The organism is Coprococcus sp. ART55/1 (assembly GCF_000210595.1).
Lineage (GTDB): Bacteria > Bacillota > Clostridia > Lachnospirales > Lachnospiraceae > Coprococcus > Coprococcus aceti.
Window position 1 is genome coordinate 1,757,115 of sequence record NC_021018.1, and the last position, 57,671, is coordinate 1,814,785.

A 57,671-nucleotide genomic window follows, 5' to 3' on the forward strand; every position below is an offset into this window, starting at 1 on the left:
TTCCAAGCCTAATTCCACTTCCTTTAAACAATCTTTTATCTTTTTTATTCAATGAAACCCCTAACTGGTTTGCTCTACAAAAAAATGAATCTCTTTCTGACCTTGACATATGAAGAAATAATTGATGTGTTTGTGAATATATTCCTTGTCGATTGATAACTTGCAACCCCAATTCATCTAATTTTTTCCCTAGGTAATTACTATTTTTTGTCATGTTAGTGCAATATTTTTCCGAAAAATACTCCATCTCAATCAATGTCAAAATAAGACTGGCAACATTTTGCATATGAGTATTTCTCAAATATAATGGATTAATTGTCTCATCAATTTTATATGCTAATTCTTCATCATTTGTCATTATGAGTGCTTTCGCCACACCTGGTATAGTTTTATGAGTTCCACCCATTAATATGACTTTATTATTCATATACAAAGGGTTTTCTCTTATATTATTAATATAATATGCCAATACCTGTGATGCATCAAATATTAAAACAGTGTTTGATGGCAAGTGTAATTTATTAAAAATTGGAAGAAATATTATATCGGTAGGAGCAAATAGTACAAAATTAATATCGTGTTCTTCTAAAATGCTATTAACACCATCATAATCATAATCACTGATATCGTAGTCAAATGGTGCCTCAATATAATTTATATTTAATCTGTCTAATATATTAGGCAATGATGCATGACCTCCACTTTCTGGTGACAAAATCAGGATATTATCGTTCTGCTTTACCAATGATAATAAAATGTTCTGTAATGCATTCATACCTGATAATGAACGGCAATCTGTATAATATGCACCAAATAATTTGCTACATTGTTCACTTACTATTTCATAAAATGGCAATAATTTCTTACTGCCAACCATGTTATTATCCTCATCGTAATTCAAAAAACCACCTAATATATATCTTTCCTGTAAGCCATATGACAATGGCATTTTAGAAAATTCTGAAATAATATTCTCAGCTGCACATAATGGCAATACTGTTTTTCTATATTTTTCAAAATCTTCAATAGTTTTTTGGTACTTGGTATAAAATTCATTTTTTAGCAAAATAGATTTTCCATAATTTATATTATTCATTGTTTTTCCTTTACTTTTATTATAAACATTGTTTACTTAGTCTATATTACTCCAAAATGCCTCAACGCATCCTTAATATACTCCACCTTTTCCTGTGGACACTGATTCACTTCTGGGTTCTCTTTCTTAGACTTATTATAGTTCTCACCCATATCCAGTCCACACATCCTCTTAACCTGTGCAATGTAAGAAGTATGCACATTCACACCATACTTGTTCTTCACATATTCCTTAATCTTCGGATATGTAGCTTTTTCTTCTGGTGTGTAATTACTCTCTTCATCAGGCTTCATTATAACCTCAATCTTAGGTGTATCTTTTTTGAGGGATAATTTGACAACCGTCTCGACCATTGTTTCATTTTCCAAGGGCAATTCTTTCACTTCTGTCCCATTCACTGGAACGGGGAAGTTGAAGATAATCTTCCTGATCCAGTTGCCATCCGGCTGCCTTTCCGGGAACAACTCGATTCGCTCGATAAATGCCCGCATAAATTCTTTTCGCTCCACCTCGGAGGCGGCTTCATAGACCTGATCGAACGCCAACAGTAAGCGATAGATGTTGTCGCCAGAAATTTTCTCCTGTCGGATACTCCGTATCTGGCTTTGCACATCGTCAATCTGGACTTCAATCTCATCTATTGCGCCATATTGCTCGTCATAGCGGCGCTGCAAATCAGAAATTTTCCGGTCATAATACGGGTCATTCACATCCAAACCGTCCATCTGCCGTTCCAGGCGGGCTTTTGTGCCTAACGTCTGCCGAAGCTGCGCTTGCAACGCTTCCAGCTGTTTCTCTAAGTCGTTCGTATCGACAGCGGAGCCAATTTTCGCCTTGATTGCATCCGCAAACCGTGGGTTGCTGACCATAGCGGAGATAATTGACGCTACCATGCGGTTCATCTCTGTCTGTTCAATGTTCAGCCGGAAAGTGCACTCGTGGCCTGTTGGCGTTACCGTATTCTTGCAGTAATAGTAATAGCGGGTCTTTTTGTCCTTGCTGTGGGCTTTTGCAATATTCCCGTACAGGCTTTTGCCGCAGCAAGGGCATTTCAGAATGCCGGACAGAATATGTGCATGGGTAGGATCGTTGACCTTCTCACGCCGATAAGCATTGACTTTCCGTTTCTCCTGCGCGAGATTCCAATCTTCTTCTGAAATGATAGCCTCATGCTTTCCCTCGTACACGGGGAACTCCGACTGCTCAACCACGTGCATCTCATTTCGGGTGCCGATCTTCTTCTCTGTCCGGCGTCTGCCATAGGCGATTTTCCCCATATATACCGGATTATCAATGATACTTTTCACAAAGCTGGCGGAAAAACCGGGAATAGTACCGTTCTGCCGCATCTTTTTCACAAAGCCCTGCCGGTTCAGATATTTCGCCACGCCGCTAACACCATCGTTGGTGTGAATATAGCGGTCAAAGATGGTGCGGATCACGTCCACTTCATCCTCAGCAATCAACAGTTCGCCTTTTTCAAGGCGGTATCCATAAGGGGCAAAGCCACCGTTCCATTTTCCTTCACGGGCTTTCTGCTCCCGTCCGGCCATCGTCTGGGTCCGAATATTCTCACGCTCTATCTCTGCCACCGCAGAAAGGACAGAAATCATCAGCTTGCCGGAATCTTTGGAACTGTCAATGCCGTCTTCCACACAAATCAGATTGACACCGAAATCCTGCATCAGCTGCAAGGAATTTAGCACGTCAGCGGCATTCCTGCCAAACCGGGACAACTTGAATACCAGTACATATTCCACTCCGTCTTTGCAGTCCTGAATGTCTTGCAGCATCCGCTGAAATTCATGTCTGCCCTGAATATTCTTACCGGAAAAGCCTTCGTCAGAATATTCACCGGCCACTACCATATCTTCGTATTCAGCGTATTTCCGCAGCTTGTCTCGCTGAGCATCCAGACTGTATCCGTCCACCTGCATGGAAGTAGATACCCGTGTGTAGAGATAGCATTTTGTTTTAGTTTTTTTCATGCAGGCCGCCCCTTTCTTCCATCTCTGAACATTCATCCGTAACTTTCTTCTTCGCCAGACCTTCATTCTGAATGTAGTACTCCAACAAACGGAGTACATATTCAGGCGCATGGCGGTTATCCAGTTCCCACTCTGTCACAGTCCGATAGGGAATCCGAAAATATTTACAAAATTCCTTGCGGTTCATGCCGGTGCTTTCCCGCAGTTCTTTTATTTTGGTTTTGCAGTCCATTTCATTTACCCCATAAAGCAAAATACACGTTGCGTATTTATTATAGCATACGCCAATCAAATACGCAACGTGTAAATTCAATTTACATCAAGCGGCTTTGTCAAATTCCTGATACACAGGAACGGGTTGCTTTCCTGATACCGCAGACTGTGTACAGCCATCCTTCGCAGTCTCCTGCATCTGCTCCAACAGCTGCGGCCCGTACTTCTGCAACAGCCGCGCCATCACATCAACACAGCGGTCAAATGCCGCATTATATTTTGGATCATCATAAACTTTGCTCAATAGGCCGCTCCTTTCCTCTATGGCTGCTCTGCGCATAGATGTTCAAAACTTCTGCCGGTATCTGTTCCAAAATCGCCACGGCACTGTCATAGTCGCGCCGCAGCTTGAGGTCTTCGATCTGCTTTAGGGTGCTGACCTTCTGCGCCGATGCAAGAGATTCTTCCAGCTCGGCATTTTTCGTTTTCAGCTTTTTGTTTTCGGATGCTGTTTTCGTAAAAGCCACGCCATATTTCCGCAGCAGCGTGTCCATCTTCTCCACGCTGGGAATATAGCTATCCAGAATCTTGCAGATTTCCTCCGCCCGGCTTTTGGCGTTAAAGGGATTGATTCCAGTGAGCAGATCCTCCAGTTTGCTTTTCTGTTTGGTCAGTCTGGTCATCTCCTTAAATACGCGGGGCGGGATATGGTCGCGCCCGGTCAGGCTGGCGCTCTCGCCACGCTCCAAATCTGGAAACTTCTTGACCATGTGTTTCCAAAACTCATCCTGCCACCAGGTCAGCTTCTTTTTATTGCCCATGATGTCTTTGGCGCTGAGCCTGCCGTCCTCCGTCAAAGGGACAAAACAAAGGTGCATATGGGGCGTTTTCTCGTCCATATGCACCACGGCGGATATAATTGTCTCTTTGGACTGATGCTGTTCCAGAAAGTGCAGAGCTTCCTCGAAAAATACCCGAATTTCCGCCCGTTTCTTTCCCTTAAAGAACTCCGGGCTGGCTGTGAACAGCGTCTCGATCATACGGATACTGTCTTTCCGGGTACGGCATCCGGCAGCGGCAATTTGCCTCTCTGACTCGGCCCGGTACTTGCCGGGCGGTTTGACCAGATGGAAGTTGTACTTGCTTCGGCTGGTATCCACATCGGGATTACTGGCGTACTTTTCCTTTGTGCGCTCGTTATGGGCCTCGATATTGCCGATTTCAGGCCCCTTATATTTGGCAAATCGCATAATCGCGTATTGTGCTTTTTCCATACTCAATCCCTCCGTTTCTGCCAGACAATGTCATATCCCAGCACGTCAGCCAACTCCACGGCCTCCCGATACCGCAGCGATTCCCGCTGCAATTTTCCGGAAAGATTGGATACGCTGTCGCTCCACCCATACTCATCGTGCAGCTGGTCAACGACTTCCTGCATGGTGTAACCGGCGCGGATGATCTGCGCCTTGATTTCGTTTCGGATACTTGACTTCATAAAATATATTCCTCCATTTTCGCAAGTGAAGCCCTTTGTCACTTGATAGATAAAACATGATTTTCGGTTGCGTCATAAAAAGAACCGGCTACGCTGGGGAGCGCACCGGCTTTGGTCAATGGTGAAATTTGTGCAAATGCTGTTTTGCGATAGAAATGATTCCCTGCGTATCGTTGGTCAACGGCGGAATATTCGACTTCACAGAAATGCGGGACTTTTCACTGTTCGGGCTGTATTGTCACAAAATGCTGCAATCTGTACGTCGTTCCGTGAGCCACCATCCGGCGAACTGTATACGGATAAAAGAGAAACATTTCGCTGTTTTGAGATTGCTCTAAAATATGCCTGCAAAATCACCGCTTTTACTGACCGCTTCAGGTGTGGTCAAAATGACCACACCTACTTCACAGCACAAAAGCGCGAAGAATTTCACGGTTCTGGTGGTGGACAAAATATCCATAACCACTTTTACACATCAAAATAGGTGTACCCAAAATGGGCACGACCACTTTATCCAAATGAAGCGCCTCTACAATATATGAGGTAACAGGGTCAATCGCTGCGTACATACGTACCGGCGACCAGATCGGAAATCAATCCCGCCAGTCTTCCGGTACGTACGTACACTGTGAAGCGTCCGTAAACTCGTTTATATGCGGCCTTGCCACTGCCTCGATCCCCATAAAGCCCCATACCCGGCGTCCTGCCGAATTGGTAATCGTGTTGCAGTGTTCCAGATTGTACTTACCGCAGGCTGCCACCAGCGCATCGCTGAAGCTGCGGCGTTTGAGTGCAGTCAGGCTATTTTCCTCGCACCACATCCGGTAAATGTCGTAGCAATCCTTTGAACTGATGGACGCATCCGCTTTCAGCTGGATATAGCCCTCGGATTCCAGAAAATCAAACACATTATTGTTGTCCCGCTTGACGGCCTCCCGGTTCTCTTTGGTGCGCTGGCTCTCGGTGAACTTGAAGTTGTTCGCTACCAACCGCTGCAATCCCGCAAAAGCCCACAGCAGAATGCCCTCCACCTCGGCCTTCATCTTCTCTGCCAGGTCGGGATCATCCACACGGTCGGCAGGTTTCTCTTTGGCGGTCAGCACCAACTGCCGCCGATAAAAGCCATCACTGCGGTCAAAGAGAGCCTGCAAGTCGCCATTGCTGAATGCCAGCAGCCGGGCGCACATCCATCCCTGATAGCTCTGCTTGCCTTTACGCTCCAAATCCATTTTACCCTGTGCGGTGACGATGGATTTGACATAGTTGGTCTGCCGCAGGGCCTCCATCCGCATATCATCATCGACACACAGCAGAATGTGTTCCAGATCAGCGCGGGCAAAACGGTTCTCGGAAATTTTGCCGATGCTGCCGTCCTTCATGTTGCTGCCGAACAGGGCGGACAGCACCGCGCCGATCTGGCTCTTACCCTCGCCGCCATTGCCCTTAATGACCATCATGCGCTGTCCCTTGTTGCTGGGGATCAGGCAGTAGCCGATATATTCCTGCAAAGTGGGAATGTCCTCCGGGTAAAGAAGCCCATCCAGAAAAGCCAGCCAGCGGGTCGGCGTGGGCGCATCGGGATTATAGGCCACCGGCAGGCGGCAACGCACGATGTCCGGTTTTCCCTCCGTAAAGGAGCCATCCAGAAACAACGTGCCGTTTGCCAGATGAATGCGGTCAGCCTCCGGCGGGAAATCCTCTACCAGCGCCGCCAGCTTCATCAGCTCCACGATATTGCTGATTTTGCGGGGGATATTGCTGACCGCACAGCATTTCAGTTCCTCAAAAATTTCTCCACGCAGTGGCAGCTCATCGGTCACGCGGCCATCAGGCGTGAAAAAAGCTCCGTTTGTGTAGATGATTTTGTGTCTGCCGAGAAAATCATCACAAAACAGGGCTTCATTGATACTCTTGCCGTCAAACCAGATGGGCTGGTTGGCCTCACGCGATTGCTCGTTCTTCGCCACGGTGCTGCACCTCCTTTTCCAGACGTCTGAGCCGCTGCTCCAGCGCGGTGATAGTGCCGTCCTTCAGCAGCATATCCACCGCTTTCACACGCTGCTTAAGTTCCGCAAACATGAGAACGTCCAACAAATCATTTACATACTCGATCATATGACAGGCTTCCACAAAGCGGTCATCCAGTTCATCCTCCGGCGATTGCGGGGCATATTCGACCTTCCAGCGTTCCAGCAGATGCAGATAATCGCAGAGCACCCGCTGGCAGTGTATCTCATCGTTGCGGAAAGCCTGCGCCAGCGGATAGGGCTTTTTCAAAGCCATCGCTGCCGGGGGCTTGTCCGGGTCGATGCCAAAGTCATAGGCCAGCTTCTTTGCGGCCTCGTAGCTGCTCAGGCCGAACAGCCGCGCCACAAAATCGATCACATCCCCGGTAGCCCCGCAGCCAAAGCAATAGAAATAATCCCTGTTCAGCTTCATGCTGGGATGCCGGTCATCGTGGAAGGGGCAGCAGATCATATCGCCCCGGTTGACCTTACAGCCGTAGTATTCGGCGGCCTGCTTCACGGTGACAGCGGATTTTACAGTTTCAAATAAATTCATAGGCTTTGTCCTCCATTATTTATTGACGGTATCTGCCCGTCTGCCTGAATATACGGGGAAAAAGCCTATAAACCGAAAAATCCGCTAAAAGTGCAAGAAATGAAAAAACGCCGCCCTGAAATCTTGCAAAAATGCAAGACCTCAGAGCGGCGAAGCCAGCGGAAAGCATTTGCCCGCGCTGGTTTTATCAGGTATAATGGATAAAGAGAGTTTTCAGAAGAGAGGTGCGTCACATGGAGGGAGCCTATCTGCCCGGCAATATCCGGCAGCGGATGCAGGAGCTTATGAAGGAACATAAAATTACCCAGGCACAGCTGGCGACCCGCATCGGCAGCACCGAGAGCGCCATCAGCCGGTTTGTCAGCGGTAAGACTGATAAGATCAGCACAGAACATTTGCTCCGCATTGCGAAAGTGTTTGAAGTCTCCACAGATTTCCTGCTGGGGGAAGTCAACACGCCCGACCGGACAAATTTTGATATTGAAGAACTGGGCCTGTCGGTGCAGGCGGCGCGGAATCTGTACACCGGAAAAGCCAATGCAGAGATCGTCAACCGCCTTTTGGAAAGCCCTCGCTTTGCAGAAGTCACCTATATGATTGAGCAATATTTTGACGATACGCTGGCCGCCGGTTTCGCCGGACAGAACCAGATGCTTACTACTCTCAGCGCCATGCTGCGCCGAAACAATAAAACAGACGCTGCGGTGCAGGCGGCCAGAACTGTCAACCGGCAGAAAGTTCCCGTATATCAGGCAGACCTGACGATGATACAGAACACATTTATGGCGGCGCTGCGGGAAGTGAAGAAAGAGATCGGCAACGATTTCACAGCAGCGCAGTCCTTGACCAAGGGCATCACTCAGCAGATGTTTACCGAACTCACCAAAGGGGCGGATGTTCATACTCCGACCATCACGCCCGAAATGATTTCCGCCGCCGTCACCCAGAGCGCAGCGGGGATGGACGGTGTGCAAAAGGAAGCATTAGACAAGTTCGGTCAGGCGCTGACGGAATTTCTCCAATCCACCTTAGACCACGCGCAGGAGAAGCAAAATGCCGACCCGGAGCAATGAGCAGCTGTGCAGACTGGCACAGAAAGGGGATACGGCTGCCCGTGACATTCTGCTGGAAAAGAATCTGGGATTCATCCGAAAAATTGCGCTGGAGCAATACCGAAACATGGGGCTGGATGAAAATGATATTGGAATTGATTTGGATGATTTGATGCAGGAGGGAAGTATCGGCCTGCTGAACGCGATCCCTTTGTTTGATGCCGGACGGGGCATGAAATTTCTGACCTATGCAGCACCGGCGCTCCGCAACGCCATGACGGACTGCATCCGCGCCGCCCTCGGTTTATTTGAGCAACGGATGGTGGATAAGAAAGACGCCCCCGGCTTCCAGAGAGTATATCTGGATGACGTTCTCTCAGAGGATGAACGGATGCTGCGGATCGAAGCCATAGCCGACCCTCACACCCAAACGCCGGAGCAAATCTATATCCAAAAAGAGCAGCTGATAGAATTGTATGCGGCGCTGGACAAGCTGACAGCCAGAGAGCAGACCTATCTGCTGTACCGCTATGGCTTTACCGATGGAATCGAGCACCCGCTGATCGGCGCGGCGCTCCATTTCCATCTCAGCGAGAGCCGGACAAAGAAGGTGGAGGGCGAGGCGATGGACAGCCTGCGCGGAAAGCTGCCGTGGTGGTTCTGATACGATGGGAAGCAGCGGCTGACGGGGGCTTTGATATACCTTTGTTCCGCAAATGACACGGCTGACAGACAGTGCTTGCCCGCACCGCCTGCCAGCCTTTTTCTGTCGCTTATGCTGCCCCGCAAGGGGCAACCTTTCCCGCCAGAACGCCGCAACTGTGGCCACACTTTTCAGGGTGTGCTACAATTCCGGCTGCCATCTGCTCCACAAAGGTATAACACACTAGACTTTCCTACGGAAAATCGTGTGCCACGAAACCGCCGGTTTCTTTGGATTCTTCCGGTCAAAGGGGAACACTATCCCCTCTGAACACCCCAGACAAAGGAGAACGCTGTTCCCTTTTGGAATCCCCTTGCCAATAGGGATGCTACCGCCCTATTGAATGATTTAGATAAAAAACAAAATAAAGCATAGTTCGCCAGCACACCGCTATTCTGTCATTACCTTACACAGACATCTTGTAACTTTTTCGTTAAGCCTATTGACTCTGATACTTCGGAAGAGATATAATATAGTTGCTACTTAGCGAGCCTAAATAGCAAAGCTAAAGAGAGGCGACGATATGAATAACAAATATGTCCAGCAATTCAAAAAAGGCTCTCTGGAAATGATACTTTTGTGCCTAATCGGACGCAAGGAAACTTATGGATATGAAATTATAACTGAATTGAACAATAGTGCGTCTGTTTTGGGATATGCGAAAGAGGGAACCATTTACCCCATTTTGTATCGTTTGCAGGAAGCAGAACTAATCAAATGCCGATTGGCTCCGGCTGCGGCAAATGGCGGCTCAAAAAAGTATTATTCTTTAACGGATAAAGGCAGGAATGTACTTGATGAACTAATCTTATTTTGGTCAAGCTATGAAAACTGCGTAAACGGCTTTATAGAAAGTTATCAACAAGCGAGGGTATCCAAATGAAAGAACAATATATCAAACAGGTTGAAAAGGAACTATCTTTACCACGCAAAATGAAAAAAGAGGTTGTACGTGACTTGAATGAAGTTTTTGCGTCTGCTATGGAGCATGGAGAAACAGAGCAGCAGATTATCCAGCGTTTGGGGACGCCAAAAGAATTTGCAGACAGCACCGCAGAACAGTTTGGCATTGATAACACCAAATCGAAAAAAAGGAACGGTATCATTTCTACTCTTGCTGCGCTTGTTATCGCGGCTGCTGCCTTTTCGGTATATGCTGTTACACAATCAGGAAAAGTACCAGAAGGAGCAATCGGACAAGCCGACGCGACAACAAATATACAGATTGAGGGCGCGTTTGCCTTTGATATTTCGCAAATCCTTTTGGTTATTGGGTTTGCAGCAACAGCTATTGCTCTTTTGTTAATTATCCGAACCATACACAAAAACAGGAGGTAACCAATGAAGAAATATATTTCTGTATTCACAATCATGATTATGATTTTTTTGGCTGCGTGTTCTAATCAAAATACCTCATCTACACCGACAAGCAATGAGAACAATACGCAATCTAATAGTGTTACAAAATTGGACGAGGGTGTTTGGCCTGAGAATGAGTACACAGAGGGGCTTCCTGTTGCGCCTGGTACGGTTGCATGGGCTACACTTGATACAGAACATGAGAATTGTAATATCAACCTTACCGGTATTAGCGAAAACGACTATAACGAGTATATGGAGCTTTTGAACCAAGAAGGCTTTTCCGTAATTGAAAATGTGTCAGAGGAAATCGAGGGAGAAAACTATGTTTCTATCGGGACACTTTTATCAAACGACGAAAAGTGGTTAAGTATCAGCTACATACCCAATAGTCTAACTATCTACATTTCCTTTGACAATAACTGAAAGAGATCACGGAATAGCAAAGCCAGCCGAGCCAGTCAACGGTCAAGATGAACGGCGCAAGCGCCGCCGTTGACAGCCCCGCCCGCCTTTGCAGATAGGCAATCAAGGGGCGACAGCAAGGAGTGCTGCCGCCCACAGTATTATCAGAGAGGGAGAATTCTATGAGAAATCGGATTGTAAAAGTGACAGAAGTTGTAGTCAGAAGCGCTTTTTACATCATCTCAAACTATGTATTTGTTAGCATGGGACTATCATTTCATACTCAATGGATTTCAATTCTATTTTTGCTTTCAATGGTATGGTCTACTATTGATTACGGAAAGTCCATAAATGAAATAATCGAAAAAAAGGTAATTGCTGAAATACTATGTATATGTTGCATTGCACTGAGTATAGCGATGGCATATTTTGTGGGATATATTCAAGGAGCATTCGTTTCCCTCTGAAAATACAGGGCCACAACTTTCCGCTTAATATATCAGTATGGAACAAGTTATCAAAAAGTCATGAATGCTCGTAGCTCACCGGCCCGGCCAGCAAAAGCAGTAAATCTGAAATTGATTTACTGCTTTTTTGCTCAATAGACTCTTAAATCATCTGAAAATATTTCAACGCATCCCTGATCGCCGCTTCCTTCTCCGGCGGACATTTTGGCACTTTAGCATCTTCCTTCTTTGACAGATTATAATTTTGCCCCACATCCAGCCCGCACTTGCGCTTTATTTGCGAGATGTAGAGGGAAGACACCTTCAAGCCAGTATGCTCCAACACATACGCCTTGATCTGCTCGTAGGTCGCCCCCTTCTGGAACCCGGACATATCCATATCCTCCAGTGAGAACTCCACACGAACCTTCTTCGAGTCGATTTCTCCCTTGGAAAGCAAGACAACCGTCTCCACATGGACAGTCCCTGGAAACTGATCCACAGCGCAGGCCTTAGTCACATAATATCCATTCTCCTGAAGTGTCACCAGATCCCTTGCAAGCGAAGTCGGTTTGCAGCTAATGTACACAAGTTCATTCACTCCATAGTTGATGATCTTCGTAAGAGCCTTTGGATTGATTCCATCCCTTGGTGGATCAAGGACTATGAAGTCCGGCTTTTCTTCGATCTCATCTATGACCTTAAGGACATCCCCTGCGATGAACTCGCAGTTATCAAGACCATTGAGTTCAGCATTTACACGAGCTGCCTCCACGGCCTCCTCCACGATCTCCACTCCTATCACCTTCTTTGCGACTGGTGCAAGGAGCTGTGCTATCGTTCCGGTTCCACTGTAGAGATCAAATATGACTGCATCCTTTGTGTCACCCACATAGGAACGCGCCTTGTCGTAGAGTCTCTCCGCACTCTTGGTATTTGTCTGGAAGAATGAGAACGGCGATATCTTGAACTGAAGCCCAAGGACCGTCTCATATATATACTCTGTTCCATAGAGCAGATTTGTCCTGTCGCTGATGACCGCATCTGCCATGGAGTCATTTTCTGTATGGAGGATTCCCGCGATCTTTCCCTCAAGGGGCAGATCAAGAAGTCCTCTCACAAATGCATCAAGGTCAAGGGCATCAAGATTCTGTGTCGATGTCACGAGATTCACCAGCAGATCGCCATTTGTCGCAGAGCGTCTGATCACCAAATGGCGGAGCAACCCTGTATGCTGCATCTTTTTATAATAAGGAAGTCCTGCTGCCCTGCAGAATTCCACTGTATATTTCACGATCTTGTTCAGGTCGTCATTTACTATATAACAGTCATCCATCTGTACTATGTCGTACGTGCTGTTCTTCTTGTGAAGTCCCAGTGCCAGAGGGCCGTCCTTGTACTCGTCGCCAAACGAGAACTCCATCTTGTTTCTGTAGCCCTTTGTCACAGGCGAAGCAAGGATACCCTGCCATTCGTACGGATGCTCTGCGCTGTCGATCACACCGTCAAGGAGCCCCTTCACAAGCTCCTCCTTCACCTTAAGCTGGTTCTCGTAGCTGAGCGTCTGGTAACTGCAGCCACCGCACATACCAAAATGAGAACAGACAGGCTGCGCATCCTCAAGCTCCGACTTCTCCAGAACCTCAAGAAGTCTTCCATCAGCCTTGCCATTCTTCAGCTTTGTTATACGGCAGCTCACCTTCTGGCCTTTTATCGCACCCTTAACTGTTACTTTTCTGTCGTCCATATGAAAACTTCCCTTGTTCGGAAACTCATATGTATCTATCACACCTTCAACTATATCATGTTTCTTCATATCATTTTACCTGCCATTTTCATATTCGTTAGTCTCTAAAAGACATAAACTCTTGATTCTCCGTCCCCCAAGGCCGACTTCTGCCCTATCCCCACAGATCCTCAAAAAACTTCTTTCTCTTCTTCTCCTCCGGTGTATCAATATTCGGCAGCTCATTCTCCGCAAAGAAAGGCGTTCCGTGCTGGTCAAAATCCAGCAGCATGTATGTTCCTACTCGGTTGTCCCTCGGCAGAGCCAGACTTCCCGGATTCACGATATATGAATTCTTATAAGTCGTCAGATCCCGCCTATGGGTATGTCCATACATCACAAAATCATACCCCTCTGTATCTATGAGTTCCTCCAGGTATGCTGTTCCGCTGTTCACTCCATACCTGTGTCCATGGGTTATAAATGCCCTCTTGTCTCCGATGTTGAACTCATCATATATCGGGAGTTCCGCATTGTAGTCGCAGTTTCCCCTCACCATGTGGATCTCGCAGTTGAAGAGATCCTGTATGAGCTCCTCATCGCCCTCAACATCACCGAGATGTATCAGCATGTCCACATCTCCAACTATATCGTATATCTGCTCTATGCAGCTGCTTTTGCCATGGGTATCACTTATTATCAGAACTTTCATCTCTGCCCCCCCTTGTTTAAAATCTAACAAACACAGTGATTTGCAATCATCTGCCATCACTTATTCTCTCTGTGCTTTCTGATGACGTCCTTCATCAGCCTCAGCGCATTTCCTCTGTGGCTTATCTCGTTCTTCTCCTCAGGATCAAGCTCCGCAGTGGTCTTGCCCTTTCCCGGCAGGAAGAATATCGGATCATATCCAAATCCATTCTCGCCGCGCTCCTCATATCCGATAATTCCCTCAATGGTTCCGCGTGTCGTATACTCGCTTCCATCCGGGAACACTGCTGCTATAGCACACACGAATCTTGCTGTCCTCTCAGGATCTGGAACCCCGGCCAGCTTGTCTATTATGTACTGGTTCTTTATCCTGTACGATGTGTCCTCACCAAGAAATCTTGCGCTGTATATTCCAGGCGCCTTGTCCATGTAATCGACCTCAAGTCCTGAGTCATCCGCAAGCACCAGGCATCCGCTCTCCTTGCTGATGGCTCTCGCCTTGATCAGAGCATTCTCCTCAAATGTCTGTCCGTCCTCCACTATGTCTATATCGATCCCAGCCTCCTTCATGGACTGTATCTCAAATCCGAGGTCAGCAAGTATCATGCGGACCTCCTTCATCTTTCCTTCATTTCCCGTTGCAAATATCAGCTTGTCCATAATAGTTCTCCTTTCCCACAGCTTACATACACTTCCTGTTTATTCTGTCTTATCCGTAAATGCCTTGAGGCAGACGTTACATTTTCTCTCTTTTTCCGCACTGTACCACTGATTTCCATACAGACTTATATAGCCTTCTCCGTCGGAGATGTCAAAGCTGTCGGTCATGGAATCCGCATCATACTCTATGGCTATCGGGTATTTGCTGCCCGGCGTGGTTATATGTACTATGACCGCAAATTTCTTCTCATCCGGGAGCTTTACCACATCATCCAGGTTGACCGTGTAGTATCCTGCATACTCCATCTCGCCTGACGCGACAAGCTTCTTATTTGCCAGATCGTCAGTGTTCTCAAAATTTGTAGCCACATATACTTCATATGTCGTCTTTGCATCAGTAGCATAGAATGACACAGCCTTGAGCTCCTCGCTCTTGCCTGCCGTGTAAACATTTGCAAAATAGGCATCCTCCTGGTCAAATCCAAGAACTCCTACCCAGCCCAGCTTGTCCGACTGGTATATCTTATCGTAGTTGTCTGCACCCTCAAGTCTGGTGTACACAACACTGGTCTCGCAAATATGCGCATCATAGTAGGATATATAGAAATATCCATCCTCGCCAAATTCGGTTCCCCAACTGTTCTTACAGATAAAAGCACCATCTTTCTTCGGCGCCTTGTTAAAGTTGTTCTTGCTGTAATTGTCATCCCATCCTACTATTACCACATCGTGGTTGATTCCCTCTGAACCATCATAATAGTACGCATGAGTCTCCTCGTTGTAATACTCCGAGCTGCTGTCGGCATCTATCATATCGCTGTATATCGCAGTCTCCACACCGCCCTTGGTGTACACTGCCTCTTTCACAGCCTTCAGATTCTTGTCGTCAATTATCTCCGCCTCCTGCAAATGCTTCACGGCCTTAAGCTTGGAGTTCGTCTTGTCATCCCCGTACGGATCATCCTTCTCGAGAACCGGTCCCTTCCAGGATGCAAGATATGCAATACTCATCCTGTACTGGCCACCCTCAAACTGTTCAACGCCAAATCCGTTGTTCATGGTCATGTTATCCACAGAGAACTGCAGCTTTTCATCCGGCATAAGAGTTGTCTCAAGCGCAGCCAGCGACGCAAATGCCCAGCATGTTCCCGAGTCTCCCTGGTCTCTGACCTCTGTGACCCTGCCCTCTTTTCTCATGTCGTAGGCGGCCGGCAGCTTACTGTCCTCACCGACCTTCTGCAGGGATACACGGCCTGTGTCATAATTGTACTCACATGTATAGTCGAGCGTGTCCGCTATATACTCTATAGGGACAAATGTCTCGTCATCCTTCTTTATCGGCGCATCCGCGATCTTCACGTCCTTGCCGTCCAGCTCTGCATCCTGGGAATCAAGCACCAGTCTGGCGACTCCTTCATTCCTCTTGATCACGATACTGCCATTCACATACTCTATGTATGTGCACTTCATCTTATCCTTGAGCATCTTCAGCGGCATCATAAGGTGAAGATTATTGCTTACATACGGCTTGTACTCGTCCTCTTCCACCTCACTGCCATTTACATACAGTGTGAGTCCCGCTTCATTGTAATCGCCCGCAAGCTTCTCAGACATGCCGGAAACTGCGTGTTGATCCTCCTCGTTCTTCTCCAGACGTCCCGACGGCTCCTTTGTTCCGTAATACGCCAGAGCACCTATGGCAAGGATCAGAATTATATATACAAATTTCTTCAAGCTTCTTCTCTCCTTCGTTTAGGCGGCTTCGGTCCCATAAACTGATAGAAATATGATTTTATCATTCCGTTGTATATCTTGCGGTTTCTGTCGGCCTTTCTGCCGATATACTTCTCCGCATCCGTATACGATGTGATGAGGAACATTGACCAGTCATCAAGATTCCTATAGCTCTCGCCGATGGTCCTGTACAGCTCAGGCAGAGCCTCCTTCTCCTCAAGTCTCTCTCCGTAAGGTGGATTTGTGATTATAAATCCATACTTCTTCGGATTCCTCAGATCCTTCACATCCCTCTGCTGAAAATGGATGTGCTGCTCCACTCCTGCTGCCCTGGCATTCTCCATGGCACACTTCACCATATCGCCATCCAGATCATATCCCTGTATGTTCATCTTCACATCGTGGTCTATGAGATCATGAGCCTCATCCACCGCATTGTACCATATCTTCTTGTCACAGATCTTGGACCACTCCTGGGCCGTGAACTCCCTGTCCATTCCCGGTGCGATGTGTGCGCCTATCATGGCAGCCTCTATCGGAAATGTTCCACTTCCGCAGAACGGATCTACAAGGACTCTGTCCCTGTGCCACGGCGTGAGCATGATCAGCGCGGACGCCAGCGTCTCCGATATAGGAGCCTTTCCAACCAGCTTTCTGTATCCCCTCTTGTGAAGTGACACACCTGACGTGTCAAGTGCTATGGTCACTATATCCTTGAATATAAATACTCTCACCGGATAGCTTGCGCCATCCTCCGTGAACCATGACACTCTGTATGTCTGCTTCAATCTCTCAACCATAGCCTTCTTGACTATGGACTGTATATCCGATGGACTGAAGAGTGCACTCTTGTTTGATGTCGCCTTGGACACCCAGAATTTTGCATCCCTTGTCAGATACTTCTCCCAGGCGATGGCCTTTGTTCCCTCGAACAGCTCGTCAAATGTGGCGGCCTTGAAGCTGCCACATTTGAGCATGATACGCTCGGCTGTCCTTATAAAAATATTTGCCCTTGCAATCGCACTCTCGTCTCCGGCAAATGTGATCCTTCCGTCCTCCACCTGGACTATCTCGTATCCAAGATCAAGTATTTCTTTTTTCAGTACCGACTCCAGTCCAAAATGACATGGAGCTATAAGTTCTACTCTACTCATTTCCTGCCCTTTCTGTGGGTTGTATATTTGTTCTATCGCTGTCTTGTGAGCGGGCCTCTGTACTGCGCCAGGCCTCCCACCGTGTTGATAACTCTGTATCCATCCTCGCTCATGATGAGCGCAGCCTTCATGCTGCTCACCCCATGAGCACAGTATACCAGCAGATATTTGCTTTTGGGAAGAGTATACTCCCCCGCTTCTATCAACTCAAATGGAATATTTACCGCCATGGGGATGTGTCCCTCCAGAAATTCATCGCGATCCCTGACATCCACTATTATGCCGCCCCTTGCAACAGCTTCACGCATGATGTTGCGTATGGGAATACTTGTGAATCCCATTTCTCCACCTCCTTCATACCGACAGAAAAACCTCTTCTGTTATATGATATGAAGGAAATGTCTCATCGACACAATAAAAACGAAGATCCCGGCAGGCGAAAAGCCAATTCCGTCTGTCGGGACCTCATAATTACTTCTTCAGCTGCGCAAGACGCTCAGCAACCTGCTCAGACATCTCAGTGTACTTCGCAAGCTTTGCCTTCTCCTCCTCAACCTTTGCGGCCGGGGCCTTGCCTACGAACTTTGGATTGGCGAGCATTCCTGATGCACGCTTGATCTCTCCGGCAAGCTTTGCAGCCTCCTTCTCAAGTCGCTCGATCTCCTTGTCGATATCCACAAGCTCCTCAAGAGGAATGTATACAGCAGCATCGTGGATCAGTGTTGATACTGCGTTCTCATCGATTCCTGTCTTGTCCTCCTGAACATGTACCTCGCTGGCATATCCCAGTGTCGCAAAGAAGCTCTTTGATGACTCAAATATATATCTCACGTCCTCCTTTGCAGATACGACATAAACCTTTGCCTTTCTGCTAGGTGGTACGTTCATTCCTGTACGGAGATTTCTGATCGCGCGGACTGCCGCCTTGATGGTGTCAACAGCTGCCTCGTCAGTCTCGAAATTCCACTCATCTGTGTACTCAGGCCACTTGGAGATCATGATCGACTCCTCCTCGTCCTGAATGTTGCAGAAGATCTCCTCTGTGATAAATGGCATGTATGGATGAAGAAGCTTAAGTGCCTGGATAAGAACTGTCTTCAGTGTCCAGAGCGCTGCTGCCTTTGTCTCATCCTCATCATTGTAAAGACGAGGCTTAACCATCTCGATATACCAGTCACAGAACTCCTCCCAGATGAAGTCGTATACCTTGGATACCGCGATACCAAGCTCGAACTTCTCCATGTTGTCTGTCATCTCTTTTGCAAGTGTGTTGACCTTGGACAGGATCCAACGGTCAGCTATTGTCAGGTCAGACAGCTTCACATCTGAGAAATCTGCCTTCTCCATGTTCATCATGATGAAACGTGTTGCGTTCCAGATCTTATTTGCAAAGTTTCTGGAATTCTCAACTCTCTCCCAGTAGAAACGCATGTCGTTTCCAGGAGCATTTCCTGTGATAAGTGTCAGACGAAGAGCATCTGCGCCGTACTTATCTATAACCTCAAGTGGGTCGATACCATTTCCAAGGGACTTACTCATCTTACGTCCCTGATCGTCTCTTACAAGTCCGTGGATCAGCACATGCTTGAACGGGCTCTTGCCTGTCTGCTCAAGTGCTGAGAATACCATACGGATTACCCAGAAGAATATGATGTCGTATCCGGTTACAAGCACGCTTGTAGGATAGAAGTATTCATACTCAGGTGTCTTATCCGGCCAGCCAAGTGTTGAAAATGGCCACAGCGCAGATGAGAACCATGTATCGAGCGTATCCTCATCCTGTGTGAGATGTGTGCATCCGCACTTTGGACATACTGTAGGTGTCTCACGGCTGACGATGGTCTCGCCGCACTCGTCACAGTACCATGCAGGGATTCTGTGTCCCCACCAGAGCTGTCTTGATATACACCAGTCACGGATGTTCTCAAGCCAGTGGATGTATGTCTTGTCAAACTGCTCAGGCACAAATGAGAGCTCATCGGTCTTGATGATGTCAAGCGCAGCCTGACCCATCTCCTTCATGCGGACGAACCACTGAGGCTTGATCATAGGCTCTACTGTTGTCTTACATCTGTCGTGTGTTCCTACGTTGTGGCTGTGTGGAACTACCTTTACAAGAAGTCCAAGTGCGTCAAGATCTGCCACCATCTGCTTTCTTGCCTCGTATCGGTCCATGCCTGCATACTTACCGCCAAGCTCATTGATGGTTGCATCATCGTTCAGTATATTTATCTCCTCAAGATTGTGACGCTTTCCGACCTCGAAATCGTTAGGGTCGTGAGCAGGTGTGATCTTTACACATCCTGTTCCAAACTCCTTGTCAACGTATGGATCTGCGATAACCGGGATCTGTCTGTCTGTGAGTGGCAGCTCCAGCATCTTTCCTACTATATCTGTGTATCTCTCATCGTCAGGATTTACTGCAACGGCTGTATCTCCGAGAAGTGTCTCCGGTCTTGTGGTTGCTATCTCCACAAATCTTCCAGGCTCTCCAACTACAGGATAGTTGATATGCCAGAAGAATCCGTCCTGCTCCTCATGTATAACCTCAGCATCTGATATGGAAGTCTTACATACAGGACACCAGTTGATGATCCTTGAGCCCTTGTAGATGTAGCCCTTCTCGTACAGTCTTACAAATACTTCCTTGACTGCCTTGGAACATCCCTCGTCCATGGTGAATCTCTCTCTGTCCCAGTCAGCGGATGAACCCATCTTCTTGAGCTGGCTCACGATACGGTTGCCGTACTCTTCCTTCCATGCCCATGCATGCTTTAAGAACTCCTCACGGCCGATCTCTTTCTTATCTATTCCCTGCTCCTTCAGCTTCTCTGTAACCTTAACCTCGGTTGCGATGGCTGCGTGGTCTGTACCAGGCTGCCACAGTGCTGAGTAGCCCTGCATTCTCTTGAATCTGATAAGTATATCCTGCATTGTATTGTCCAAGGCATGTCCCATGTGGAGCTGTCCTGTTACATTTGGAGGTGGCATTACGATCGTAAATGGCTTCTTGCTCCTGTCAACCTCTGCGTGGAAATACTTCTTCTCCTCCCACTTTCTGTAGAGTCTGTCCTCTATCTGGGAAGGATCATATGTCTTCTCTAACTCTTTCATCTCATTCTTCCTTTCTATTCTTCCTGATCTCTTACATGTTGATATATACTTTTACAAAATTTTTCACAAAAAAACCCGCTCTCCGGACATTCTGTCAGAAGGGCGAGTAAATATTCGCGTTACCACCTTGTTTTGTATCTCATCTTATCCTATAACGGGAACGCCCCGGCATGGCCTATCCTTATCATGATCTTTCAGCCATGCAGCTCAGAAGCTACCTTCACAAGTCTCTGTCAGGAACGGTCTCACAGCCCACGAACCATTCTCTCTGTCTGACTCCACATGCTACTCCTCTTCGTCACAGCATTTGCATATATCTTCTTTATTCATTGTGATAGTACAACATAGGCTGGCTGTACGTCAAGCACAAAGTCATCCTATCTGGTTTCTGAACTGATCCTTGAGTGCACTCAGGATGGAATTCATACGCCTGTCATAGTCCTCTATGTCGCCGTGCATTCTGTTGTACACAGCCTTCTGGACTTTGTTGTATATGGACATCTCATGTACATCCTCCTTTGAATCAGCGATCTCGTTCATCAGATCGTCCAGGAATCCGGCCGGCATACCGCGCTTTCTTATCTCCCTCTGGAGTGTCGCCGTGTCCACTGTCACCGCCATTACACAGAAGTATTCTATCAATGACTCATTGTTCTTATTCAGCGCAAATGCTCTGATGAAAGCATCCTTTGCCTCCTCAAGCTGAAGATTGCCCGCCAGCGCAACGCCTTTGTTGTGATATATATTTCCAAGGAACTCATCGTACTCACCATGTGACTCCTTGTACTCTATGATGTCATCGTATATGGCGTCAGCCTTGATGTAATGCTTGTACATCATGTAGCTGTCAGCTCTCTTCTTGTCCAGCTCATACGGCTTGAGAGTCCTGATCCTCTTGCACTCGTCCATGAATTCCTTCACTTCATCCTTGCTGTAGAACTCACCAAATGTAAGTATCTCCACCATGATATCCTGGATATACGCATTCTTGGCATTGAGCGCGTCTATCTTGTCTGCAAGATCCTCCATGTCTATGGCCGTTCTCAGCCAGGTGCTGAGTCTGTCCGCAAGGTCGTCTTTACCTATGAGCACCATATTGTTGAATATGTAGTAGCACAGCTCCTCATATGAATATATGGTTATCTTCGTATTGAGGAATGTGTACGGATTGTCCGCTGTCTTTGTCTTACAAATAATAATTCCACTCATATGTGTATCACTCTCCCGGATCAAAATGCTGTCCTCTGAGGTATGACGGGATGCTGAACGCACTCTGCTCATACTCATCGGAATCTTCGTCATCCAGATCCTCTTCATCTATGGTTTCTTCATCGTCCGGCTCTGACTCGTCGATCTCAGTCTCGCTGTCATCTGCATCGTCTGTAATGTCATCTGATTCTGATTCGTCATCATCTACCTCATATGCAGCATCCACTGATTCCGTTTCGTCATCATCTACCTCATATGCAGCATCCACTGATTCCGTTTCGTCATCATCAATTTCATCTGAAATGTTCTCAGGATCAGAGACCGCATCATCTTCTAACTCTTCAGCCTCCGTCATATCCCCCGCATCGTCGTCAATCTCTTCCACAACATCCTCTGCTTCCGTTCCGAAATCATCCGGCTCTTCCACAGTCTCCGGCTCCACAGGTGACGCTGTTCCGTAATATACCACAGGCTCTTCATGTACCTCCGGCTCGGCTTCCACCGTCTTTGCATTACCATGCTCCACCGCCGGATCTTCGCCTCTCAGTTCCTCGGTGTCACCCATGCGTATCCTGAGCTTCTCTTCCCTTCGTGCCGCCTCAAGCTTCTCCGCATGCTTTCTCCTGATGGCTCCTATATCAAATTCTTTTCTGTATATCTTATTTGTGGTAGGATACAAACTTCCAAATCCAAGATCACGGATGACTATCGCGCCCTTATCCGCACCATAATACTCCACTGATATCGACAGCTTTGTCGTCTTCTTTGGTCTCGCCGGAAGTCCGTATATCTCCACAGTCTCCCGCCATTCTTCCTCAGTCAGTATATCCTGGTATACGATCTGTATCCTTCTTGTGTTGTCGAGGAATACCTCTATGCTTCCGCGGGTGTTGAACCACTCAAGCCCGCCGTATGCTATCGGCCAGAACGTCTTCTTCTCATCCATGAGATTTATTCCGATATTTGTCTTGACCGTCTGCTCCGTATCTATAAAATATCTGCTGAGCGCCTCCGTGTACACACCGCCAAGCGATCTGTAACATGCACCCTTTGTATATATATTCTGTCCAACAAATACCCTTCTGCCCTGACACAGAACCGCCGCCGACTGCTTCATCCAGTTGTCAGCAAATCCTATTCCCGTGAGGAATACAGAGGATATAAACACCTGTGACATACATTCCTTAACTATATCCGCAAATGCCTCATCCATATCCTCATGGTATTTTCCAAATCTTTTCATGTTCATCCTGTCATGGAAGTTCACATGCTCAACGGTCACTATCAAAGGATATTTCCTTGTCATATCTATCCTGTAAAAATCCAGCCCGCTCCTGCCGAAATCAAACAGTCCCACGCTGTTATTCCTGAGCGGCTCAGGCTGTGCAAATATATAGCACAGGCCACTGTCCAGATGGCTCACTATATTAAACTGGTCATGGGTCAGACGGAGTGCCGACTTAAGTCCTCTGACTGCAGCTATGATGCGCGGATCTGTGTCAGCCACTGTGACTGTCAGTTTCTTTATCACAAAACCCTCAAACTGCTCGGTAAACTGTCTTATATGCAGTATCATCATCTTCACAAGAAGATCTCCCGCCTTATAATTACGCCCCGCAACTTCTATATTCTCATTTCTCAGGGTACGCTCATACACCTGATCCACAACCGTTCCATTTTCCTCGAACCTGCAGGCTGAAGCCTTCGCCCCTGCACACCAGCCAGCCAGATCTATGAACTTGTAAGCTTCACTCTGTCCGTCATCCGACTTTTTGTTGTACGCGCTGTAGAACATGATGTTAGGGAGCATATATGTATCCCTCGCCTCCTTGTGGTACACCGATTCCGGCTCCCGCGTGTCAACATTATAATAACTAAGCTGTGTATATTCCGGGTCAAGATCCAGACCCAGATATAACTGTGTGTCAGACATAAATTATGCCCCTCCTTGTGAAAAATCAAAAAGTTAAAGCAACATCAAATTGGCGTCGAAGAAATGGCTGTTGTACAGATATGTGTCCATTGCCTGTATGAGCTCATGGTCATTTCTTGTCTCCTGGCTAACCAGCATGCTATTGATAAGTTCAAAGCTGCTGCTTCCATCCTTATGGAATGTCTCATTTTTGAGTATGTCGCTCTCAACCACGACTGAAGTTCCAACCACTCCATCGATGGAGTAGACAAGCGACTCTCCGTGGAATACGACAACTTCCTTAACATACACTCCCGGAATTATCTCATTCATCCTCTCGGATTTGTAGTTTGCCATACTGCTGCTCTCCTGTCCAAAGCTGTAGCTGACCCATACCTGCTTTCCGCTTTCACCCTTGAATATGACATATGTCTTGAATCTCATATCCCCTGGCAGCTTTACGATCGACTCAAATTTTCTGAAGAACGGAAGTATCTTGCTGTATTCTATAAACTGTTTTACATTTGCCTTGATCCATTCCTGCTGCTCCTCAGTGTATCGTCCACTTCGGTTGCTAAAATAATACAGCAGGCTCATTCTGGATATCTCGTCCTTTATATTGCCCTTGGCGATCTCCTTGTACAGATCCTCCATTATATATGAAGGGATCTTCTGATCCTTTATAAAATACTGGTGCGCGCAATATCTGAGGAAAGCTTTCACCACCATGCCTCGGCTGCGGCCGCGATAGTACACCTCAAATATATCGTATATGGACTCTATATATCCGTCCGCGAACATCATCTGTGCGAGTATGTTCTCAGACAGCATATCAATATTTCTGTAATTTGAATTGACCGACTTGAAGAGATTTGCCATCTCCTCGAGTGATCCGTTGTAATTGTTGATGAGATATGACAGTATCTTCTGTCCGGCGTACCCTCTCCTGTATATATACACGCATATGGATATGAGCAGCCTGCTCTCATCGTATCTCTTGTCATCGATTCCAAACTCGGCTATCTTGATCAGCTCATCTATATCCACATCCACATAGCCAAATCTGTACATTCCCTCAAATGCATTCTCATACATATCCAGAGCTATATAATATGTATTTATCCTGGAAGCATATGAAGGATCCACGTAATCCAGATCTATCTTGGACAAATATTTTCCGAGAATGTCCGCATCGAAATTCTCATGATAATACTCAACCATATGGGTAAGCGCTTCCTGTCTCACCCTGTAGCTCACCTCAGGGCAGAGTGCGATATCTCTGGCAAGATTTATCTCCTTTGCATCCCTGTGTGTAAATATATCTATATCGTTGTAGAGGAACAACAGGTATCTGTAATCCCTTGGACTGTACTCGTGACAAATGTCCAGATAGCTCCTCTCGTCTACGATCCTCTCCATTCTGTACTGTACGGTGCTCACATATCTGCCGCCGTTGTCATCCAGAAGTGTGACTATGGCAGACGGCGATATTATCTCTACATATGCCTCACCATTAACCACCGGAACCTTGACCTCTCCGCCAAGCTCACTGTGGGATACCAGTATGTGTGTTATATTCTCATTATCACACACGAACTTTCTCTTGAAGATTATGTTGATGAGCTTTGTGGCAAATTCCGGTTTCACCGTATCAGGATCAAGGAATTCATCGTATATGACTGTCAGGTCATCGCTCACATTTCCCTGAAGTATCATCTTCTCCATGAAACGCTCAATGGCAGGGACAAAATCCCTGTACACCGACTTCTGGTTCTCCTTGTTCATGATGACATTTGCATATATATACGCCAGCTCCTCGTCCGTCAAAACGTTCTTGTAACTGAAATATCTGAGTATAGCCTCCGGTATCTCATCGTAGTGGTTTTTGTCCATGCTCCTGATAAAGCATTCATTCAGGCCAACATACTTGAGATCCTTGTCCGATGCGTCACTGTAATATCTGTGATAACACGGATCGTACATCTTATTCTTGATCAGTATTCCACAAATGGCATCCAGAGTCGTCCTGTCATGCCTCATATCGTATATCTGCTCAAGCATCTTAAATGCCTGCTCGTCAAAATCCTTCTGTCTCGAAGCAGTCTTGACAAACTCCACGATGACATCCTCTGAGACAAATTCATTTCTCATGCCCCATCTGAGGGCTGCGATCTCAAGCGGTGCGATCTTCTTCATCATGAGAGGCTGCTTATTGAACATGTCGCATATCTCAAAGTATATTACCGGACTGTTTACACCTGAGTTAAACAGCTTCTGTATATCCTCGTAGAGAACCCATTTGTCCTCTGTATAATTCACATCCACAAATAACAGTATCCAGAAATAGAACAGTCTGTTCTTGTCATTTGCCTCAAATCTTTCTCTGACCATGGCAGCAGTTCTGTCTATGATGAACTTCTCCCTGCGCAGAAGCGACTTCAGGTAACTGAGATAACACTTCTCCATGTCCTCCATGCTTGTGAAATTGGCATCCGCATCTATTCTCAGAAATTCCTGCTCGACAAATTCCGTGTGTCCCTCCAGGATCTGCATATGGAGCAGTCCCAGCCTGTACATGCCATACTCCGGTCTGTATTTTATAAGGGTGTTCAGGGCATCCCTGGTCTCAGCTATGTACTTCTTCAGATCGATCTTGTCTGTTCTGAAGTCAATATATGCACGGATCAGAGCCTCCTCCGCCCTCTTGATGGTGAATCTCGTCTGCCTGCTCTTTGGAGTCATCTTGATGACCTCAGGCTTTCTGATGCTCACCTGTATTTTCATATTCTGATAAGTGTTCCATATATAAATGTAACCCGATGACTCCCCGTCGTGGATCTTCTGCGGATCTATGAGGAAACTGAGGTCAAATGTGTTGCCATCGAAGCTGTTCCACTTCAGCACGCTGGTCTCCGGTATGAGGAAATCGCAGTCCGATGCTATCTTGGTATTCGTGTAGCCCCAGGTGTTCTTGGTGATCGTAACCGATGCCCTTACCAATTCGGATGGCATCTCAACCAGCAGATCGTTCTGAGCCACGGACAGTGTGAGTGCCCTCTTCTTGTGTGTATACACAAGGAATTCCTCCATGGCCTGTCCTATGGACAGTGACATTCCCAGTGTGTCATACACCCTCTGAAGTTTTTCATCCCTGCCTATAAAAGTGCGCACAAAATCCTCGCTTCCGAATATCCTTATGGCATCCTCCCAGTTCTCCTCTGCATATGCTGCAAACTGGAACAGATCCTCGAGCTTCTTACCCTCGACCTGAATATATGGAGCGACTATAGCTATATGATAAGGGATGATAAACTCTCCCCCATCAGTGATTATATTTATATGACCCTTGAAGGATTTGCCTTGCTCGATTCCTCGGGCGTCAAATGAATAGCTGACTCTGTTCTTCCTGCCCACAAATGTGTGGCTCTTGAAATCCAGTATATAGCGGCTGTCGTATACCATCAGTTTCACTGCACAACTGTTTGAAGAATCCACTGTAAACTCTCCATCATACACAGTTCCCGCCTCGATATTCAATTCTATCTTGCTGACTGATATGGCTACCGCTGGTCTGTCAACCTTAAACTCACCACGAGCATACTGTTCAACTATTCCCTTCATCGTCTGGTCTCCTGTATCTATTTCTATTGTCTTTTTGTCAAAAATCACTCATAGTGGTTGTATTTGAAGCTTCCAATCGGTATAATTGACAAAAAGACATATATTCAGATTATAACAAAATATTGTCTCTTTTTAAACAATATATACAGAAAAATAACTTAAAACAACTGAAAAAGGGGTTTTTTTATGAAAAATGGGGTTATCAATCTAAAAACAGAGAATCTCCTCAGTCAGGTCGAAACTGTTCGTGCAGATCTTAACATGAATCCACTGGGAGTTCCCGAATCTGTTACTAAAGCTATTGCGGACAACATGAGTAAGTTATCAGTATACCCTGATCACAACACAAAGAAATTAAAGGAAGCCATATCCGCATACTCCGGAGCAAAGACAGACGACATAATCGTCGGCGGTAGCTCCTATGAATTTGTCAAGATACTGTGCGAATTTACCTCGCCTAAGAAAGCTATCCTGATAACACCTGGAGCACAGAATTACGAAAAGCTGCTCTCTATGAACGGCTGTGAGATAATCTACTACTCCACACCTGAGGAGGAGGATTTCACCCTCGATATCGCAGATTTTATATCGAAGTTGTCAGAGGACATCGATATTATATTTATATCGAATCCTAATGGTACAACATCACAGATAATCGATGCAGAGTCTTTGGAATTTATAGCCAAGATATGCGATGGCAATAACATAACCATGGTCGTTGACGAGGAATACATGGATTTTGTTGATGATCTGGAGAGTAATTCTGCCATTCCTCTCACATCGGAATACGAGAATGTTATCGTGCTGCGAAACACAACGAAATTTTTTGCAGTTCCCGGACTCAGGCTGGCATATATGATCACATCGAATCCTGTTCTCAAGAAAACACTTGAGATCACCGGACTGCCATTTGCGATAGGCAAGCTTGTGGAGGCCGCCGGGGTCGCCATGTTCACCGACGAAAAATACATTGCCGAATCAAGAGAGCTCATCAGAACCGAGCGCAACCTTGTGTACTCGGCACTGTCCACCCACAAGTCGATCAAGCTGTACAAACCGGCCGCCAACTTCATACTGATCCGTATCCTGAGGGATGCTATTTCCGCGGGTGATGTGGTGGATTACTGCATGCCAAAAGGTCTTTATATACGAAGCTGTGCTGATATAGGCGGACTTGACAACAAATACATAAGATTCTGTTTTATGAATCCAAAACAGGATGACCTGCTGGTCAACACCGTGCTGGAAATAGTCTAGGAAATTACTGTTTTATTTACAGACAACATAATAATAGAAAAGGAGAATTTAAACTATGGAAAACATGACAACCAAGATCACATCGTCTTATAATAATGCACTGGACATCAAGGTAGTTGACGGACATTTTGCAACTAACCATTCCCACATCAACAGATACATCGATATGACAACCATCAAAAGCAGAAGAAAGATGGCTCTCGCTGCTGCCAAATCCATGGCTACAGAGTATGTTGCAACAACGATCGTTGACACCATCGTCTGCATGGACGGAACAGAGGTTATCGGTGCTTACCTTGCAAATGCCCTCACAGAGAACGGTATCGTGTCCATGAACCAGCACCAGACCATATACATCATGACACCTGAGGTTCATTCTTCAGGCCAGCTCATATTCCGTGATAACCTTCAGCCAATGATCAAGAACAAGAACGTTCTCCTTCTCCTTGCATCGGCAACCACCGGCAAGACAATCAAGCAGAGCATCGAATGTATTGAATACTACGGTGGAAGCATCTCAGGAATATCAGCTATCTTCTCAGCTACAGACGAGGTTGCAGGCCACGAGGTTCACTCTCTGTTCAGCAAGAAGGATATCGACGACTATGCTTCTTATTCCGTTGGCGAGTGCCCTATGTGTAAGGCCGGCAAGAAGATAGAAGCCATTGTCAACAGCTATGGTTATTCGATGCTGTAATACCACAGAAACAACGCAGCCTTTCCCTCGCCGCTCACATAAACTAAAACGGCTGCCTCGATGGCATATGGCCTTTCTTACCGAAAACCACATACCATCAGGGCAGCCGTTTATTTTATATTATTCTATTTCCCAAGATAAAATTTCTTTGACCTTTTATGATATACGATCACTCCGGCCAGTGCACCGATCACCGCTGCCACAATAAACCATGCCCATGTCGGCACATCTTTGATATTGTAGCATCTGATGTTGATCCACATCTGGTTGATATCCTTGGTGGCATCCTCATCGAAATACTCCATGACCGCACTTCTCTCTATGGCGTCCTGTGACGGATACTGAGCCCCAAGCTGTCTGTCGACCTGTTCCGCAGGAGCTCTGAGAACGTAGTCAGGATCTGAGTTGTCCCCTGTGAAGAAATATCCAAGTGGATAATCAACAACATCCTCCTCGTCATCCTCTGCACCATAAGTGTAATCCAGATAAGAATATACCGTATCGTCATCCCCACCTGCTATGACTGAGGTATAACCAATGTAATACATGTTGCGGACTGCATTGTCAGGTCTTGACACAAAGTTGATAAACGCCTCGGCCGCCTGCTTTCTGTCAGCGTCACCGTCTATTCCATTTTTCAGCATGACCCATCCGTCAAAGTACAGATTTGTGCACTCCTCAGGGACCGCAAAGTCAAGCTTCACACCATCCTCCTCAGCCTGATCCATGGCATAAACTGCATCTCCTGACCACTGGTAATTCGCAACAACCTTTCCTGTTATCATGTCTGCCTTACCGCTGTCAGTCTCAAATGAATACACATTATCCTTTATGTCCTGAAGAAGATCCTGTGACTTTGCTATAGTCTCAGGACTGACATCGTTCATGATATCCTTGAGCTGCTCTGAGTAATCATCCTGAGCCCTGAATTCAGTGTCCATCAGCTTGTCCCTCTGCAGTGCTCCGACTGCGGCAAAGTAGGAATCTCTGACATTGTCTTTTATGGTGATCTGTTTTGCAAACTTAGGGTTGTTGAGGACTGTCCATGTTCCCGCCTCGTCAGCGGTCATCTTCTCCGGATTGTACAGAATTCCCGTAATTCCAAACATGAAGCCAGCTGCATATTTGCTCCAGGTCTCTCCATTTATCTCATGCGTCTCAAATGTATCTCTGATGTATGGCGACACACCATTTATATAATAATTCTTGTCGTTGTTCTCATCGAAAAAGTCATCGGACAAAGGCTCAAGCTTGTTCTCAGACATAAGCTTCATGATCATGTACTCCGAAGGACATACAAGATCATACACATCGCCGAGAGTCAGCATATTATAGAGATCCTCATTGGTGCCGAAGCACGAATACTGAACATTCACCTTCACACCATAATTCTCGTAATACCAGTTCTCGAAATCCTCCACCATGGAATTCTCACCAAATATAGTTGTTCCATTGTCCAGTTCCAGGGCTTCGTCTTCATCCCAACCACCCTCGTCAATGTACTCTTCCCAGCTGCACACCCTGAGAGTGACCTCTTTTTCAGTAGCAGATGCGCCGTCACTCTTGACAGAAGCAGCATCTCCTGTATCCTCCGCTGCCATTACCGGCAGCATCTGTCCGGCAAGCAATGAAACAGCCATGACTGCTGCCGCCAGCTTTCTGGAAATCGAACGTCCAAAACATCTATGTCTTATCATCGCTCCACCTCTTTCTTTCTTCCGGCCACATTCATAGCCACAACGATTATGACAACCAGTGCAAATATGACTGTTGAGAGCGCCCACAGGGCTGTCTTAACTTCCGTCTGTGAACCTTTTGTCGCATTTACAACGTAAGTACTTATGGTGTCAAATGTCGCAGGCTTGGTGTATGTCGCGATGAAGTAATCATCCAGTGACAGTGTAACAGCCAGCGCAAATCCCGAAATAATACCCGGAAGTATCTGAGGTATCACTACCTTTGTGAGTCCCTGGAAAGGTGTAGCTCCCAGATCTAACGCAGCCTCATACAGACTGCTGTCCATCTGCTTGAGCTTTGGCACCACTGACAGATATACGAAAGGTGCCGACAAAACCACATGGCCGATGACAAGTGGAACATAGCTGTCCTTGCTCATGCCAAATGCAACTATGAGCAGTATACATATAGAGAAACCTGTCACAACATCTGCATTTACAACAGGCACCTCATTCATGGCATTTATCGATGCTGAAGCCCATTTTTTTGAATAAAAAGCACCTATGGCACCGAGTGTTCCGAGTATGGTTGCTATCAGTGCTGAACCTGCGGCCAGAAACACAGTTCCAACGATCATTGACCTCAGCTCGTCCTTGGTGAACAAAGTCACATAATTGTGAAGCGACCATCCGTGAATGCTTCCGATATTTGCCGATGTTGTAAAGCTGTAAACAGCCAGTATCAATATAGGCATATATATGAGAAGAAGCATAATGCATATAAATATAATCTTAGACCATTTCTTCATTATAACAACGCACCTCCTCTGCTTCCGCCGTCGTCATCCGTGTACTTGTTTGTCACAAGTGTGAATACAAGTATTATCACAAGAAGGACGAGTGCTATCATGGAACCGCCGTTCCAGTTGTATGCTGAGAAGTAGCTTCCTATCAGACTACCCATGATGTATGTGCTGTTGTAAAGCATGTCAAGCACAACATAGTTAGTCATAGATGGCAAAAATACCATAACTATTCCGCTGACGATTCCCGGAACGGTGAGCGGAAGTGTGACCTTGACAAATGTCTGGAAGCTATTTGCCCCAAGATCCACAGCGGCCTCCATAAGGCTGCCGTCAAGCTTCAATATGGTTGTGTATATAGGAAGTATCATAAATGGCAGAAAATCATATGTCATTCCTATAACCGAATTGAGAAACGGGTGGAATGCCAGATTGCCCTCTATAACCGTGAGTACCTCCTTGAGTGCTGTGATCCTCAGTGTGAAGTTGATCCACATCGGAAGCACGAACATCATGACAATTACCGATTTCCTTTTCATCTCACTTCTCGCAAGTATATATGCGATCGGATATGCCAGCAGCAGACACACCAGAGTAGTCACTATGGCAAGCAAAAAGCTGTATGCCAGAGTACCTATGGTGTTCGGGCTGGTAAAGAATCCCGTCAGATTGTCAAATGTAAACCTGCCCTCGCCGTTGGTGAAGGCATAATAAATAATTACAAACAGTGGTGCAACTACAAAGCATATGAGAAATAATGCGTATGGGATGCCCAGCTGTTTTCTTGAAAAACGTAAGCCGTTCATGTTCATCCCTCCATCTATTTCTTAAGTGAAAACTTCATCTTATCCTCTGGAATTATCAGGCTGACTCTGTCCTCCATGTTCCACAGGTACTCGTCATCCACGATAAAGTCCTCCTCATTGTCAGTTCTCACCACATAGCTGTAGTGGTCTCCCTTATATATAAGATTGATGATATGTCCGCAGATTATACCAGCTTCCTCGTCATCACTCATGTCGATATCCTCTGGAAGTATAGATACTATTACCTTGATCTTCTCACGGTCTATCGCCTCACCATTTGCATCCACCAGCACGCCATCCTTCATGGCTGAACCCGGAACGATCTCCGTGAGGTCGCATGATACCTTACCGTCAAATACGCCGAGGGCATAATTTCTATTGACTGAGCTCTCAATCTTGTTGATTGCAGTCTCCGATATCATGATGTGTATTCCATCAGGTTCAACATTAAGGCCAACCTTGTCTCCAACCTTGGCGGACTTTGTGGTCTGAATAACTATCTCATTCCTTCCGGACTCAACGGTGATCTCATAGTGTACACCCTTGAACACAACAGATGTCACAACTCCCTTTACAGCGCCCTGTTCAGGTGTAGTGATCATCACATCTTCCGGTCTTACTACGGCATCCACCTTTGTTCCAATCTCCACGTCATCCAGACAGACAAATTCTGCACCACAGAATCTTACCTTTAACTTGCCCGTCATAATTCCGTTGAAGATGTTACTCTCGCCTATGAAATCCGCAACAAATGCATTCTTTGGCTCATTATATATATCTTCAGGAGTTCCTATCTGCTGTATCTCACCCTCGCTCATGACAACTATCTTGTCTGACATGGTGAGTGCTTCCTCCTGGTCATGTGTTACATAGATAAAAGTGATTCCCAGCCTGTCATGCATTCCCTTGAGCTCTATCTGCATCTCTTTTCTCATCTTGAGATCCAGTGCGCCAAGAGGCTCATCCAGAAGAAGTATCTCCGGCTCATTGACAAGAGCTCTCGCTATAGCTATTCTCTGCTGCTGTCCACCCGAAAGCGTGGCGACTTTTCTGTCCTCAAAGCCCTCAAGGTCAACCATTTCAAGGACCTTCTTGACCTTCTTCACGATCTCTGCCTTAGGAAGCTTCTTGAGCTTGAGGCCAAATGCTATGTTGTCAAAGATATTCAGATGTGGGAACAGCGCATACCTCTGAAAGACCGTGTTGATAGGTCTCTTATTTGGTGGAAGCTTGCTGATATCCTGTCCATTCAGTAATATCTCTCCTGAAGTAGGAATCTCGAATCCTGCTATCATTCTAAGTGTCGTGGTTTTTCCGCAGCCTGAAGGGCCTAAGAACGTGACAAACTCGCCTCTCTTCACTTCGAGGTTAAAGCCGTCAACTGCTGTGAATCCATTGTCATAGGTCTTGACAATGTTTTTCAATTCAATGATATTGTTGGAATTATTGTTGTTTTTTTCCATTTATTTCCTCCTTAAGTATCGTGACATACTCCGTCACTTACTTACAGTGCCCCAACAAAGCGCATTTGTCATCTGCCATTCCAAATGGACGACAAGAGCGACCGCCCCGCCGTCAGCGGACAACAAATCCACGCTCCATGTATCACTGCTGTATATCTCACCAGCCCGGGGAGCAAATAACGAAAAGCCTATCTGATAGCTCTCCTCGCATGAGCACAACTTTATCTTGCCCTCATACTGTCGGGGAATCAAAAACATGTTAAGAAAAAACCCCTTTATGATACCGGGTGATGGCATGGATCACGGTTAGTAGCCCTATCCACCTGCCTCTCCATGTCGAGATACATTTTAAGGCACGGTATCCAGGGTAAAATAGCTAACAGACTTCCTATTTTTCCCAAAATCCATGAAGATCATTCTGCATTTTATGCAGAAAAATCGACCCTGTCTCCAAACATTCCGCATATTCGCGGCTGCATCCCTGCAATTTGAAACAAAGTCGATTTATTCTAACATATAATCATTGGTAATGATATATATTTTCATTTAATTCTTTAACAAAACAGGTCGTTACCTGTTATTTCATTCTGAACAATTCCGGAATGACTCAAGAGGCAGTCACATTTTACTGAATCCATCAAATCCGAATCGCTATTCAGATAATAGCTAATAAATTCTAGATCAGAAGTACCGCCAGCTGCACCAGCGCTGACAGCCATATGAGAACCACCAGATATATCTTTGCCGCTTTTGTCATGTCGAACCTCCACACACAATAATCCATCACTCTTCAGGACATGCTATGCAAAACCTCAGAATATTCTGCAACACATTCTATATTTATTTTGTTCAATAAGAGTATTTTTATGCCTGAGTTCGGAAGTTTCCACAGTATCATCTGATAATCCTTCTTTCCGTTTTCCCATATTTCCATGTATATACATACGTAAGCTTCATCTGCCCGTGCTCTGACTGCCATTCAAGATGTCCGTCTTTCATCCGAAAATCTATGCCCAGCTTGTCCGTGTCTATCTCTCCTGGCTGGTATGCTCCATCTTGACCGTCACGAGATACATCGCTGATACCAGCGACCTCATATCTCACCTTCTCAACATCCGCCTCCACCTGCGCTTTGGCCATGTAACCAGCCGCAGAAAACATAGCCAGATCAAAAATCACGGATACAAAGCCAGCCAAAAATACAGTCATTATCTTCTTAAACAGATAGGTTCTTACCTTTCTGTCATCGACTGGTTCAAGTCTTCCTCTATATCTTCTATTGTCAGACTGTCTATAATATACAACTGCCCCAGCCACCCAGAATACAGCAACAATACACAGGCATATTCCAGGAATCGACACTCCGGGGAGCCAGCGCCACCACCCTACATAATACTTTATTACCACCACCGCAAAACAGAGTGCACATGCAGCCGTGATACATGCTGATATCACGCTATCCCAGTCCCTTCCATCAACGATGCAATAATCTTCTCGTTCTCTCGGCAGATTTTCCAGCACACAATTATATTTCCTTCTGTCATCTGGAACCTCATATCCGGCCTTGACCAGTTCTCTCAGATACAGCCATGCGTCCATGCAGGCAAGCCACAAACCAACCATAGGGCAAAATGTAATAACGCTGGTCACCATCATAACATCGCAAAATGTACTGACAATATCATCAAAAAACACACCACAGATCATTCCTGCAAGTGTAGGAACAGATACCACCACCGCGGTGATCAGAATTATACGCATTACGCGCCTGTCATATTTTATCTTCATACGTCTTTACCCCATTTTTGAACATCAAATAACTTACTATCTCTTACATGCACTACATCAATGCCAGCCCCACAAACATTTTAACTGCTGTCTCTATGATCTCATCCGGGAACTCGAATCCCGCCGTATGGAGCTGGGCATGATCCTCACCATCGCCTACGCCGAAGAATGCTCCCTTTGTCTCCTGCAGATAGTATCCGAAGTCCTCCGACCACCTCATCGGTTCAGCAAGTTCTGTAACCACAATATTCTGGTCAGCAGCACATTTTCTAAGTTTGTCCACATTCACAGCATGATTTTCCGTTGCCGGGAACCGCTCTATCTCCTGTATATCAAGGGTGAAGCCCCCATCGTCCGCAGTATTTTGTGCAATCTGCTTTATCTCATCCACATACCCGGCAAATACCTTTTCTCTCTCAGCCCTCACCGTCATGCGCAGCGTTCCTTCCGATGCAGCCACATCGTAATTGGCACTTCCAATATCCATTCCGATGAGCGTCATCCTGACAAATCCCCTGCTGAGGTTGTACTCCTCAGTAAGCTTCTCTATCTCCAGCAGCAGCCTGGCAAGCGCAGGCCCCGGATTCTTTCCCGCCTCAGGATATGCCGCATGGCTGGCTGTCCCTATCATATGTATCTCAAGCCCCGTTGATGCGCATGCAAATGTTCCATCTATCGTCAGCACATGATTTCTCGGATATCCCGGTATGTTATGAAGTCCATAAATCTCACCTATATTCTTCTCAATTATAAGATCTCTGCACAGCCTTGCCCCGGCACCGATCTCCTCGCCGGGCTGGAAAATGAAATAGACGTCCCTGTGTGTATTTCCGCATTTCTCCATTGCACGGGACAGCCAGACCGCAGCCCCACATAATATACTGCTATGTCCATCATGCCCGCAGTAATGTCCCGGCTTTCCATCCTGCCCACACACTGCATCCATGTCTGCCCTGAACGCGATCGGTGTTCTTTCTTCATCCCATATTCTGTCATCAGAAGATTTCAGCACCGCATAAAACCAAGCACCTCTATCCACGATCTCAAGGTCAGTATTCTCCCTGAGAAACGACATGAGCACCGCCTTAGTCTGCATCTCATGCATCGAAGCCTCAGGAATGCTGTGAAGCCTGCGCCTGAGGTCATATATCTTTGTCATCAGCTCTTTGTCAATTTCCATAACGCCTCCGTGCTCCTTCTCATCTATCACAGCCCAAGACACATCCTTATAATACCGAGTATCAGCATATGCACTGGATAGAACAGGTAATTCACCAGCTTATTCTGCCTGCCGCGCTTGCCATTGTATGTCAAAGTCAGTCCAAACCCCAACAGTGCCCACGGTTCCTTGAACATCGCCAGGTAGCAGAACGGTATTGCAATTGCGGACTTTTCATGAAATATATACAGGAAATATCCTATAAGTATGGCATGGTAGTCATAATCAACCGCAAGATTCATCGATATAAGACACACTATGGCAACTATCGGTATCGTTGCTATAAACCATACTGCCTTGGGAAGCTTCTCCATTTTTTTCCTCAGCACATCAATGATCCATATCATTGCCAGCACCATCGCCAATGTAAACATAATATTATTTGCATTCCATTCAAAGAATACGCCACTGGAGAACATGTCATAAGGGATCTCAGATATCACGCCAAATATAAGCAGCATTCCAAGATACTTCCACTTGTTTCTCGTATGAAAATATCCTTCCACCAACATATATATGAATATCGGGAAAGCTATCCGCCCCAGGACATCAAATACATCACTTACAGCCGATATTATTCCACCATCCAGATACGGATACAGCAATGTCTTATTCGTATGATCTATGAGCATTGAAATGAACGCTATATACTTAAGCTGTGCTCCGGAAAGCAGACCTATTCCGTTCAATGTTATTTTTCTGCACGTTTCACAAGTTGCACCCTCTGCCTGCTCAAAGTTATTTTTTATTTTATAATTATGAACTTTCATGCAATTTCTCCTTTGTTTTCCCAACATTTACTGATGTTTTAGTCCTAATAAGTACAGTAGTCGTTTTTAGGCCCCCGCACTGATGCACTACCACACTTTTCAACAGTGTTTTCACTATAAGTATAACATAACTGCATTGAATAACAGAGCTTAACTTTTTCTCAATACGCTTAAATTTATGACATTGCACATTTACATGTAGTCAGCATATTTGCTGGATAAATAAACAAAATACCAGTCTGCAAAATCAGATGTTTTTCTAATCTTTGCAAGCTGGTATTCGATCACCCTCTGTGTCAATCAGAGCATATGACCTATATGTTCAGATCGTATTTCTCCACCTCAAGTTCCACACATCCGTCAGTTTCAAATACAATATCCTGAGCATTGCGCGGTGTATATATAACTGTAGACAGCACCTGTTCTCCATCATTTACAAATATCTCTATGGAATTCCAATCCATCACTATTCTCATTTTTGAAAGTCCATTGCCATTCTTGATTTTGACCTTGCGCACACAGTTTGTATCACGTATCCATCCCGCAAATGTTCTGTCTATCTCAAGCATTTGTGTTCCCGGGGTATAGCTGACATTGGTTTCATGAATCTCATCCTTTGCAAAGTGCATTGTAAAATGTCCGCATTCAGCTTTCTTTATATCAACTGTCATATCGATAACTCTGCCGTTAATGCCTTCATACGTCTTCTCACCACGCAAAGTATCATTAACTACCAGCTTGTTCTGCCTGTATCCACAAAACTCTCTGACCGGAGTCTGAATCAGCTTGCCGTCAGAGATCATTAGTTCTCTTGGAACTGACATCATACATGCCCACTTCTGTCCACGTGGCAGCGTATTTACGCTGTCCCAAGACTGCATCCAGCCAATCATCACTCTTCGTCCATCAGGTGTTCTTATAGTCTGTGGTGCATAAAAATCAAATCCACTGTCCACAGATACTGCTTTTTCATACTTGAAAATATGTTTCTCTTCATCCACATCGCCTGTGAAGAATACCACGTTATTTCCATTGTGAAACTCTCCATCTGCTGACATGTCCTGTGGGGATACTATAAGCACCTTATGTCCATTCATCTCAAAATAGTCTGGGCACTCCCACACTGCGCCAAATCTGCCTGTTTCATCCTTTGCAAATACTGATTCAAATTTCCAGTTGTACATATCATCTGAAGAGAACAGTACAACCTGAGGGATTCCATCATATGTCCGGTTTCCAGCCAGCATATAGTACCTGCCGTCCGCATCCTTCCAGACCTTCGGATCTCTGAAATCAGCACGGCTGCAGTCCTCCGGCATGATCTTCCCATCAACAACAGGATTGCTGGATATTTTTTCATAACTAATTCCATCGCCTACAGCCATACACTGGTTTTGTATAACATTCTTAGTTCCATCAGCCAGTTTTTCCTCAACTACTCCTGTATAGAACAATACATGCTTCCCGTCATTCTCTATTGCAGTTCCTGAAAAGCAGCCAAATGCATCATAATCCGAGTCAGGTGCCAGTGCTGTTGGAAGCTCCTCCCATCTTATAAAATCATCTGAGGTGGAATGTCCCCAGTGCATAGGTCCCCACTCCGTGCTGTATGGATGGAACTGATAAAACAAATGTGCCTTTCCTCCATATATGGAAAATCCATTAGGGTCGTTTAACCAGCCCACCGGAGTTGTAAGATGGAACTCCGGCTTGTCTGCTCTGTCTACTCTGTTCTTTTCTATATATTCATCTGCCTTCTGGCATGTATACATACTGTGACCTCCTTCTGTTTGATTAGATTGTTTTTTCGGTTGTACTGTCAAAGAAGTGCAGCTTATGTGGCATGAATACGAACGAAACCTTGTCGCCTATCTGGCTTATCTCATACTTTGATACTCTTGCAACAGTCTTGCTTCCCGCAAACTGGAAATACAGATTATTTTCATTTCCCGTCCACAAGAAGATCAAACCGCCCACACCCCTTTATTTATCTGAGGTGTGGGCGGTTTTTATCAAAACTTTTGTCCTATAAGTTTAAATATCATTCTGTCTGCTGCGCATGCTCGAACTGATGCTCTTTGTAGTGATGAGCCTCCTCCAGCATCATGTCCTTGACCTTCATAAGTCTGACCTGGGTGCTTCGCTCATTCTCATCAAGCTTCATGCTTATATACTTTATTCCCTCCCGAGTCTCCGGGATGATAACATGCTCAAGAGCATTTACACGCCTTCTGGTCTTCTCTATCTCCGCTGCGAGCATCTGGCAAGACTTCTCCACCTCCGCCAATCTCAGCATATCAGGAAGTATATCCGAGAGGGACTTCACTGCATCGTCCAGCTCTCCAGATGTAAATGCAAATCCATACGAATAGATGTCATTTGAATTTGCGCTTTTCGTCTTATAGTCGTACACAGGAATATCAACACTCATTACATTCCTATCGCCAAGGGCGATCCGCACCTCCTGCTTCGGAGCCATGAGCGCCGTACTCAATGTCTGCTCATTCATACCCGCCTTCGCTATTACAAAGCCTGTGTTGGCAGCTTTGATGCCAGCCTCAACCTTCTTTCTCAGTTCCATATTCTCTCTTGCCATGTCAAGGAACTGCCTCATCAGCTCATCTCTTTTATCTTTCAGGAGCTTATGGCCTCTGGATGCCGTGACCAGCTTCTTCTTAAGCCTTGTCAGCTCCATTCTGGTTGGATTAACCACAACATTAGCCATCTGTCTTCTCCTTTCTTCCAAATATATTTTCATGCTACTTGACATGTATTACAAAGACAACGTGTATATGGCAATTTTGCACGAATGCTTTAAATATATAGCAATCCACTGCATTACCATGGGCAGGACATTTGAGCCCGCCGGTACTCAGCGAGCATGCGAGCGCTAGTACCGCTGCAGGGTGAAACGAGCGAAAGCGCTCCTGCTCAGGTATGCAGTCGAATGCTATATTCCACAATCTTCCCACAAAATTGCCTACCCACTACTTTCCGTAATACATGTCAAGCCACTTGTCGTCGATACGTTTCAGCTCGGCTCTAGGAAGAATGGAGAGAAGCTTCCAGCCTATGGCAAGTGTCTCCTCAATACTTCTGTCGGTGCCGTACCCCTGGGATACATACTCCTTCTCAAATGCCTCTGCAAACTTTGCATATATGATATCTATATCCGAAAGTGCCGACTCACCCAGGATAGTCATGAGCTCCTTGGCATCCTTTCCTCTTGAATAAGCTGCAAATAACTGGTTCATGGTGCTGGCATGATCTCCTCTGGTCTTGCCCTCACCTGTTCCCTTATCCTTAAGTCTGGACAATGATGGAAGTACATCGATAGGCGGTGTGACTCCCTTTCTGTACAGCTCTCTTGAGAGAATGATCTGTCCCTCTGTGATATATCCCGTGAGGTCTGGTATAGGATGAGTCTTGTCATCCTCAGGCATGGTCAGGATCGGTATCATGGTTATACTTCCATTCTTACCCTTCTGTCTTCCGGCTCTCTCATACAGAGTTGCCAGGTCAGTGTACATGTATCCAGGATAACCACGGCGTCCCGGAACCTCTTTTCTTGCGGCTGATACCTCACGAAGTGCATCCGCATAGTTCGTGATATCCGTGAGGATTACCAGAACGTGCATGTTCTTCTCAAATGCAAGATACTCAGCGGCGGTAAGTGCCATTCTAGGTGTGGCGATACGCTCAACCGCAGGATCATTTGCCAGGTTGATGAAGAGGACTGTTCTGTCTATGGCACCAGTCTCCTTGAAGCTCTCTGTGAAGAAGTTTGCCTCCTCAAATGTGATACCCATGGCTGCAAATACGACGGCGAATGGCTCATCTGTTCCGCGCACCTTTGCCTGTCTTGCTATCTGTGCTGCAAGCTGGCTGTGCGGAAGTCCTGAAGCCGAGAATATCGGCAGCTTCTGTCCTCTTACCAGTGTGTTCAGTCCGTCTATGGCTGATATACCTGTCTGAATGAACTCAGACGGATAGTTCCTGGCAGCCGGATTCATCGGCAGACCATTGATATCTCTTCTCTCATCAGGAAGTATCTCAGGACCGCCATCTATAGGTCTTCCAAGTCCGTCAAATACACGGCCAAGCATATCTTCTGATACGCCGAGCTCCATACTCCTTCCAAGGAATCTTACTTTGCTGTTTGAAAGATTGATACCTGTCGAGTTCTCAAAGAGCTGTACCAGGGCATCCTCACCATTTATCTCAAGGACCTTGCATCGTCTGATCTCGCCGTCCGCCAGCTCAATCTCACCCAGCTCATCATAAGCTACATTCTCAACTCCGTGCACCAGCATCAGAGGACCCGCAACTTCCTGTATAGTTCTATATTCCTTTGGCATAGTCTTAGTCCTCCTTCTCTATAGCTTCCTGAAGCTCCTTGTCAAGCTCCCTGGATATCTTCTCGTACTCTTCATCCACATTCTCAGGAAGCACATATTTGAATCGTCCGATCTTTTCTCTGATCGGCATGTTCAGAATATTTCTTATGCTTGCTCCACCGGCCAGCGCCTGCGCTGACTCCTCATAAAATGCCATGATGAGCTCCATCATCAGAAACTGCTTGTGAAGCGGTGTGTATGTGTCCACATCATGGAATGAGTTCTGGTGAAGAAAATCCTCTCTGATGGATCTCGCCGCCTCCATCTTCAGTCGGTCTCCCGCTGAAAGGGCATCCATACCTACCATCTTAACGATCTCATCGAGCTCTGCCTCCTCCTGAAGCAGGGTCATCATCTTCTGTCTGTCGACCATGAACTTTTCATTTACATTTTCCTCGAACCATTTGCCCATATTGTCCACATACAGAGAGTATGAAGTCAACCAGTTGATGGCAGGAAAATGTCTCTTGTACGCAAGCGATGAATCCAGTCCCCAGAATACCTTGACGATTCGAAGTGTTGCCTGTGAAACCGGCTCGGAAATATCACCACCCGGAGGAGAAACCGCACCGATAACCGACAGTGCACCGGTTCTGCCCTCGCTGCCGAGAGCCTTGACCATTCCGGCTCTCTCGTAGAACTGTGCAAGTCTTGAACCGAGGTAAGCAGGGTAACCCTCCTCACCAGGCATCTCCTGCAGACGTCCTGACATCTCTCTGAGCGCCTCAGCCCAACGCGATGTGGAATCCGCCATGAGTGCCACCGAGTAACCCATATCACGGAAATACTCAGCTATAGTTATACCCGTATATATAGATGCCTCTCTGGCCGCAACCGGCATATCCGATGTGTTGGCTATGAGGACTGTTCTCTGCATGAGTGAATGTCCGGTCTTCGGATCCTTCAGCTCTGGGAACTCGTTCAGAACATCTGTCATCTCATTTCCACGCTCTCCGCATCCGATGTAGACAACGATATCCGCCTCAGCCCACTTTGCAAGCTGATGCTGGATAACTGTTTTGCCGCTTCCGAAAGGTCCGGGAACCGCAGCCACTCCTCCCTTTGCTATAGGGAAGAATGTATCTACAACTCTCTGTCCTGTGATAAGTGGCATGATCGGTGGTATCTTTTCCTGATATGGACGGCCCTTACGAACCGGCCACTTCTGCATGAGTGTCAGCTCCCTGTCACCCTTGTCTGTCTCAACCACACACACAGTCTCCTCAACTGTGAATTCTCCTGCCTTTATCTCTTTGATGGTTCCTGTCACACCATAAGGCACCATGATCTTCTGTGTGACGACCACAGTCTCCTGAACTGTTCCTATCACATCGCCTGCCGACACCTTATCACCTACCTTGGCAGTCGGCACAAATGTCCACTTGACATCTCTCTTCAGCGATGGAACTTCAACTCCTCGTTTCAGGTTATTGCCACATATCTTCATGATATCATCCAGCGGTCTCTGGATTCCATCGTATATACTGCTTATAAGTCCCGGTCCCAGCTCAACCGACAGAGGCATTCCCGTTGACTCCACCGGTGCTCCCGGTGCAAGTCCTGATGTCTCCTCGTATACCTGAACTGATGCCTGATCTCCGTGCATCTCTATGATCTCGCCGATAAGTCTGCTCTCACTTACACGCACCACGTCGTACATATTTGCATCACGCATGCCCTCAGCGATGACCAGTGGTCCGGCGACCTTCTTAATCTTTCCTGTAGCCACTTAACAGCTCACGCTCCCTTCTATACTCACTCGCTCCATAGATAATTGCGAATCCTCTTTCCGATATGATTGAGGCAGTTTAGTATATCAAAATCGAATTATACCGATTTCGCAATTACCTATATCCGCTCGTTTCACCATTATTTTCTAATCATTCTTCATTAAATAATATGTCCGAGCCTACAGCCTGCTCAACGGATTTCTTTACTCCCGCTATTCCGGCCCCTGTATTGCCAGATATCCCCGGTATGAGAATGATCGCAGGCTTCATAACCTCTCTGTATCTGTCTATCTCTTTATTGAGATTCGAAGCCAGTGCCTCGGTCATATATATGACTGCATAATTGTCCTCTGCCAGCCTTTTCAGCAACGTGACCCCATAATCCAGATTATCTACAGGGAATGTATCCAGGCCCAGAGTTGCAAATCCGTATATACTGTCATAATCGCCCATAACAGCTATCTTATACATACATCTCCCTTACCCTTTCCCTGATAGCCTCCTCCGGAAGCTGGTTCAGCTTGCATGTCAATATGATCCTGACTGTCTTTATCTCGTTGAGCCTCGCCAGAATGTACGCCACTATCGGTCCCACCGTAAATGGGTTGTACTTCTGAGGCTTTATCGTTTCTATGATACGGTTGTCACACCATCTCTCAAATGCCGATGCCGACTTAGAAAGTGCCTCTGCCCCACCAGCGTATGCTGTATCCGCAAGGTATCTCTCTATCTCCTCCATGCCAGCCACCGCAGCCGTCGCCAGCCTGTCAATATCCAGAGTGTTGCACTCCGCCATGGCTCTCTTCATGAAATCCTTGTTTTTGCCTGTCTTCATGGATCTCACCGCTATCTTGATATCTGCAACAGCCACCGTCGTCTCTGCATAATCCCTGAGCAGGCTGTCATCTGCCTTCTTTGCAGCCTGCATGATCGCCAGCAGTGTCCCTCGGTCTATCACAGCATCGCACATCTGTCCATCTCCAGCCTGTGCCATACAGTCCCAAGCCTCCCTCGCGCAGTCTCTCATGTGTTCTGGAAGTCTGTCCCATGCCTTGTCACTTACGATGGACAGCATCTTCTGACCGTCTATCTCGGCATTGTCGAAGAACACATGGGCAGGAGTCTCCCCGGCAACCACAGTCTTGATCGCCGCCTTGAGGTTGTGATACAGATCTGGAAGTCTTATGACATCGAACACGGACATATCATCCACCATCTCAGCCACAGCAGCCCACGTCTTGTCAGTCTCCGCCCTAAGTATGTCATTTTCATCCATACTGGCTTTATCACTATCGCCCCAGCCCTTCTCTATGATGAACTGAACCGCCTTCTTGTAGGAATCCGTGGCCACGAGCTGTTCTATGACTGCCTGACTCATAAGCGTCATCTCAAGTGCCCTGATCCTGGCAACTGCATATATATATTTGTCTGCCATCTGCCTACCTCCAGCTATCTGTTATCAACAAATAATAATTCATTTACCTTGTCTGCCAAATGTTCTCTGTTCGCGTCCAGCATTGCTCTGAATGAACAGTTTTCCTCGATCCCTCCGTAGATCAGGATAAATCCTCCATCTATATCACAGTTCCCATTGGACACCTTAAGGCTTCCTCCATGAGCTGCAGCTATCTGCTCTATCTGCTTCTCAGTCTGTGGTGTAAGTCGTTTTCTGTCTTTCCCGGAAAAACATATCTCTCCGCTTTTCGGCTGTACCGACTTCTCCAGACATTTGACGATCACCTGGAAATACTCCTCATCTGGGAGCGCCACCATTGCGTCATATGCCTTATCCAGCATATTCCCAATTATTGACTGCTTTGCCGCAAGTATCGCCTGTCTCTTCTTAAGTTCTGATGAGGACTTTGCCCTGAATGATCCGGACTTTTCTGCCTGGGCAACCTTCTCTCTGGTCTCCTCATTCATCTTATCCACAGTCTTTTTGGCATTTACAATGATGGAATCCGCGTTTCTGGCAGCCTGAGCTTTGATCTCTTCAGCTTCCTTCTGCGCTTCCTGAAGGATCTGTTCTACGATTGTTTCCAATCCCGTCATAAAGTACATCCTCCTTACAAAAAGTTATAATTTGATTCCATTTACCGCAAGAATTGATACCAGAAGTGCAAGGATCGCATATGTCTCAACCATGGCTGGGAAAAGCATCGCCTTACCAAACTGATCAGGCTTCTTTACAACTATTCCAACTGCTGCAACTGCTGTCTTGCCCTGGTGCATTGCTGATACAAGACCAACTACCGCTATTGGAAGACATGCTGCAAGCATCATAAGTCCCTGTGCTACTGTGAGCTCCTTCGGTGTTCCTGAAAGGATTCCTATGTTGGACAATGCTATGAATCCAACAAGAAGTCCGTAGATACCCTGTGTACCCGGAAGAAGCTGGATGATAAGAACTTTTGCAAATTTGCTTGGATCCTCACTTACTACACCTGCTGCCGCCTGACCAGCAACTCCTACTCCATATGCAGATCCCATGCCTGCAAGAATTACTGCAAGCGCAGCTCCCACTAATGCCAAAACCGTTCCCATTGTCATAATATTTTCTCCTCCTAAAATTGGTTTCTTATTTCTGTGTTTCTGTACCACTTACTATATCAACGTACTTCGTATTCTCTCTGAACGGCCTGAATGGATTTCCGCCGCCCTCGTAGAATTTGCCGAAGAACTCTACATACTGGAGACGGCATGTGTGCACGTATGCTCCCAGCATGTTGATCGCAAGGTTGAACAGATGTCCTACTATAAATACGATGATGAACACTATGGCTCCGAATATTCCATCGCCAGCCATGCTTCCCATCTGGTTTATTACCTGTGCTATAACTCCTGTCGCAAGTCCCAGTGCAAGAAGTCTGGAGTACGACAGCAGATCTGACAGCCAGCCTGTCAGGTTGTATATGTCATACAGTCCAAGTGCAAGTCTGAGCACCGGATTCTTGTGGTCTCTTCCCGACATGAGCACGATGATCGCAGCTCCCGCAATCGCCAGTCCGTAGCTTGTATTCTTAAGCCATCCAGGGAAATTGAACTGCATCTGTGCTATAGATGCGAACAGCTCCGTCGGCATGAGCATCAGCACAAGTCCTGTGATGAGCATGAACCACGACAGCACGTCACATATGAATGATTTCGCATCTCCCTTCTTCAGACACATATATCCCTTGAGTGCCAGTCCGCCGAACAAATGTATAAGTCCGAACAGCAAAGAGAATAACAAAAGCTTCATCGGGTCATCCAGCGGTGCAAACCATACCGGCTTGAACGTCACCTCGTGGTGGAAAAACGTCCTCGATACCACCGTTATCAGGTCTCCGAAAAAACCACCAAATAATATTCCCCATATCAGTGTGGATATACCACAGTACATGAACAGGCGCAGGGACTTTTGAAGTCCGTTCTCCATCTTCGGGAATTTCCTGATCAAAATAAAACATGCCAGGAATATGATGAGTCCATACGCCGCATCGGACAACATGAGTCCGAACAGGAATATATAGAATATCGCCATCGGTGTGGTTGGATCCATCTCACCTTTTCCCGGAAGTCCAAATGACTCCAGTACACCCTCCGCCGATGCGAACATCTTCGGATTCTGAAGCTGTATAGGTGCCGCTTCATCCTCCGGAACATCATATACATCAGCCATCAGGCTGAAATTCTCATTGAGTACAGCCACTACCCTGTCTGCATCTCTCTCCAACACATATCCCGATATGACAAATGTGCTCTTTGACTGGAGAAGGCTTCCAAGGACCTTATATTTATCCGCCCTTATGCGGTAATAGTCAGCCAGAAGTCTCAGCTTGTCTCTGTCATCAGCCATAGATACTAGTTCATTCTTCTTGTCCTCTATCCACTGTTCGAACTCCCTTATATCCGCCCTGTACTTATCCGTCTTCTGTTCAGGTGTTCTTTTGGAGAAATACGAAATTCTTGTAAATCCATGGGATCTCAATATCTCCTCCACCCTCTGTGATACAGTTTTAATGGCTATTGCCACCATACAAGTCTGGTCCTTATCAGATCCTACAACAGTGACTGTGTATCCCGCTATCTCTGGTTCCGCAGAGCTTATATACCCCTGAATATCCGTCTCCGTGAGCCCCGGTGGCATAGTTCCGATCATCACATCCGTCTTCTCGGTCCCTGTGGTATTGATCGGTATGTCCATATTCAGCCACGGCGCCAATCCGTCTATAGCCACCTGACATTTGACTATTCCCGCCTCGCAGCCGGCTATGTCCTTGCTGATCTCCTGGATCTTTTTAACCTTACGGTTATAATCCCATCTTCCAGCTATGATCTCCTGAATGTCAGCCTCTGACGCCTCCTGCCGTCCTTCCAGGCTGGCAAATATGGATTTCTCCTCCGGAGCATATTTATCAATTATCTGTAAGGCTTCATCTGTATTCTGTACTCTTTTCTCGTACTTTGCTCTCTGGCTTGTGGTACTCATCTTCCTGAAGTCATCAGTCTCTTCGTTATCAGTCTGTATCTCAACCATTCCCAGCGACTGGAGCTTCTCAAGAATTGCTTTTCTGTCCCTCTTCATGGCACAGATCTCAATCTTCTTCATAGGAAGTACCGCCATACATTTACCCCCTTTCTTAAAATGCCTGCAGGGCTTTTCATCCCACCAGCTCTGCGATGATCATGGAAGTAACCTCGCCTTCCATGGACGCTGCACGTTCCCTGAGATGTGCGATCTCAGCGGTGGCAATATCCATCGCCTTCACCGTGAGCTTCTCCTCCTCAGATCTGCCGGCTCCCTCGGCACTCTTCATGCTTTCTCTCGAAGCTGATCCTGCGGCCGCGATCATATCCGCAGCCTCCTTCTTTGCAGCAGCTACTGTATAGTCGGCTTCTTCCTTGGCCTTGCGAATGATCTCGTCAGCTTCAGACTCTGCATCGGTTATCTTCTTCATAGTCTCCTGCAGCATAACATTCCTCCCTTATAAAAATTTATGAGCAGACTCAATTCCATAAACACTTCATCAAAGCATCACTTTAGATTATTATGTCAAAACTCAAGTAATATTATTTTATAATGAGTTGGCTATATTGTAAATAAACATTTTGTAAAGTTTGTACAACCCCCTTGATATTTTTTTATTGTTAATGTACAATGTGACTATGTTGATAATACTTATGTTTATCCATTAATCATTTTTCTTCCTTTTAACGCGGTTATATGTCGAACAAATGATGCAGTTTGACGAAAACCGTATAAAAAAAGATCCCATGACAGTCTTGACCATACTGTCATGGGATTCTTTTTTGAGTATGAACGGGGTCCCCCTTACGGCATAACTTATGATACTACTCAATCATTCCGATTCTTCTTACGTGACGCTCATCATTTGAGAATGGTGTGTCGAGGAATATGTCGACTATCTTAAGTGCAAGTCCAGGTCCTATGACTCTGGCACCCATAGCCAGCATATTTGCATCGTTGTGCTCTCTTGTCGCCTGTGCCGAGAAGCAGTCGTGGCAGAGTGCAGCTCTGATTCCCTTTATCTTATTCGCTGAGATCGATATTCCTATTCCTGTTCCGCAGATGATGATTCCCTTATCACACTCACCTGAGGCTACTGCCTTTGCTGCTGCCTGTCCATATACCGGGTAGTCAACTGACTCTGTGCTGTAACAGCCAAAGTTCTTGTACTCAAGGCCTCTCTCCTCAAGATGCTTTATAACCTCCTGCATAAGCTCATATCCGCCGTGGTCACATCCAAGTGCTATCATGTTCTGATTCTCCTTTTTATATAATATTTTTTTCGAAATTAACTAACAGCTTATTATCCTGTGTCCTGCAGCCTTGATGAGACGGTTCATGATGGCGTAGCCCATGTCCCCCTCCTCAAATGACTCGCTGTATATATACTGTGCACCTATGTCATCACAGGTTCTGAGCAGACTGTACAGTCCGGCAGACACAGTTATCTCGTTCTTCTTGCTTCCGGCATCGTATACGTTCTCGCATACTCCGTCATCATAAAGACTGACATTGTCAGTGTCACACAGTATCGCAGTCTTGTATCCCTGCGCCTTTTTCTCCGCAACAAGACTTCTTATCTTCTCAGCAGCAGCCAGTCTATCGCCCTCTACTATGCTGAGTTCTCCCTTTGGAGCATAGTGTGTGTACTTCATCCCCGGAGCCTTAGGTCTCAGAGCATTGTTCATACCTGTTATCGCCGGATCTATAGTCACATCGCCAACGATATCCCTTATCATCTCCGGAGTGATATATCCAGGCCGTAATATAGTCGGTCTGTCCCCGGTCATGTCCACTATCGTCGACTCTATACCGATTCCGACTGCCCCACCGTCGATGATCATATCTATCCTGCCGTCCATATCCTGCTGCACATGCTGCGCAGTGGTCGGGGATGGTCGTCCGGACAGATTGGCACTTGGAGCTGCGATATACACTCCCGAATCCTTTATGAGCCTCATGGCAACCGGATGTGATGGCATCCTGATGGCAACCGTATCAAGTCCGCCAGTGGTCGTGTGCGGAACGACCTCTTTCTTGTTGAGTATGATGGTGAGTGGTCCCGGCCAGAATGCTTCCATGAGCTTCTTCGTGTCGTCACTCACTGTCTCCGCCAGTTCATACACGCTTGATGTCTCTGCTATATGGACTATGAGCGGATTGTCCGATGGCCGGCCCTTTGCCGCATATATCCGATGTGACGCATCCGGATTCAGCGCGTCTCCTCCAAGGCCATACACTGTCTCTGTCGGAAATGCTACAAGACCACCTCTCTTAAGTATCTCCGCCGCCTGCTCATACATGCGGTCGTCATCCACTCCTGCTTTTGCAATTATAGTGTTCATCACTTTACCTTCTTCTATAATAAATTGTTATCGCTTCTATATTATTGCATATACGCCCATATTTTAGCCCAGCACTGCATGTGTGTCAAATGTTTAGGCTATATTTGGGTAACATATATCATATAACGTCCGCCGCCGTCATATAAAATAGTAATTACACTTCCCGGGTATCACCGATGCGTACTTCCACCAAATTATACATACTTGTATTTGCCATAATATTTGCAGTAATACTTTCTCCAATCCTCTGCTACATATTTATAGTCCGTCCCGCAGACCATACAGCCGGGCAGGATACTTCCACCAATACAGGAAATGAGCACACATCCACCGAAGGTTTGGACACCACAGATGCGGCCAAATCATTTACGATCCTCATCGATCCGGGACACGGCGGATTTGACCCGGGTAAGGTCAGCCCGGATGGGATCATGGAAAAGGATATAAATCTGGCCATCGCCTCAAAGCTGGCATCGGCACTTACGGATCAGGGATTTTCCGTGTATCTGACCAGAGACTCCGACAAGTCCCTGAACAGTGAAAATGCATCCAGCAAGAAGACTTCAGATCTGAAAGCCCGCACCAACCTCGCCACAAATGTAAACGCTGATCTCTACATCAGCATCCACCAGAACAGCTATTCAGCCGAGTATGTCCACGGAGCGCAGGTATTTTATTACTCCACTTCCTCCGGTGGTAAAGCCTTGGCGGAGTGCATCCAGGAGCATCTCATCTCCGAAGCCGATCCATCCAACACACGGGCAGCAAAGGGCAATTCCGAATACCTTGTTTTGCGGGAAAGTCCATGCACCGCCGTCATCGTTGAGTGCGGCTTTCTGAGCAACACAAAGGAATGTTCCGATCTGTGCAATGATGAATACCAGACCGCCCTAGCAAACGCCATCTGCAATGCAGTCTGTACATGGCATGAACAGCACGCCAAATAAAACCAGGAGCTCTGCTGTGACAGCGGCAGAGCCCCCCAAATAGATGTTAAGTGTAATTCTGTGCATATAATTATGTTCTATATGCTACTGCTGCCTTTTAACCCCCTATAGGCATCACCCCCAAATAGTTTATTTTTCCAGCCCTGCCATGCAATGTAAAGACAGATGTGTTGTGATGTATTATTCTCCTTTTATGTGCCATGTGTCAGTTATGGAAATGTGTGAGCACTGTCATATCACTATCTCTGGGAATTGTATCTGAGACGATAAGAATCAGACAGAATTTGTAGAAAAATAAAGAAATGAGCTCATCTAAATATCCTGAGCACGTCCCGCTCACAACTCCACAATAACGCATAAAAAGCCATTTTCCAACCCCATTTGAGCATATTTTATGAAATTTTCATAAAAGTATACATAACGTAGAATTAGGGATATTTTTTCACGGAAAATTCCAATATTTTCTCCATATATCCTATTTACTTGCTTGACAAATGTGGTAAACTATAATACACATTTTAATACCATTAAATTATTGAAGGGGGTCGATTCTATGAAGATTGAACGTCTAAGTGAAAATCAGATAAGATGCACACTCAACAAAGCCGATCTCACCGAAAAGCAGCTCAAGATCTCAGAGCTTGCCTATGGCACACCGAAGGCAAAAGAGCTCTTCAAGGATATGATGCAGCAGGCATCTGTAGAATTAGGCTTTGAGGCTGACGACACTCCACTTATGATCGAAGCCATACCGGTATCACCAGATTGTCTCATACTCATTGTGACAAAGGTTGAAGATCCGGAAGAACTGGATACCCGCTTTTCCAGATTCTCAAAGACCAGCGAATATGATATTGATGACGATGACGAATACATGGATGATGATGACATAGATGACGATCTTGACGACAACGATGAGTCCAGGGATAACAACGGAACCATCGCAAGACTTGAGATCAGTGGATCCGGTTCCGTTCCACAGGGCGTAAGAGAGGCACTTGAGGGCATTTTCAACACCATATCCGGACTTGCCGGAACCGCAGGAGATTTTGCCGCTGCGGCAAATGGCAGCAATACATCATCTGATGACAGCACCACAGGCACTGCCGCCAGTACAACAGGCAGCACAAAGGAATCAGGTTCAGCAAGGGAGAGCATGTGCTCACTGTACATCTTTGACTCACTTGCAACCATCATAAGTGCAGCAAAACAGGTTGCTTCTTTCTACTTCAGCGAGAACTGCCTGTACAAGAATCCTTCCAACGGAAGATATTATCTGGTTCTCACGAACAGCAATAACACAAGCCAGGAATTTGTGAGAGTCTGCAATATCCTTGCAGAATACGGAACAGCACAGAAGCTCACATATGCCATGCCGGCACATTTCAAGGAGCACTTCACCGCTATTATGCCGGAGGAAGCACTTCAGACACTGTCAGCATTATAAGTAATAGCCAGAGATTCCGGCGCAGCAAAAAAGACGTACCGCACAAGCGATACGTCTTTTTGTTTTATATGTCAATATCATCATTCTCGATAACTGCTTTTGGATTGGTGTAGAAGAGCTCCGTCATGTAATCCTCTCCATACTTTCGCTCTATGTACTCAGCACACTCCCTGAGGTATGGTGCTTTATCCTCTGAATCCAATGCATCACTTGCCACAAAGTGAACAAGCTCTCCCTTGAGAAGCTTTCTCGAAAAATTCTTGATGTCATGTCCAAGATCTCCAACCACAGCCGATGCACTTATCTGTACATATGCACCAAACTGAATGAGCTCCTCGACCTTGTCCTCGTCTTCCTCAAGACATTCATACTGTTCTACATTGGCAACTATCGGTATATATCCGTCCATATTGATGTCTCTTATAGCTTCAGATATCGTCTCAAAATCCACATCGTAAGGGAATCTGATCATAACATACTTGCTGTCTGCCATGGAATCCAACTGACCAGATATGATCTTCTGGTGGTTCTCATCGTTATACTCTATCTCTCTTCCAAGATAGACTCTGTAATCCGGATCTATCTTCCCAGCTTCAACGTTGAGCTGTTCCACAAGTCTGTCCAGTTTGTCTCCATCCATTATCGGATTCTTCTTGTTGTATGGCGGGGTGGCAACTATCGTCCTTATTCCCTCATCATACGCTATTCTGAGCATCTCTGCCGCTTCCCGGAAATTATCCGGTCCATCCTCTGTTCCCGGTAAAATATGACAATTAATATCTATCAGTCCAAATATTCCCTGCCCGGGAGGATTTGTTCCGTCTGTCTTCATATATCTCTCCATCCTTTATAGTACACCTAGTTACTTTGGCAAGTATACTACTCAGCCTCCTTTTTTGCAAGATAATCATTGATCTCCTGCTCAAGCTCCTCTGCATCAAGTCCGTGAACGGCTGCTGCCTCCTCAAGACTCTCTCCTGCTGCTGCAAGGCATCCTATGCAATGCATACCTGCTGCCATCAGTATTGCTGCATTTCCTGCATCAACTGCAAGAATGTCATTTATAAGCATGTCTTTACTTATCTTTACCATTATTTATATCCTCCTTAGATTGCACTCTTACTCAGCATTCACATTATATTATACCCAATTTTAAATGTCTATCCCTTTTATTGTTACTTATTGATAAAACCCGTTGTTGATAAATATTATTATCACTTGCTAATTAATGAGTTTTGTTTTACAATAAGCGTGTGATTATTTTTACTTTATAAGGAGGAAACAATTATGGCATTCGTTATTGGCGATTCATGTATCGGTTGTGGTTCATGTGCTGGTGCTTGTCCAGTAGGTGCTATCAGCGATAATGGCGGCGTATTTGTTATCGATGGTTCACAGTGTATCTCATGTGGTGCTTGTGCTGGTTCTTGTCCAGTAGGAACAATCGCAGAGGAGTAATCTACATGATCCGTAACATTCGGACCCATGCTAAGTAACTTATACTACAACTATTATAAAGAAAACGGAGCGGTAACTCGCTCCGTTTTCTTTTTATCTTTATTCCTCAACATAAGTGTAGGATTCATTGTGCCACTGGAGCATCATATCCGTATACTCATCTCTTGACACAACTATCTCCTTGTCCTCGACAGGATCATAATATCTTATGTCTGCCTCATTATAGCTCACTATGAGAACATATCTGCCATCGCTTATCCTCGATATTACCGGTATTCCCGAACTCACATAACCGAGGAGCATATCCAGTGAAAGACCTGTAACATCTATGCCCTGTCTCTTTCCAAGAGAGTTAAGAGCCTCGACAGGATCTGTATACTGTGCTATATCATCCTCTGTCACCTGTACTCCCTGATACGTCAGAACCATGTACAGACAGTCGCCGAGTGACGCATCCACACTTCCCGTACTGCGATGGAATATTCCAGAGGCAATGGTGTTGTATTCCTGGCTCTCAGCCTGCCTGTATATTACCTCGCCTTCGCTTGACACCACTATACCTGATACAGACACTGCATAATTTATCGCATCACCCGCCACGTCATATATCTTTGAAAGTCCAAGATTGTCGTACACATGATAGGTCACCTTATCACGCACTACTGTCATTATCATACTTGCAGCATCAGGATCTATCTTTTCCTTTGTTATGTTCAGCGCCGGTATATAGCTCAGATACATATTTGACGGAACCGTAAAATACAGCCTGTCATATCCGGTTATGGATGACAGATGGGTAGTTCCTATCGTCTCCTTTGTATCGTCCTCCTTGAAGGTTATGAAATCATCGTCCACAGACTTGAATCCACTGTCGGATTTCTCTCCTCTTGTCAGATACAGCAGATTCGTATCCACATCAACCTGCATCAGATAATACCCGCTCTTTGCGTATTCCTTTATCTGCTCGCCATCGCTGTTTACTATATACAATCTGGATGCAGGTATGTTATCTCTGGACTCCTCGCTGTACCTCGTACCAACAAATGACTCGGCATCCACATCAACCTGCGCATCAGATATGCTCGACACTCCGTATACCATATCTGAGTCCTTAAAGCCATAGCATATCAGACATTCCCCTGCTCCGGCGGTGATCTCATAACTCTTTCCGGTATGCATATTCATCAGAGTCAGCTTTGTATTGCTGCTCTGGTCCTCGCTCTCTCCATACGCCATAACTTCCATGTTCACCGACACCTTGACATCGCTGGCTGACAGTCCCTCCGCAATATAAGACTGCTGTCTCGTCTTCATGTCCACGGCGTTCACCTTTCCGCCGAGCATGTAATAAAACTTATCTCCGTCGTAATATGTCAGTCTGGAGGTCTCGCTCTTCATAGCCTCATAAGGCACATTGCACTCGACGAACAGAAGCTCGTCCACCTCCAGAGTCGTATAATCAAATGTATACAGCGCAACTCCGAGCTTTCCCTCATGATCTCCGCTGTTCATATATCCATACACCGCAAATGTCATATTTCCATCTTTGTCAAAGCTTATGATGTTCATGTCATGGTCGGCGTAAGTGTTTGAGTCATTTGCATGGTCATCCATTCCTGATCCGTACACCAGAGTTATCTGTCCATCGCCGTAGTCATACATCCAGAGCTGTCCATTTCTCACAAATGCGATCTTCTTGTTATCCTCTGTGTAGTGGTATTCCAGATCATCCGATGACACGATACCTATCTCATACACATTGTTTATAGCATCTATGCCGTCTTTGTCAAAATACTCGTCCACATATCTGTCATAGCTGAGCATGGTGATCTTCGGCTCAGTCTCCGTAACAGTATCTGCATCCTGTTCATCCGAATAGGCCTCATCATACGAAGCTGTTTCGTCAAAATATATTCCATCAGTGCCGGCTCCGTCCGCCTCATCAGTCTGGCTGGCAACAGGCACATCCTTGTAGCTGATCTTATAGAACTCCTTAACTGTATAATAGCTCATGACATCCTGCGATGTGATGGACATGGCTTTATATTCCATCTCGATCACCGCATAGTTGACATCTATCTCCTTTATATATGTGTTTACATCGCTTATAACCGTAGGCTTAAGCCCATCCCAGAGGAGATCCGAGTATGCATTTGCAAGGTTCACATGTCCCAGTCCGTAGGAATCTCCCGTTCCGCCACCCGTGTATTCCTGCTTGTAGGTTCCTATGACCGATTCCGACTCCAGCTTGTCAAATGCAAATGTCGCATCGTGGAAATCCTTTGCGGCATTCAGCAGTTGGGACTCATGATAATTGTCATTTACGACCACTCTGGTATAGTATGAAGCACTCCTGCCATCACCGCTCTTAAGCTTGACAACCAGCATATACTCCATATCCTGCTTGAGATCCATTCTCGCACTTATATCAAGCACATCGTAGCCATCAGTTCCCGAGGCCGCCTCCAGATCACCCTTCTCTATAAGGGAATCTCCGGATATCGACCTGATCTCATACGAATACGACGCATCCTTAAATGCATCATTCTCCACCATTATCTCAAGATTCTTATTCTCATCTATCGGCGTCACAGAGTCCCTGAGAAGTGTGAGGTCGACCTCCCCTGTATAACCATGCATACAATTGAGAAGCGAATCGCCATAGCACACATAAGCTAATGGCAACTCTGCATCCTTCATCTCCGCAGCCAGATTCTTGTAACTTCTATTCTGAAATATATTGACCAAATATATTGTGACCACAAATATTGCTACCATCACAAGTATTCTTACAAGTACATTTATTTTCTTCTTCACTTAATAAAACCTTCTTCTACGTCTTCTATGCCTGTCGCGTCTCATACAGAATTCATTGCACACAAGCAGTTCGATTATATTTCTCATAACACAATTGGCGCATCCGGGTCCCTCTGGAACATATGGCGGTTCCTCGTACGAAGCTTCACCTGCCGAAGCCATTCCTGCATAACAATCCTCCGATATCTGCCCACTTTCGCTCAGATCATCGTACACCCTTCGCGCAACACGGCGCATCTCTTCTCTGTCAGGATATTGAACAAGCATCGGACTGCCCTCATACTCGAGCTTGTCACACTCCTCCTCCACGGCCATACTGACCTTTCGGAGTTCTTCCGGGTACATCTCCTTCATGTACTCAATATCCCTCATCATTTCATC

The 57,671-nt window shown here is 46.1% G+C and carries 52 protein-coding genes, 1 pseudogene and 1 other annotated feature (1 of these 54 only partly in view); of the genes and pseudogenes, 11 read left to right on the forward strand and 42 right to left on the reverse strand.

Annotation, left to right across the window (positions count from 1 at the left end; all coding sequences use genetic code 11):
• From CCU_RS08050 to CCU_RS08085, 8 genes and pseudogenes are all read right to left on the reverse strand, one after another.
• Positions 1 to 1,096, reverse strand: a 1,096-nt coding sequence (locus CCU_RS08050) for a hypothetical protein (RefSeq protein WP_208896111.1), incomplete at its 3' end; no start/stop codon positions are given.
• Between the two features lie 320 nt (positions 1,097 to 1,416).
• Positions 1,417 to 3,084 (reverse strand): annotated as a pseudogene (locus CCU_RS08055) (recombinase family protein); the annotation flags it as partial.
• Positions 3,071 to 3,316 carry a helix-turn-helix domain-containing protein gene (locus CCU_RS08060; RefSeq protein WP_015534239.1) on the reverse strand — a complete coding sequence of 82 codons (246 nt, stop codon included), beginning with the start codon at positions 3,314 to 3,316 and terminating at the stop codon, positions 3,071 to 3,073. The gene CCU_RS08060 and the pseudogene CCU_RS08055, both read right to left, overlap by 14 nt.
• 87 nt (positions 3,317 to 3,403) lie before the next feature.
• Positions 3,404 to 3,601: a hypothetical protein gene (locus CCU_RS08065; protein WP_054324429.1), complete on the reverse strand. Its 198-nt coding sequence runs from the start codon at positions 3,599 to 3,601 to the stop codon at positions 3,404 to 3,406.
• Positions 3,585 to 4,571, reverse strand: a complete 987-nt coding sequence (gene mobV / locus CCU_RS08070; protein ID WP_015534240.1) for a MobV family relaxase — start codon at positions 4,569 to 4,571, stop codon at positions 3,585 to 3,587. Before mobV ends, CCU_RS08065 begins: the two co-directional genes overlap by 17 nt.
• 2 nt (positions 4,572 to 4,573) lie before the next feature.
• Positions 4,574 to 4,792, reverse strand: coding sequence for a hypothetical protein (locus CCU_RS08075; RefSeq protein ID WP_015534241.1), 219 nt, complete (start codon positions 4,790 to 4,792; stop codon positions 4,574 to 4,576).
• 593 nt (positions 4,793 to 5,385) lie between these two features.
• Complete coding sequence (locus CCU_RS08080) at positions 5,386 to 6,759, reverse strand: DNA primase family protein (protein ID WP_208896112.1); 1,374 nt, start codon at positions 6,757 to 6,759, stop codon at positions 5,386 to 5,388.
• On the reverse strand, positions 6,734 to 7,354 hold the full coding sequence (locus CCU_RS08085) for a CHC2 zinc finger domain-containing protein (protein WP_015534242.1): 621 nt from the start codon (positions 7,352 to 7,354) through the stop codon (positions 6,734 to 6,736). Before CCU_RS08085 ends, CCU_RS08080 begins: the two co-directional genes overlap by 26 nt.
• 233 nt (positions 7,355 to 7,587) lie before the next feature.
• Between CCU_RS08085 and CCU_RS08090 the strand changes: the two genes are divergently transcribed.
• The 6 genes from CCU_RS08090 (at position 7,588) to CCU_RS08115 (ending at position 11,340) form a co-directional block, all read left to right on the forward strand.
• Positions 7,588 to 8,427: a helix-turn-helix domain-containing protein gene (locus CCU_RS08090; RefSeq protein ID WP_015534243.1), complete on the forward strand. Its 840-nt coding sequence runs from the start codon at positions 7,588 to 7,590 to the stop codon at positions 8,425 to 8,427.
• Positions 8,408 to 9,070 (forward strand): sigma-70 family RNA polymerase sigma factor, encoded by a 663-nt coding sequence (locus tag CCU_RS08095; protein WP_015534244.1) that lies wholly within the window; start codon positions 8,408 to 8,410, stop codon positions 9,068 to 9,070. Before CCU_RS08090 ends, CCU_RS08095 begins: the two co-directional genes overlap by 20 nt.
• Positions 9,071 to 9,632: 562 nt before the next feature.
• Entirely contained in the window at positions 9,633 to 9,992 is a 360-nt protein-coding gene (locus tag CCU_RS08100) for a PadR family transcriptional regulator (protein ID WP_015534245.1), read from the forward strand.
• On the forward strand, positions 9,989 to 10,447 hold the full coding sequence (locus tag CCU_RS08105; RefSeq protein WP_015534246.1) for a DUF1700 domain-containing protein: 459 nt from the start codon (positions 9,989 to 9,991) through the stop codon (positions 10,445 to 10,447). The genes CCU_RS08100 and CCU_RS08105 overlap by 4 nt, the downstream gene beginning before the upstream one ends.
• 3 nt (positions 10,448 to 10,450) lie before the next feature.
• Complete coding sequence (locus tag CCU_RS08110) at positions 10,451 to 10,894, forward strand: hypothetical protein (protein ID WP_015534247.1); 444 nt, start codon at positions 10,451 to 10,453, stop codon at positions 10,892 to 10,894.
• A gap of 161 nt (positions 10,895 to 11,055) precedes the next feature.
• Positions 11,056 to 11,340 carry a hypothetical protein gene (locus CCU_RS08115; RefSeq protein ID WP_015534248.1) on the forward strand — a complete coding sequence of 95 codons (285 nt, stop codon included), beginning with the start codon at positions 11,056 to 11,058 and terminating at the stop codon, positions 11,338 to 11,340.
• A 142-nt stretch (positions 11,341 to 11,482) separates the two neighbouring features.
• On the opposite strand, the gene rlmD is transcribed toward CCU_RS08115, so the two are convergent.
• The 10 genes from rlmD to CCU_RS08165 form a co-directional block, all read right to left on the reverse strand.
• Positions 11,483 to 13,135, reverse strand: coding sequence for a 23S rRNA (uracil(1939)-C(5))-methyltransferase RlmD (gene rlmD, locus CCU_RS08120; protein ID WP_015534249.1), 1,653 nt, complete (start codon positions 13,133 to 13,135; stop codon positions 11,483 to 11,485).
• An 85-nt stretch (positions 13,136 to 13,220) separates the two neighbouring features.
• Positions 13,221 to 13,757 (reverse strand): metallophosphoesterase family protein, encoded by a 537-nt coding sequence (locus CCU_RS08125; RefSeq protein ID WP_015534250.1) that lies wholly within the window; start codon positions 13,755 to 13,757, stop codon positions 13,221 to 13,223.
• A gap of 56 nt (positions 13,758 to 13,813) precedes the next feature.
• Complete coding sequence (locus CCU_RS08130; RefSeq protein ID WP_015534251.1) at positions 13,814 to 14,416, reverse strand: XTP/dITP diphosphatase; 603 nt, start codon at positions 14,414 to 14,416, stop codon at positions 13,814 to 13,816.
• A gap of 39 nt (positions 14,417 to 14,455) precedes the next feature.
• Positions 14,456 to 16,150 carry a lectin like domain-containing protein gene (locus tag CCU_RS08135; RefSeq protein ID WP_119999243.1) on the reverse strand — a complete coding sequence of 565 codons (1,695 nt, stop codon included), beginning with the start codon at positions 16,148 to 16,150 and terminating at the stop codon, positions 14,456 to 14,458.
• On the reverse strand, positions 16,147 to 17,304 hold the full coding sequence (locus CCU_RS08140; RefSeq protein ID WP_015534252.1) for a THUMP domain-containing class I SAM-dependent RNA methyltransferase: 1,158 nt from the start codon (positions 17,302 to 17,304) through the stop codon (positions 16,147 to 16,149). Before CCU_RS08140 ends, CCU_RS08135 begins: the two co-directional genes overlap by 4 nt.
• Positions 17,305 to 17,336: 32 nt before the next feature.
• Positions 17,337 to 17,645: a rhodanese-like domain-containing protein gene (locus CCU_RS08145; protein ID WP_015534253.1), complete on the reverse strand. Its 309-nt coding sequence runs from the start codon at positions 17,643 to 17,645 to the stop codon at positions 17,337 to 17,339.
• 130 nt (positions 17,646 to 17,775) lie between these two features.
• On the reverse strand, positions 17,776 to 20,418 hold the full coding sequence (locus tag CCU_RS08150) for a valine--tRNA ligase (protein ID WP_015534254.1): 2,643 nt from the start codon (positions 20,416 to 20,418) through the stop codon (positions 17,776 to 17,778).
• 95 nt (positions 20,419 to 20,513) lie between these two features.
• Positions 20,514 to 20,729, reverse strand: a binding site (T-box leader).
• A gap of 61 nt (positions 20,730 to 20,790) precedes the next feature.
• Positions 20,791 to 21,627: a hypothetical protein gene (locus CCU_RS08155; protein ID WP_015534255.1), complete on the reverse strand. Its 837-nt coding sequence runs from the start codon at positions 21,625 to 21,627 to the stop codon at positions 20,791 to 20,793.
• A gap of 7 nt (positions 21,628 to 21,634) precedes the next feature.
• The gene (locus CCU_RS08160; RefSeq protein WP_015534256.1) at positions 21,635 to 23,560 is read right to left on the reverse strand and encodes a DUF5716 family protein; all 1,926 of its coding nucleotides are present in this window, start codon (positions 23,558 to 23,560) and stop codon (positions 21,635 to 21,637) included.
• A 33-nt stretch (positions 23,561 to 23,593) separates the two neighbouring features.
• The gene (locus CCU_RS08165; protein WP_015534257.1) at positions 23,594 to 27,160 is read right to left on the reverse strand and encodes a DUF5717 family protein; all 3,567 of its coding nucleotides are present in this window, start codon (positions 27,158 to 27,160) and stop codon (positions 23,594 to 23,596) included.
• Positions 27,161 to 27,346: 186 nt separating this feature from the next.
• Between CCU_RS08165 and CCU_RS08170 the strand changes: the two genes are divergently transcribed.
• Both CCU_RS08170 and CCU_RS08175 read left to right on the forward strand, forming a co-directional pair.
• Complete coding sequence (locus CCU_RS08170; protein WP_015534258.1) at positions 27,347 to 28,417, forward strand: pyridoxal phosphate-dependent aminotransferase; 1,071 nt, start codon at positions 27,347 to 27,349, stop codon at positions 28,415 to 28,417.
• Positions 28,418 to 28,472: 55 nt separating this feature from the next.
• A complete protein-coding gene (locus CCU_RS08175) occupies positions 28,473 to 29,114 on the forward strand; it encodes a phosphoribosyltransferase (protein WP_015534259.1) in 642 nt (213 codons plus the stop codon).
• Positions 29,115 to 29,239: 125 nt separating this feature from the next.
• Here the strand turns inward: CCU_RS08175 and CCU_RS08180 are convergent, their stop codons facing one another.
• From CCU_RS08180 to CCU_RS08275, 20 genes are all read right to left on the reverse strand, one after another.
• A complete protein-coding gene (locus CCU_RS08180; RefSeq protein WP_015534260.1) occupies positions 29,240 to 30,811 on the reverse strand; it encodes an extracellular solute-binding protein in 1,572 nt (523 codons plus the stop codon).
• Positions 30,808 to 31,599 carry an ABC transporter permease gene (locus tag CCU_RS08185; protein WP_015534261.1) on the reverse strand — a complete coding sequence of 264 codons (792 nt, stop codon included), beginning with the start codon at positions 31,597 to 31,599 and terminating at the stop codon, positions 30,808 to 30,810. Before CCU_RS08185 ends, CCU_RS08180 begins: the two co-directional genes overlap by 4 nt.
• A complete protein-coding gene (locus CCU_RS08190) occupies positions 31,599 to 32,399 on the reverse strand; it encodes an ABC transporter permease (RefSeq protein WP_015534262.1) in 801 nt (266 codons plus the stop codon). The genes CCU_RS08185 and CCU_RS08190 overlap by 1 nt, the downstream gene beginning before the upstream one ends.
• Before the next feature lie 14 nt (positions 32,400 to 32,413).
• The gene (gene potA / locus CCU_RS08195) at positions 32,414 to 33,862 is read right to left on the reverse strand and encodes a polyamine ABC transporter ATP-binding protein (protein WP_015534263.1); all 1,449 of its coding nucleotides are present in this window, start codon (positions 33,860 to 33,862) and stop codon (positions 32,414 to 32,416) included.
• An 894-nt stretch (positions 33,863 to 34,756) separates the two neighbouring features.
• Positions 34,757 to 35,650, reverse strand: coding sequence for a hypothetical protein (locus CCU_RS08200; RefSeq protein WP_015534267.1), 894 nt, complete (start codon positions 35,648 to 35,650; stop codon positions 34,757 to 34,759).
• 52 nt (positions 35,651 to 35,702) lie between these two features.
• The gene (locus CCU_RS08205) at positions 35,703 to 36,860 is read right to left on the reverse strand and encodes a M20 metallopeptidase family protein (RefSeq protein WP_208896113.1); all 1,158 of its coding nucleotides are present in this window, start codon (positions 36,858 to 36,860) and stop codon (positions 35,703 to 35,705) included.
• Positions 36,857 to 37,639, reverse strand: a complete 783-nt coding sequence (locus CCU_RS08210; protein WP_015534268.1) for a TraX family protein — start codon at positions 37,637 to 37,639, stop codon at positions 36,857 to 36,859. Before CCU_RS08210 ends, CCU_RS08205 begins: the two co-directional genes overlap by 4 nt.
• Positions 37,640 to 37,953: 314 nt before the next feature.
• The gene (locus tag CCU_RS08215) at positions 37,954 to 39,411 is read right to left on the reverse strand and encodes a glycoside hydrolase family 32 protein (protein ID WP_015534269.1); all 1,458 of its coding nucleotides are present in this window, start codon (positions 39,409 to 39,411) and stop codon (positions 37,954 to 37,956) included.
• A gap of 22 nt (positions 39,412 to 39,433) precedes the next feature.
• On the reverse strand, positions 39,434 to 39,607 hold the full coding sequence (locus CCU_RS08220) for a hypothetical protein (protein ID WP_227135321.1): 174 nt from the start codon (positions 39,605 to 39,607) through the stop codon (positions 39,434 to 39,436).
• A gap of 73 nt (positions 39,608 to 39,680) precedes the next feature.
• Positions 39,681 to 40,364, reverse strand: a complete 684-nt coding sequence (locus tag CCU_RS08225) for a V-type ATP synthase subunit D (protein WP_015534270.1) — start codon at positions 40,362 to 40,364, stop codon at positions 39,681 to 39,683.
• A gap of 262 nt (positions 40,365 to 40,626) precedes the next feature.
• Positions 40,627 to 41,997, reverse strand: coding sequence for a V-type ATP synthase subunit B (locus CCU_RS08230; protein WP_004850771.1), 1,371 nt, complete (start codon positions 41,995 to 41,997; stop codon positions 40,627 to 40,629).
• Positions 41,998 to 42,001: 4 nt separating this feature from the next.
• A complete protein-coding gene (locus tag CCU_RS08235) occupies positions 42,002 to 43,765 on the reverse strand; it encodes a V-type ATP synthase subunit A (RefSeq protein ID WP_117875095.1) in 1,764 nt (587 codons plus the stop codon).
• Positions 43,766 to 43,916: 151 nt separating this feature from the next.
• The gene (locus tag CCU_RS08240) at positions 43,917 to 44,237 is read right to left on the reverse strand and encodes a V-type ATP synthase subunit F (RefSeq protein WP_015534271.1); all 321 of its coding nucleotides are present in this window, start codon (positions 44,235 to 44,237) and stop codon (positions 43,917 to 43,919) included.
• Entirely contained in the window at positions 44,230 to 45,201 is a 972-nt protein-coding gene (locus tag CCU_RS08245; protein ID WP_015534272.1) for a V0D/AC39 family V-type ATPase subunit, read from the reverse strand. The genes CCU_RS08240 and CCU_RS08245 overlap by 8 nt, the downstream gene beginning before the upstream one ends.
• Positions 45,202 to 45,215: 14 nt before the next feature.
• Positions 45,216 to 45,818 (reverse strand): V-type ATP synthase subunit E, encoded by a 603-nt coding sequence (locus tag CCU_RS08250; protein ID WP_015534273.1) that lies wholly within the window; start codon positions 45,816 to 45,818, stop codon positions 45,216 to 45,218.
• Positions 45,819 to 45,842: 24 nt separating this feature from the next.
• A complete protein-coding gene (locus CCU_RS08255) occupies positions 45,843 to 46,316 on the reverse strand; it encodes a V-type ATP synthase subunit K (protein ID WP_004850778.1) in 474 nt (157 codons plus the stop codon).
• Between the two features lie 28 nt (positions 46,317 to 46,344).
• Positions 46,345 to 48,372: a V-type ATP synthase subunit I gene (locus tag CCU_RS08260; protein ID WP_015534274.1), complete on the reverse strand. Its 2,028-nt coding sequence runs from the start codon at positions 48,370 to 48,372 to the stop codon at positions 46,345 to 46,347.
• Positions 48,373 to 48,409: 37 nt separating this feature from the next.
• Positions 48,410 to 48,721: a vacuolar (H+)-ATPase G subunit gene (locus CCU_RS08265; RefSeq protein ID WP_015534275.1), complete on the reverse strand. Its 312-nt coding sequence runs from the start codon at positions 48,719 to 48,721 to the stop codon at positions 48,410 to 48,412.
• Between the two features lie 379 nt (positions 48,722 to 49,100).
• A complete protein-coding gene (gene rpiB, locus CCU_RS08270; protein ID WP_015534276.1) occupies positions 49,101 to 49,526 on the reverse strand; it encodes a ribose 5-phosphate isomerase B in 426 nt (141 codons plus the stop codon).
• A gap of 42 nt (positions 49,527 to 49,568) precedes the next feature.
• Positions 49,569 to 50,621, reverse strand: coding sequence for an L-threonylcarbamoyladenylate synthase (locus CCU_RS08275; protein ID WP_015534277.1), 1,053 nt, complete (start codon positions 50,619 to 50,621; stop codon positions 49,569 to 49,571).
• 176 nt (positions 50,622 to 50,797) lie between these two features.
• Here CCU_RS08275 and CCU_RS08280 point away from each other — a divergent pair, with 176 nt between their 5' ends.
• Entirely contained in the window at positions 50,798 to 51,568 is a 771-nt protein-coding gene (locus tag CCU_RS08280; protein ID WP_015534278.1) for an N-acetylmuramoyl-L-alanine amidase, read from the forward strand.
• Between the two features lie 553 nt (positions 51,569 to 52,121).
• Positions 52,122 to 53,015: an adaptor protein MecA gene (locus CCU_RS08285; protein ID WP_015534279.1), complete on the forward strand. Its 894-nt coding sequence runs from the start codon at positions 52,122 to 52,124 to the stop codon at positions 53,013 to 53,015.
• A gap of 64 nt (positions 53,016 to 53,079) precedes the next feature.
• Here the strand turns inward: CCU_RS08285 and CCU_RS08290 are convergent, their stop codons facing one another.
• Both CCU_RS08290 and CCU_RS08295 read right to left on the reverse strand, forming a co-directional pair.
• Positions 53,080 to 53,847: a CpsB/CapC family capsule biosynthesis tyrosine phosphatase gene (locus CCU_RS08290; protein ID WP_022217525.1), complete on the reverse strand. Its 768-nt coding sequence runs from the start codon at positions 53,845 to 53,847 to the stop codon at positions 53,080 to 53,082.
• A 47-nt stretch (positions 53,848 to 53,894) separates the two neighbouring features.
• Positions 53,895 to 54,107: a DUF1858 domain-containing protein gene (locus CCU_RS08295; protein ID WP_015534281.1), complete on the reverse strand. Its 213-nt coding sequence runs from the start codon at positions 54,105 to 54,107 to the stop codon at positions 53,895 to 53,897.
• A gap of 195 nt (positions 54,108 to 54,302) precedes the next feature.
• Between CCU_RS08295 and CCU_RS08300 the strand changes: the two genes are divergently transcribed.
• On the forward strand, positions 54,303 to 54,473 hold the full coding sequence (locus tag CCU_RS08300) for a DUF362 domain-containing protein (RefSeq protein ID WP_015534282.1): 171 nt from the start codon (positions 54,303 to 54,305) through the stop codon (positions 54,471 to 54,473).
• Positions 54,474 to 54,572: 99 nt separating this feature from the next.
• Here the strand turns inward: CCU_RS08300 and CCU_RS08305 are convergent, their stop codons facing one another.
• Both CCU_RS08305 and CCU_RS08310 read right to left on the reverse strand, forming a co-directional pair.
• Positions 54,573 to 57,290, reverse strand: coding sequence for a hypothetical protein (locus CCU_RS08305; RefSeq protein ID WP_208896115.1), 2,718 nt, complete (start codon positions 57,288 to 57,290; stop codon positions 54,573 to 54,575).
• On the reverse strand, positions 57,291 to 57,671 hold the 3' portion of the coding sequence (locus CCU_RS08310) for a hypothetical protein (protein WP_015534283.1). 177 nt of this gene lie beyond the right edge of the window; 381 of the gene's 558 nt are visible here — the last part of the coding sequence; the start codon falls outside the window, past its right edge — the gene reads right to left on this strand; it ends in the stop codon at positions 57,291 to 57,293.

Excerpts from the sequence above, each read along its gene's own strand:
- CCU_RS08160 (WP_015534256.1), bottom strand. The coding sequence starts at position 23,560 with ATGTCTGACACACAGTTATATCTGGGTCTGGATCTTGACCCGGAATAT.
- CCU_RS08230 (WP_004850771.1), bottom strand. The coding sequence starts at position 41,997 with ATGCCAAAGGAATATAGAACTATACAGGAAGTTGCGGGTCCTCTGATG.
- CCU_RS08215 (WP_015534269.1), bottom strand. The coding sequence starts at position 39,411 with ATGTATACATGCCAGAAGGCAGATGAATATATAGAAAAGAACAGAGTA.
- CCU_RS08145 (WP_015534253.1), bottom strand. The coding sequence starts at position 17,645 with ATGGGATTCACAAGTATTCCCATACGCAACATCATGCGTGAAGCTGTT.
- CCU_RS08075 (WP_015534241.1), bottom strand. The coding sequence starts at position 4,792 with ATGAAGTCAAGTATCCGAAACGAAATCAAGGCGCAGATCATCCGCGCC.
- CCU_RS08155 (WP_015534255.1), bottom strand. The coding sequence starts at position 21,627 with ATGAGTGGAATTATTATTTGTAAGACAAAGACAGCGGACAATCCGTAC.
- CCU_RS08225 (WP_015534270.1), bottom strand. The coding sequence starts at position 40,364 with ATGGCTAATGTTGTGGTTAATCCAACCAGAATGGAGCTGACAAGGCTT.
- CCU_RS08185 (WP_015534261.1), bottom strand. The coding sequence starts at position 31,599 with ATGAAGAAATGGTCTAAGATTATATTTATATGCATTATGCTTCTTCTC.
- CCU_RS08260 (WP_015534274.1), bottom strand. The coding sequence starts at position 48,372 with ATGGCGGTACTTCCTATGAAGAAGATTGAGATCTGTGCCATGAAGAGG.
- rpiB (WP_015534276.1), bottom strand. The coding sequence starts at position 49,526 with ATGATAGCACTTGGATGTGACCACGGCGGATATGAGCTTATGCAGGAG.
- CCU_RS08290 (WP_022217525.1), bottom strand. The coding sequence starts at position 53,847 with ATGAAGACAGACGGAACAAATCCTCCCGGGCAGGGAATATTTGGACTG.
- CCU_RS08285 (WP_015534279.1), top strand. The coding sequence starts at position 52,122 with ATGAAGATTGAACGTCTAAGTGAAAATCAGATAAGATGCACACTCAAC.
- CCU_RS08090 (WP_015534243.1), top strand. The coding sequence starts at position 7,588 with ATGGAGGGAGCCTATCTGCCCGGCAATATCCGGCAGCGGATGCAGGAG.
- CCU_RS08110 (WP_015534247.1), top strand. The coding sequence starts at position 10,451 with ATGAAGAAATATATTTCTGTATTCACAATCATGATTATGATTTTTTTG.
- CCU_RS08210 (WP_015534268.1), bottom strand. The coding sequence starts at position 37,639 with ATGAAAGTTCATAATTATAAAATAAAAAATAACTTTGAGCAGGCAGAG.
- CCU_RS08085 (WP_015534242.1), bottom strand. The coding sequence starts at position 7,354 with ATGAATTTATTTGAAACTGTAAAATCCGCTGTCACCGTGAAGCAGGCC.
- rlmD (WP_015534249.1), bottom strand. The coding sequence starts at position 13,135 with ATGAAGAAACATGATATAGTTGAAGGTGTGATAGATACATATGAGTTT.
- CCU_RS08175 (WP_015534259.1), top strand. The coding sequence starts at position 28,473 with ATGGAAAACATGACAACCAAGATCACATCGTCTTATAATAATGCACTG.
- CCU_RS08180 (WP_015534260.1), bottom strand. The coding sequence starts at position 30,811 with ATGATAAGACATAGATGTTTTGGACGTTCGATTTCCAGAAAGCTGGCG.
- CCU_RS08105 (WP_015534246.1), top strand. The coding sequence starts at position 9,989 with ATGAAAGAACAATATATCAAACAGGTTGAAAAGGAACTATCTTTACCA.
- CCU_RS08060 (WP_015534239.1), bottom strand. The coding sequence starts at position 3,316 with ATGGACTGCAAAACCAAAATAAAAGAACTGCGGGAAAGCACCGGCATG.
- CCU_RS08295 (WP_015534281.1), bottom strand. The coding sequence starts at position 54,107 with ATGGTAAAGATAAGTAAAGACATGCTTATAAATGACATTCTTGCAGTT.
- CCU_RS08170 (WP_015534258.1), top strand. The coding sequence starts at position 27,347 with ATGAAAAATGGGGTTATCAATCTAAAAACAGAGAATCTCCTCAGTCAG.
- CCU_RS08125 (WP_015534250.1), bottom strand. The coding sequence starts at position 13,757 with ATGAAAGTTCTGATAATAAGTGATACCCATGGCAAAAGCAGCTGCATA.
- CCU_RS08240 (WP_015534271.1), bottom strand. The coding sequence starts at position 44,237 with ATGTATAAGATAGCTGTTATGGGCGATTATGACAGTATATACGGATTT.
- mobV (WP_015534240.1), bottom strand. The coding sequence starts at position 4,571 with ATGGAAAAAGCACAATACGCGATTATGCGATTTGCCAAATATAAGGGG.
- CCU_RS08150 (WP_015534254.1), bottom strand. The coding sequence starts at position 20,418 with ATGAAAGAGTTAGAGAAGACATATGATCCTTCCCAGATAGAGGACAGA.
- CCU_RS08280 (WP_015534278.1), top strand. The coding sequence starts at position 50,798 with ATGCGTACTTCCACCAAATTATACATACTTGTATTTGCCATAATATTT.
- CCU_RS08200 (WP_015534267.1), bottom strand. The coding sequence starts at position 35,650 with ATGAAGATAAAATATGACAGGCGCGTAATGCGTATAATTCTGATCACC.
- CCU_RS08100 (WP_015534245.1), top strand. The coding sequence starts at position 9,633 with ATGAATAACAAATATGTCCAGCAATTCAAAAAAGGCTCTCTGGAAATG.
- CCU_RS08140 (WP_015534252.1), bottom strand. The coding sequence starts at position 17,304 with ATGAGTAGAGTAGAACTTATAGCTCCATGTCATTTTGGACTGGAGTCG.
- CCU_RS08300 (WP_015534282.1), top strand. The coding sequence starts at position 54,303 with ATGGCATTCGTTATTGGCGATTCATGTATCGGTTGTGGTTCATGTGCT.
- CCU_RS08245 (WP_015534272.1), bottom strand. The coding sequence starts at position 45,201 with ATGGCAGACAAATATATATATGCAGTTGCCAGGATCAGGGCACTTGAG.
- CCU_RS08190 (WP_015534262.1), bottom strand. The coding sequence starts at position 32,399 with ATGAACGGCTTACGTTTTTCAAGAAAACAGCTGGGCATCCCATACGCA.
- CCU_RS08095 (WP_015534244.1), top strand. The coding sequence starts at position 8,408 with ATGCCGACCCGGAGCAATGAGCAGCTGTGCAGACTGGCACAGAAAGGG.
- CCU_RS08275 (WP_015534277.1), bottom strand. The coding sequence starts at position 50,621 with ATGAACACTATAATTGCAAAAGCAGGAGTGGATGACGACCGCATGTAT.
- CCU_RS08255 (WP_004850778.1), bottom strand. The coding sequence starts at position 46,316 with ATGACAATGGGAACGGTTTTGGCATTAGTGGGAGCTGCGCTTGCAGTA.
- CCU_RS08115 (WP_015534248.1), top strand. The coding sequence starts at position 11,056 with ATGAGAAATCGGATTGTAAAAGTGACAGAAGTTGTAGTCAGAAGCGCT.
- potA (WP_015534263.1), bottom strand. The coding sequence starts at position 33,862 with ATGGAAAAAAACAACAATAATTCCAACAATATCATTGAATTGAAAAAC.
- CCU_RS08250 (WP_015534273.1), bottom strand. The coding sequence starts at position 45,818 with ATGACGGGATTGGAAACAATCGTAGAACAGATCCTTCAGGAAGCGCAG.
- CCU_RS08130 (WP_015534251.1), bottom strand. The coding sequence starts at position 14,416 with ATGGACAAGCTGATATTTGCAACGGGAAATGAAGGAAAGATGAAGGAG.
- CCU_RS08265 (WP_015534275.1), bottom strand. The coding sequence starts at position 48,721 with ATGCTGCAGGAGACTATGAAGAAGATAACCGATGCAGAGTCTGAAGCT.
- CCU_RS08165 (WP_015534257.1), bottom strand. The coding sequence starts at position 27,160 with ATGAAGGGAATAGTTGAACAGTATGCTCGTGGTGAGTTTAAGGTTGAC.